The 57,671-nt window shown below is 37.5% G+C and carries 59 protein-coding genes and 1 tRNA gene (1 of these 60 running past the window's edge); 25 read left to right on the top strand and 35 right to left on the bottom strand.

Features of this window, described 5'->3' with window-relative positions:
* Window positions 1-441, bottom strand: the 5' portion of a protein-coding gene (locus ESU54_RS15740) for a trimeric intracellular cation channel family protein (RefSeq protein ID WP_394348878.1). The gene continues 174 nt to the left of window position 1, outside the view; only the first 441 of its 615 coding nucleotides appear in the window; it begins with the start codon at window positions 439-441; the stop codon falls past the left edge of the window.
* Between the two features lie 2 nt (window positions 442-443).
* The gene (locus ESU54_RS15735) at window positions 444-1,169 is read right to left on the bottom strand and encodes an RDD family protein (RefSeq protein WP_111845406.1); all 726 of its coding nucleotides are present in this window, start codon (window positions 1,167-1,169) and stop codon (window positions 444-446) included.
* A 39-nt stretch (window positions 1,170-1,208) separates the two neighbouring features.
* Here ESU54_RS15735 and ESU54_RS15730 point away from each other — a divergent pair, with 39 nt between their 5' ends.
* The 7 genes from ESU54_RS15730 to ESU54_RS15700 all read left to right on the top strand — a co-directional run bounded on the left by ESU54_RS15730 (window position 1,209) and on the right by ESU54_RS15700 (window position 8,504).
* Window positions 1,209-2,183, top strand: a complete 975-nt coding sequence (locus tag ESU54_RS15730) for a stage II sporulation protein M (protein WP_111845405.1) — start codon at window positions 1,209-1,211, stop codon at window positions 2,181-2,183.
* Window positions 2,158-3,084, top strand: a complete 927-nt coding sequence (locus tag ESU54_RS15725) for a hypothetical protein (protein WP_111845404.1) — start codon at window positions 2,158-2,160, stop codon at window positions 3,082-3,084. Before ESU54_RS15730 ends, ESU54_RS15725 begins: the two co-directional genes overlap by 26 nt.
* Window positions 3,077-3,802 carry a hypothetical protein gene (locus tag ESU54_RS15720; RefSeq protein ID WP_146848146.1) on the top strand — a complete coding sequence of 242 codons (726 nt, stop codon included), beginning with the start codon at window positions 3,077-3,079 and terminating at the stop codon, window positions 3,800-3,802. The genes ESU54_RS15725 and ESU54_RS15720 overlap by 8 nt, the downstream gene beginning before the upstream one ends.
* Window positions 3,792-4,979, top strand: a complete 1,188-nt coding sequence (locus ESU54_RS15715) for a DUF4350 domain-containing protein (RefSeq protein ID WP_111845402.1) — start codon at window positions 3,792-3,794, stop codon at window positions 4,977-4,979. Before ESU54_RS15720 ends, ESU54_RS15715 begins: the two co-directional genes overlap by 11 nt.
* Before the next feature lie 4 nt (window positions 4,980-4,983).
* Complete coding sequence (locus tag ESU54_RS15710) at window positions 4,984-5,976, top strand: AAA family ATPase (RefSeq protein WP_111845401.1); 993 nt, start codon at window positions 4,984-4,986, stop codon at window positions 5,974-5,976.
* Between the two features lie 59 nt (window positions 5,977-6,035).
* Window positions 6,036-7,370 (top strand): DUF58 domain-containing protein, encoded by a 1,335-nt coding sequence (locus tag ESU54_RS15705; protein ID WP_111845400.1) that lies wholly within the window; start codon window positions 6,036-6,038, stop codon window positions 7,368-7,370.
* A gap of 195 nt (window positions 7,371-7,565) precedes the next feature.
* Window positions 7,566-8,504, top strand: a complete 939-nt coding sequence (locus ESU54_RS15700; RefSeq protein WP_111845399.1) for a hydrogen peroxide-inducible genes activator — start codon at window positions 7,566-7,568, stop codon at window positions 8,502-8,504.
* 102 nt (window positions 8,505-8,606) lie between these two features.
* Here ESU54_RS15700 and ESU54_RS15695 read toward each other — a convergent pair whose 3' ends face one another.
* Complete coding sequence (locus ESU54_RS15695) at window positions 8,607-8,804, bottom strand: hypothetical protein (protein WP_111845398.1); 198 nt, start codon at window positions 8,802-8,804, stop codon at window positions 8,607-8,609.
* Between the two features lie 182 nt (window positions 8,805-8,986).
* The gene (locus ESU54_RS15690) at window positions 8,987-9,442 is read right to left on the bottom strand and encodes a DUF4442 domain-containing protein (protein ID WP_111845397.1); all 456 of its coding nucleotides are present in this window, start codon (window positions 9,440-9,442) and stop codon (window positions 8,987-8,989) included.
* 134 nt (window positions 9,443-9,576) lie between these two features.
* Between ESU54_RS15690 and ESU54_RS15685 the strand changes: the two genes are divergently transcribed.
* The 6 genes from ESU54_RS15685 (at window position 9,577) to ESU54_RS15660 (ending at window position 13,657) form a co-directional block, all read left to right on the top strand.
* A complete protein-coding gene (locus tag ESU54_RS15685; RefSeq protein WP_111845396.1) occupies window positions 9,577-10,074 on the top strand; it encodes a DUF4870 domain-containing protein in 498 nt (165 codons plus the stop codon).
* Window positions 10,058-10,243: a hypothetical protein gene (locus ESU54_RS15680; RefSeq protein WP_111845395.1), complete on the top strand. Its 186-nt coding sequence runs from the start codon at window positions 10,058-10,060 to the stop codon at window positions 10,241-10,243. Before ESU54_RS15685 ends, ESU54_RS15680 begins: the two co-directional genes overlap by 17 nt.
* Window positions 10,240-10,578: a PadR family transcriptional regulator gene (locus tag ESU54_RS15675; RefSeq protein ID WP_111845394.1), complete on the top strand. Its 339-nt coding sequence runs from the start codon at window positions 10,240-10,242 to the stop codon at window positions 10,576-10,578. Before ESU54_RS15680 ends, ESU54_RS15675 begins: the two co-directional genes overlap by 4 nt.
* Window positions 10,575-12,338, top strand: a complete 1,764-nt coding sequence (locus ESU54_RS15670; RefSeq protein ID WP_111845393.1) for a PspC domain-containing protein — start codon at window positions 10,575-10,577, stop codon at window positions 12,336-12,338. The genes ESU54_RS15675 and ESU54_RS15670 overlap by 4 nt, the downstream gene beginning before the upstream one ends.
* Window positions 12,339-12,356: 18 nt before the next feature.
* Window positions 12,357-13,076 (top strand): head GIN domain-containing protein, encoded by a 720-nt coding sequence (locus ESU54_RS15665; RefSeq protein WP_111845392.1) that lies wholly within the window; start codon window positions 12,357-12,359, stop codon window positions 13,074-13,076.
* 149 nt (window positions 13,077-13,225) lie between these two features.
* Window positions 13,226-13,657, top strand: coding sequence for a hypothetical protein (locus ESU54_RS15660; RefSeq protein ID WP_111845391.1), 432 nt, complete (start codon window positions 13,226-13,228; stop codon window positions 13,655-13,657).
* 71 nt (window positions 13,658-13,728) lie between these two features.
* Here the strand turns inward: ESU54_RS15660 and trxB are convergent, their stop codons facing one another.
* Window positions 13,729-14,691 (bottom strand): thioredoxin-disulfide reductase, encoded by a 963-nt coding sequence (trxB, locus tag ESU54_RS15655; RefSeq protein ID WP_111845390.1) that lies wholly within the window; start codon window positions 14,689-14,691, stop codon window positions 13,729-13,731.
* Window positions 14,692-14,784: 93 nt separating this feature from the next.
* The gene (gene mqo / locus ESU54_RS15650) at window positions 14,785-16,308 is read right to left on the bottom strand and encodes a malate dehydrogenase (quinone) (RefSeq protein WP_111845389.1); all 1,524 of its coding nucleotides are present in this window, start codon (window positions 16,306-16,308) and stop codon (window positions 14,785-14,787) included.
* A 275-nt stretch (window positions 16,309-16,583) separates the two neighbouring features.
* Here mqo and ESU54_RS15645 point away from each other — a divergent pair.
* Window positions 16,584-16,657 (top strand) — tRNA-Pro (locus tag ESU54_RS15645).
* Window positions 16,658-16,833: 176 nt separating this feature from the next.
* Here the strand turns inward: ESU54_RS15645 and ESU54_RS15640 are convergent.
* Window positions 16,834-17,778, bottom strand: a complete 945-nt coding sequence (locus ESU54_RS15640; protein WP_111845388.1) for a YeiH family protein — start codon at window positions 17,776-17,778, stop codon at window positions 16,834-16,836.
* Complete coding sequence (locus ESU54_RS15635) at window positions 17,775-18,914, bottom strand: mechanosensitive ion channel family protein (protein ID WP_111845387.1); 1,140 nt, start codon at window positions 18,912-18,914, stop codon at window positions 17,775-17,777. Before ESU54_RS15635 ends, ESU54_RS15640 begins: the two co-directional genes overlap by 4 nt.
* Before the next feature lie 507 nt (window positions 18,915-19,421).
* On the opposite strand from ESU54_RS15635, the gene ESU54_RS15630 reads away from it, so the two are divergent.
* The 6 genes from ESU54_RS15630 to ESU54_RS15605 all read left to right on the top strand — a co-directional run bounded on the left by ESU54_RS15630 (window position 19,422) and on the right by ESU54_RS15605 (window position 27,354).
* On the top strand, window positions 19,422-21,446 hold the full coding sequence (locus ESU54_RS15630) for a cation:proton antiporter (protein WP_111845386.1): 2,025 nt from the start codon (window positions 19,422-19,424) through the stop codon (window positions 21,444-21,446).
* Between the two features lie 246 nt (window positions 21,447-21,692).
* Window positions 21,693-23,057 (top strand): oxygen-independent coproporphyrinogen III oxidase, encoded by a 1,365-nt coding sequence (gene hemN / locus ESU54_RS15625; RefSeq protein WP_111845385.1) that lies wholly within the window; start codon window positions 21,693-21,695, stop codon window positions 23,055-23,057.
* A 77-nt stretch (window positions 23,058-23,134) separates the two neighbouring features.
* Window positions 23,135-24,445: an alginate export family protein gene (locus ESU54_RS15620; protein WP_249041334.1), complete on the top strand. Its 1,311-nt coding sequence runs from the start codon at window positions 23,135-23,137 to the stop codon at window positions 24,443-24,445.
* Window positions 24,446-24,474: 29 nt separating this feature from the next.
* Window positions 24,475-25,941 carry a copper-containing nitrite reductase gene (gene nirK / locus ESU54_RS15615; protein ID WP_111845384.1) on the top strand — a complete coding sequence of 489 codons (1,467 nt, stop codon included), beginning with the start codon at window positions 24,475-24,477 and terminating at the stop codon, window positions 25,939-25,941.
* Between the two features lie 86 nt (window positions 25,942-26,027).
* Window positions 26,028-26,720: a formylglycine-generating enzyme family protein gene (locus ESU54_RS15610; protein WP_170253298.1), complete on the top strand. Its 693-nt coding sequence runs from the start codon at window positions 26,028-26,030 to the stop codon at window positions 26,718-26,720.
* A 13-nt stretch (window positions 26,721-26,733) separates the two neighbouring features.
* The gene (locus ESU54_RS15605) at window positions 26,734-27,354 is read left to right on the top strand and encodes an SCO family protein (RefSeq protein ID WP_111845382.1); all 621 of its coding nucleotides are present in this window, start codon (window positions 26,734-26,736) and stop codon (window positions 27,352-27,354) included.
* 30 nt (window positions 27,355-27,384) lie between these two features.
* On the opposite strand, the gene ESU54_RS17885 is transcribed toward ESU54_RS15605, so the two are convergent.
* The 21 genes from ESU54_RS17885 to ESU54_RS15505 all read right to left on the bottom strand — a co-directional run bounded on the left by ESU54_RS17885 (window position 27,385) and on the right by ESU54_RS15505 (window position 46,856).
* Window positions 27,385-27,522 carry a hypothetical protein gene (locus ESU54_RS17885; protein ID WP_170253297.1) on the bottom strand — a complete coding sequence of 46 codons (138 nt, stop codon included), beginning with the start codon at window positions 27,520-27,522 and terminating at the stop codon, window positions 27,385-27,387.
* Window positions 27,523-27,534: 12 nt separating this feature from the next.
* On the bottom strand, window positions 27,535-28,272 hold the full coding sequence (locus tag ESU54_RS15600; RefSeq protein ID WP_111845381.1) for a sulfite exporter TauE/SafE family protein: 738 nt from the start codon (window positions 28,270-28,272) through the stop codon (window positions 27,535-27,537).
* Window positions 28,273-28,333: 61 nt separating this feature from the next.
* Window positions 28,334-28,780, bottom strand: coding sequence for a FixH family protein (locus tag ESU54_RS15595; protein ID WP_111845380.1), 447 nt, complete (start codon window positions 28,778-28,780; stop codon window positions 28,334-28,336).
* 21 nt (window positions 28,781-28,801) lie between these two features.
* Complete coding sequence (ccoG, locus tag ESU54_RS15590) at window positions 28,802-30,223, bottom strand: cytochrome c oxidase accessory protein CcoG (protein WP_111845379.1); 1,422 nt, start codon at window positions 30,221-30,223, stop codon at window positions 28,802-28,804.
* 119 nt (window positions 30,224-30,342) lie between these two features.
* Window positions 30,343-31,320 carry a cbb3-type cytochrome c oxidase N-terminal domain-containing protein gene (locus tag ESU54_RS15585; RefSeq protein WP_111845378.1) on the bottom strand — a complete coding sequence of 326 codons (978 nt, stop codon included), beginning with the start codon at window positions 31,318-31,320 and terminating at the stop codon, window positions 30,343-30,345.
* 85 nt (window positions 31,321-31,405) lie between these two features.
* A complete protein-coding gene (locus ESU54_RS15580; protein ID WP_111845377.1) occupies window positions 31,406-31,603 on the bottom strand; it encodes a CcoQ/FixQ family Cbb3-type cytochrome c oxidase assembly chaperone in 198 nt (65 codons plus the stop codon).
* Window positions 31,604-31,605: 2 nt separating this feature from the next.
* Window positions 31,606-33,807, bottom strand: a complete 2,202-nt coding sequence (gene ccoN / locus ESU54_RS15575) for a cytochrome-c oxidase, cbb3-type subunit I (protein ID WP_111845376.1) — start codon at window positions 33,805-33,807, stop codon at window positions 31,606-31,608.
* A 13-nt stretch (window positions 33,808-33,820) separates the two neighbouring features.
* Window positions 33,821-34,027: a cbb3-type cytochrome oxidase assembly protein CcoS gene (gene ccoS / locus ESU54_RS15570; protein ID WP_111845375.1), complete on the bottom strand. Its 207-nt coding sequence runs from the start codon at window positions 34,025-34,027 to the stop codon at window positions 33,821-33,823.
* A 57-nt stretch (window positions 34,028-34,084) separates the two neighbouring features.
* Window positions 34,085-36,496, bottom strand: a complete 2,412-nt coding sequence (locus tag ESU54_RS15565; RefSeq protein ID WP_111845374.1) for a heavy metal translocating P-type ATPase — start codon at window positions 36,494-36,496, stop codon at window positions 34,085-34,087.
* Between the two features lie 95 nt (window positions 36,497-36,591).
* Window positions 36,592-36,801 (bottom strand): YgaP family membrane protein, encoded by a 210-nt coding sequence (locus ESU54_RS15560; protein ID WP_111845373.1) that lies wholly within the window; start codon window positions 36,799-36,801, stop codon window positions 36,592-36,594.
* Between the two features lie 69 nt (window positions 36,802-36,870).
* Window positions 36,871-38,088 (bottom strand): hypothetical protein, encoded by a 1,218-nt coding sequence (locus tag ESU54_RS15555; RefSeq protein WP_235004615.1) that lies wholly within the window; start codon window positions 38,086-38,088, stop codon window positions 36,871-36,873.
* A gap of 127 nt (window positions 38,089-38,215) precedes the next feature.
* Window positions 38,216-38,941, bottom strand: a complete 726-nt coding sequence (gene ric, locus ESU54_RS15550; RefSeq protein ID WP_111845372.1) for an iron-sulfur cluster repair di-iron protein — start codon at window positions 38,939-38,941, stop codon at window positions 38,216-38,218.
* 158 nt (window positions 38,942-39,099) lie between these two features.
* Window positions 39,100-39,564, bottom strand: coding sequence for a hemerythrin domain-containing protein (locus ESU54_RS15545; RefSeq protein WP_111845371.1), 465 nt, complete (start codon window positions 39,562-39,564; stop codon window positions 39,100-39,102).
* A gap of 3 nt (window positions 39,565-39,567) precedes the next feature.
* Complete coding sequence (locus tag ESU54_RS15540) at window positions 39,568-40,002, bottom strand: RrF2 family transcriptional regulator (protein ID WP_111845370.1); 435 nt, start codon at window positions 40,000-40,002, stop codon at window positions 39,568-39,570.
* Window positions 40,003-40,109: 107 nt separating this feature from the next.
* Entirely contained in the window at window positions 40,110-40,538 is a 429-nt protein-coding gene (locus ESU54_RS15535; RefSeq protein ID WP_111845369.1) for an RrF2 family transcriptional regulator, read from the bottom strand.
* Window positions 40,539-40,654: 116 nt separating this feature from the next.
* Window positions 40,655-41,920: an acetyl-CoA hydrolase/transferase family protein gene (locus ESU54_RS15530; protein WP_111845368.1), complete on the bottom strand. Its 1,266-nt coding sequence runs from the start codon at window positions 41,918-41,920 to the stop codon at window positions 40,655-40,657.
* 86 nt (window positions 41,921-42,006) lie between these two features.
* Entirely contained in the window at window positions 42,007-42,612 is a 606-nt protein-coding gene (locus tag ESU54_RS15525; RefSeq protein ID WP_111845367.1) for a thioredoxin family protein, read from the bottom strand.
* A complete protein-coding gene (gene nadB, locus ESU54_RS15520; RefSeq protein WP_111845366.1) occupies window positions 42,609-44,180 on the bottom strand; it encodes an L-aspartate oxidase in 1,572 nt (523 codons plus the stop codon). The genes ESU54_RS15525 and nadB overlap by 4 nt, the downstream gene beginning before the upstream one ends.
* Window positions 44,180-45,106: a quinolinate synthase NadA gene (gene nadA, locus ESU54_RS15515; RefSeq protein WP_111845365.1), complete on the bottom strand. Its 927-nt coding sequence runs from the start codon at window positions 45,104-45,106 to the stop codon at window positions 44,180-44,182. The genes nadB and nadA overlap by 1 nt, the downstream gene beginning before the upstream one ends.
* A complete protein-coding gene (locus ESU54_RS15510; protein ID WP_111845364.1) occupies window positions 45,107-46,435 on the bottom strand; it encodes a cbb3-type cytochrome c oxidase subunit I in 1,329 nt (442 codons plus the stop codon). It abuts the gene before it with no gap.
* Entirely contained in the window at window positions 46,425-46,856 is a 432-nt protein-coding gene (locus tag ESU54_RS15505; RefSeq protein ID WP_111845363.1) for a c-type cytochrome, read from the bottom strand. Before ESU54_RS15505 ends, ESU54_RS15510 begins: the two co-directional genes overlap by 11 nt.
* A gap of 185 nt (window positions 46,857-47,041) precedes the next feature.
* On the opposite strand from ESU54_RS15505, the gene ESU54_RS15500 reads away from it, so the two are divergent.
* The 3 genes from ESU54_RS15500 to ESU54_RS15490 all read left to right on the top strand — a co-directional run bounded on the left by ESU54_RS15500 (window position 47,042) and on the right by ESU54_RS15490 (window position 50,578).
* Window positions 47,042-49,099, top strand: a complete 2,058-nt coding sequence (locus ESU54_RS15500) for an acetate--CoA ligase family protein (protein WP_111845362.1) — start codon at window positions 47,042-47,044, stop codon at window positions 49,097-49,099.
* Between the two features lie 220 nt (window positions 49,100-49,319).
* Entirely contained in the window at window positions 49,320-49,895 is a 576-nt protein-coding gene (locus tag ESU54_RS15495) for a hypothetical protein (protein ID WP_146848145.1), read from the top strand.
* A gap of 161 nt (window positions 49,896-50,056) precedes the next feature.
* A complete protein-coding gene (locus tag ESU54_RS15490; RefSeq protein WP_146744025.1) occupies window positions 50,057-50,578 on the top strand; it encodes a hypothetical protein in 522 nt (173 codons plus the stop codon).
* 76 nt (window positions 50,579-50,654) lie between these two features.
* Here the strand turns inward: ESU54_RS15490 and ESU54_RS15485 are convergent, their stop codons facing one another.
* The 6 genes from ESU54_RS15485 to ESU54_RS15460 all read right to left on the bottom strand — a co-directional run bounded on the left by ESU54_RS15485 (window position 50,655) and on the right by ESU54_RS15460 (window position 56,185).
* Complete coding sequence (locus ESU54_RS15485) at window positions 50,655-50,888, bottom strand: cytochrome C oxidase subunit IV family protein (protein ID WP_111845359.1); 234 nt, start codon at window positions 50,886-50,888, stop codon at window positions 50,655-50,657.
* A 3-nt stretch (window positions 50,889-50,891) separates the two neighbouring features.
* The gene (locus tag ESU54_RS15480; protein ID WP_111845358.1) at window positions 50,892-51,476 is read right to left on the bottom strand and encodes a cytochrome c oxidase subunit 3; all 585 of its coding nucleotides are present in this window, start codon (window positions 51,474-51,476) and stop codon (window positions 50,892-50,894) included.
* Window position 51,477: 1 nt separating this feature from the next.
* Window positions 51,478-53,247 (bottom strand): nitric oxide reductase activation protein NorD, encoded by a 1,770-nt coding sequence (locus tag ESU54_RS15475; RefSeq protein WP_111845357.1) that lies wholly within the window; start codon window positions 53,245-53,247, stop codon window positions 51,478-51,480.
* A 9-nt stretch (window positions 53,248-53,256) separates the two neighbouring features.
* Window positions 53,257-54,099, bottom strand: a complete 843-nt coding sequence (locus tag ESU54_RS15470; RefSeq protein WP_317046629.1) for a CbbQ/NirQ/NorQ/GpvN family protein — start codon at window positions 54,097-54,099, stop codon at window positions 53,257-53,259.
* A gap of 196 nt (window positions 54,100-54,295) precedes the next feature.
* Window positions 54,296-55,645, bottom strand: coding sequence for a cbb3-type cytochrome c oxidase subunit I (locus ESU54_RS15465; RefSeq protein WP_111845356.1), 1,350 nt, complete (start codon window positions 55,643-55,645; stop codon window positions 54,296-54,298).
* A 93-nt stretch (window positions 55,646-55,738) separates the two neighbouring features.
* Entirely contained in the window at window positions 55,739-56,185 is a 447-nt protein-coding gene (locus ESU54_RS15460; protein WP_111845355.1) for a c-type cytochrome, read from the bottom strand.
* Between the two features lie 340 nt (window positions 56,186-56,525).
* Here ESU54_RS15460 and ESU54_RS15455 point away from each other — a divergent pair, with 340 nt between their 5' ends.
* The gene (locus tag ESU54_RS15455; RefSeq protein ID WP_111845354.1) at window positions 56,526-57,035 is read left to right on the top strand and encodes a hypothetical protein; all 510 of its coding nucleotides are present in this window, start codon (window positions 56,526-56,528) and stop codon (window positions 57,033-57,035) included.
* 38 nt (window positions 57,036-57,073) lie between these two features.
* A complete protein-coding gene (locus ESU54_RS15450) occupies window positions 57,074-57,568 on the top strand; it encodes a hypothetical protein (protein ID WP_111845353.1) in 495 nt (164 codons plus the stop codon).
* Window positions 57,569-57,671: the final 103 nt, after the last annotated feature.

The raw sequence follows: 57,671 nt of genomic DNA, 5'->3' as shown, positions 1-57,671 counted from the left end.
ATAAATTTCCTTTCTAAAAATAATCGGGATTTCATTACAAAGAATATCACGGATAACACCTCCAAAACAGGCCGTCATTGTTCCTAAAGCAACACAAATTATAGGGTGAAAACCTGCTGCGATCCCCTTCTCTACCCCAACGATGGTGTAAAGTGCAATCCCAATGGTATCAAATAAAAACAGGGAACGGCGAATATGGTTTAATCTTTTTCTGAAAATAACCGCCAACACCGTTGCTAAAAAAATTACATAAACATAAGTCAAATCACGCATCCAGGCAACGGGAGCGTCGATAAGAATATCGCGCAATGTTCCACCGCCAACTGCAGTTACAAAAGCGATTATCAAAATCCCAAATGGGTCCAAACGCTTGTTCAGCGCAGTAAGCACTCCAGAGATAGCGAACGCGATGGTTCCTAAAATATCTATTATAAGTATCAGTTTCACATGTTCTGTGTAAAATGGTTATAATCGCGTAAAACAGTATCTATATATTGTTTATCATATAAATCAGATGCGGTTTCTAATACGGTTTCCACTTTTTTCCTAAGTGCATTCAATGTTTTGAAATCGTTTGATTTTATTGCGATAAGATAAGTTTCTTTAATGAGTCGCGCATCTTTATCAGTCAGTTTGGTTACGTTTAAAAATTTCGGTTGGTAATCTTCAGCTATTTCTTCTAAAATGGTATGACTTATTTTTACTTTATTCTTAGTACTTATTACAACCGTTCCCGCAGCGTGGTCGCCAACCCGTTGCCGTTTATCTGAAAAAATAATAGAGAGCAATCCGATAGAGCCCAAAAATATCCAAATATCTACCAAACGAAGTAGCCACAGAATCATATAATCGCTCCAACGAGCAGGACTCCCGTCCACTTTTACAACTCGGATTTTCATTGCCATCTTTCCCACTGTTCTTCCATTGAAAAGTATATGCATATAAAGTGAATAGAACATTATTGGCAAAAGTAGTAGTTGTTGCAGCCCAAAAACGGTCCAATTGTCACTAAAGGCCATATTCATAGCTTCCGTGGCCAATTCAACCAAATAGAAATACACAAAAAACAGGAAGAGGTCTATTAAAAACGCAAGAATTCGCTCCCCTACACTTACTATTTTGTAGTCTAGGTTTACGTTTTGTGTAGTATTGATTTCTAAGTTTGCCATGTAAAAGCAAGTGGTTATATTTATCGAAAATTTCAGAAGATGCGCGAAGCAGCATTCGTCAAGCAAAATAAGGAAAAATGGATTGCATTTGAAAAGGCAATCACACTTAATTCAAAAATAAGTCCGGATCAGCTTGCCGACCATTACATCCAACTAACCAACGACCTTGCCTATGCGCAAACATATTACCCTGATAGCAAGGCGCTTCTGTATTTAAATTCGCTTGCTTCACAAGCACACCAAAAAATTTATAAAAACAAAAAAGAAACCAAAAACCGTATCGTTAGTTTTTGGAAATATGAGTTCCCGCTGTTTTTCAGACAGCATCAGCGAATGTTGCTTTTTTCTTTTTTAATATTTGCAATAGCAACCGCTATTGGTGCAATTTCGGCATTGAATGACGATTCTTTTGTTCGATTGATTTTGGGTGATAATTACGTAAACGAAACGTTGAACAACATTGACAAAGGCGACCCAACCGCTATTTACAAAAGCGGCAGTGAAATCGGTACATTTTTGGGAATAACCATCAACAACATTCGCGTAGCATTTTTAGCATATGCTTTTGGAGTGATTACTTCTTTGGGAACGGCTTATTTACTGTTCAGCAATGGCGTAATGCTCGGAGCATTTTTCACCTTTTTTTACAACCGCGATTTACTTTTTGAAGCTTCAAAAAGTATTTGGCTTCACGGGACTATTGAAATTTCGGTTATCGTTATTGCTGGCTGCGCGGGAATGGTGATGGGCAATAGCATACTTTTCCCCAAAACATATTCACGGAAAGTTTCATTTCTGAAAGGCGCAAAGGACGGCCTCAAAATTGTGGTGAGCACGATTCCTTTTTTCATTATTGCGGGTTTTATTGAAGGGTTTATAACCCGCTACAGCAATATGCCAGTTTGGTTGGCAATGACCATTATTTTTAGTTCCTTGGCACTTATTATTTTTTATTACGTTATTTATCCAATCATCCTCAACAAAAAGCATGCAACACAAACATATACCGCTTAAACAGCAACGCGATGTAGGCGAAATGATAACCACCTACTTCGAGTTTCTTAAACAGAATTTCAAGCCATTTTTAAATATTTTCATCAGTTACAACGGAATTTTTATTCTCGGTTTTTTGGGGGTGAGTTATCTTTTGGTTACTGGTTTTGTTGGCACTTTTGTGAACACTCCCGTTTATGGAATAGGCGCCAATACTTCAAATTATCAAGTTTATTTTATAGCAGGAGCCGTGGGTTTTCTAATTCTATTTCTTATCACCGCGCTCCTAAACTACAGTCTTGCGGCGGTTTATATGATTCAATACGAGCAGAATAAAGGCGAAACTGTGGAAAAAAGAAAGGTTTGGGAAATGGTAAAACAAAACCTTGGGAAAATAATCCTCTTCGTCATTTTGGCGGTGTTTATGTACATCGCACTAATGGTGGTTGGCGTAATTATCTCCTTCATTCCTCTTTTAGGTAGCATTGCGTATTATATAATGATTTTAGCATATATGAGTTGGATGGGGCTTTCGTTTATGGCGATGATAAACGATAACAAAGAAGTAACCGACGCTTTCGGTGAAGGTTGGAAACTAATGAAAAAATTCTTTTGGAAAAGTGTGCTTTCAAACCTTGTTATTGGATTGCTTCTCGGAATTTTGATGATGGTTGTTTTGATGATTCCAGGAATTTTGATAGGCATTTACGCCTTCCATTCTTTAGACACAGGCGTAGATCTCGCTAATTCACCAATGGCTAATATTGTTTGGACGCTTGCCGTTTCGCTACTTTTGATTCTTTATACAATTAACCAATCACTTTCGCAATTTGTAAACGGAATACTATATTATTCCCTTCACGAAGAGACTTACAACGAAGCCACGCGTGAACGTATTGATAACATTGGCGCTGGTGAATAGATTCACCTTCATATTATTTTTTCTTTTGAATACCCTCGCCGCCACCGCGTCGGGAAAGGATAGCCTTACCGTTACTGTGGATAGCAGCAAAGTTGTGCAAAAACATTTTTCTGGAAATTTATCCGAAAAATATTCAGGGAGTGATTTTGATTACGACTCTGTGGAAGGCGAGGCGGAAAATTTTTTGGAGCGTGCAATTAATTGGTTTTTCAAAAAACTTGGAGAAGTTTTTGGTATAGATATTTCGCCAGTAATGTACCAAATTATAAAATTCATTATTTACGGAATGCTCATTGTTTTTGCACTTTATATTTTGGTGAAATTGCTCGTTGGCGATAATGCCTCCTCTTTTTTTAGCAAACAAAGCAAAATGGTCGCTCCCTTAAACATTCAAGAGGAACATATTGAAAATGTGGATTTGGACAGCTACATAAAAAATGCTTTAAAGGAAGAAAATTACAGATTGGCTATTCGGTATATGTATTTGAAATCTCTGAAATTGCTGTCGCTGAATAATATAATCAGTTGGCATTTTGAAAAAACCAACAGCGATTATTACCGCGAAATTGAAAGTGAAAGTTTGAAGGAAAGTTTCAAACAGGCCTCCTATCTATACGACAACATTTGGTATGGTGAGTTTGCGCTGGACAAAGCGGGTTTTGAGAATGCCGAAAAAGATTTTGAACGCTTAAACCAAAACTTGAAAAATGCTGGATAAACGTTCAAAAAGGGTACTTTGGGTTTTCGGAATTGCGCTGCTGGGCATCTTGATTACAGAACTCGTGCGTCCAAAACCCATCGATTGGCGCGCCAGTTATATTTCTTCAGACAAAATTCCTTTGGGCAATTTTGTGTTATTTGAAGAGGCCCCTACGCTATTCAAAAATGCTGAAATCGAAAAAGTTATAAAAGACCCTTATGAATTTTTGGTAGACAGCACTTACGCACAAAATTCCGCATATATTTTCATCAATGACGAAATTTTATTTGATGAAAGACAAGCTGATGAAATTTTAAAATATGTTGAAAATGGAAATACTGTATTTGTTTCATCGCGTAGTTTTGGAAGTATCTTAGCCGATTCACTTCAGATTTATGGAGCTACAGTTTACAATATTCTCGAAGAAGAAATTCATCCAAAATTCTTTTCACCTTCATTAAAACAGGACTCACTTCCATCCTTTAAAAAAGGTGTTTTTAAAGCTTCTTTCATTGAAATTGACACATTAAAAACTACTGCATTGGGCTATTACGAATCCGAAAGCCCAAAACTGGAAGAAATTAATTATATAAAAGTTAATTACGGAAAAGGAAAATTTCTACTTCATTATTTACCCGAAACATTTTCAAATTATTATTTACTGAAAGGCAACGAACAATACGCAGCCAACGTATTTTCCTATATTGATGCGGACAAAATTTACTGGGATGAATATTTAAAATCCGGTCGAAAAGTAGTCACTTCACCAATGCGGTTTATTTTGGATCAAGCTCCGCTCACTTGGGCGTATTATGTTTTGCTAGGAGGATTGTTGATTTTTGTACTTTTCAAAGGAAAACGCGAGCAGCGCATTGTGGAAGTTATGGAACCGTTGGAAAATACTTCGGTGGAATTCACCAAGACCATTGGCGATTTATATTTTCAGCATAAAGATTACAGCAATATTATTGCGAAGAAAATTACCTATTTTATGGAAACCCTTCGTTCAAAATACTTTTTGAACACGAATGATATAACAGAAGATTTCATTAAAAAACTGGCGTTGAAAAGTGGAAACACTTTTGAAAAGACCCAAAAATTGATGCATTTAATAAAACATTTAAAAGAAAAATCTGTTCACAGCGAAGCCGATTTACTGGAACTGAACAAGCAAATAGAAGCATTTAGACTATAAGGTTATGGAAGAAACACAGGAAAATCCGTTAGAATTCAATTCGCGAATCGATTTAAAAAATCTACAGGAAGCGACCGAAAGAATCAAAGCCGAACTTGGCAAAGTAATCGTTGGGCAGCATGATATGTTGGAAATGCTCATCATTTCAATTTTAACAAATGGACATTCCTTGATTGAAGGCGTGCCGGGCGTTGCGAAAACATTGACCGCAAAGTTATTGGCAAAAACGCTGGCAGTAGATTTCAGCAGAATTCAGTTTACACCAGATTTGATGCCAAGTGATATTTTGGGAACGTCAATTTTCAATGTGAAAAATAGCGAGTTCGAATTCAAAAAAGGACCTATTTTTTCAAACATTGTTCTGATTGACGAAATAAACCGAGCACCCGCAAAAACACAGGCGGCACTTTTCGAAATAATGGAAGAACGCCAAGTAACAATGGATGGTACCGAATATAAAATGCAGCCACCATTTTTGGTTTTCGCCACCCAAAACCCTGTGGAACAGGAAGGAACTTACGCCTTGCCGGAAGCACAATTGGACCGTTTTCTTTTCAAAATAAATGTGCCTTATCCAAGTTTAGAGGAAGAAATTCATATTCTTGAAAACGAGCACAATCGGAAAGACGCTTTTGTTTTGGATAGTGTAGTTCAAGTGCTAGATGCAAAGCAAATTGCAGAATATCAACACACTATAAAACAAATAATTATTGAAAGCAATCTGTTGAAATACATCGCGGCAATTGTTGACAATACGCGAACAAACGCCAATCTTTTTCTTGGCGCCTCGCCACGCGCATCACTGGCAATTATGAATGCTTCCAAAGCTTTGGCTGCAATGAACGGTCGCGATTTTGTAACACCAGACGATATTAAAAAAATAGCTCCTTCAGTTTTAAGACATAGAATTATGCTTACGCCAGAACGCGAAATGGAAGGAATAACGGCTGATAAAGTGGTGCAACAAATTATTGAAACCATTGAAATTCCGAGATAATGGGTAATTAGTAAAAAATTAAACCAAAGTCGAAGGGTTTTAAATTGAAATAACTAAAAGTGAAGAAATTCCTTAAAAGCTTATACCTAAAAAAACGATTTTTTATCGTTTTGTTTTCGCTTGCAGTCTTGTTTGTGGTTTCGTACTTCTTTCAGGAATTGTTCGGGGTCGCTAGGCTTTTATTTTATTTGCTTTTAGTGGCTTTTGTTTTTGATGTTTTGCTTCTTTATCGAAATAAAACAGGAATTCAGGCACAACGAATTTTACCTGAAAAACTATCAAATGGCGATGAAAACTCTATAGAAATTAAAATTGTAAATAGATTTCAATTTAAGACTTCCGTGAAAATTATTGATGAATTGCCCATTCAATGGCAGATTCGGGATTTTAAAATTGAAGCGGTCTTAAATGCTTCCGAAGAAAAGAAATTTACTTATCAAGTACGACCAACGGAGCGGGGCGAATATCACTTTGGAAACCTAAATGTTTTCTCTTCCTCAATTTTAGGATTGGTTGCTAGGAAACAACAATTTTCAGCGGAAGCGATGGTTCCAAATTATCCGTCTTTTCTTCAGCTTAAAAAGTATGATTTTATTGCTTTTACAAATAGGCTAAAACTTTTCGGACTTAAAAAAATTCGAAGAATTGGCCATACAATGGAGTTTGAGCAAATTAAGGATTACACTTCAGGCGACGATGTTCGGAATATAAACTGGAAAGCTACTGCAAAACGAAGCAGCTTAATGGTGAACCAATTTCAAGATGAAAAGTCACAGCCTGTTTATTCTGTGATAGACAAAGGAAGGGTGATGAAAATGCCTTTCAATAATCTCAGTTTGCTGGATTACGCAATTAATGCTACGCTCGTTATTTCAAACATTGTATTGAAAAAACATGACAAAGCGGGAATGTTTACTTTTTCCCGAAAAGTTGACGACCGTGTGATTGCGCAGCGAAGAAGCGCACAAATGCACCTTATTTTGGAAACACTTTACAATGTGGAAACCGATTTTGCGGAAAGTGATTTTTCGCGTTTGTATGTAGATGTGAAGCGTCATATTAAACAAAGAAGCTTGTTGTTGCTATATACCAATTTTGAAACTATGGATGCTTTGCACCGTCAGTTGCCGTATTTACAAGCAATCAATAAAACACATCTGCTGGTGGTAATCTTTTTTGAAAATACTGAGCTGAAATCATTTATGAACAAAAAGGCAAACACAACCCACCAAGTTTTTGAAAAAACGATTGCAGAGAAATTCATTTATGAAAAGAAACTGATTGTAAACGAGCTTCACAAATTCGGCATTCAATCTATACTTACCGCGCCGGAAAATCTCACTGTAAACACCATAAACAAGTATTTGGAAATAAAGGCGAGAGGACTGCTTTGATCAACGATTGTTGATTGACGATTGTTGATTTTTGAAGTGCCACGTTAAATTCGTTTCATAAGTTATCCTGTTTCGATTCAGTCGTGATCTGGTGTTTTTTTTAGTCGTGGTTCTTGATTCCTTTTAGTCTTGATTCAAATTTTACCAATAAATTATATTGATAGAAATATTATCTTTGCATAAACAAAATTTACAATGACAATCACCCAACTTAAATATGTTTTGGCTGTAGCCGAACAACAAAATTTCACAAAAGCTGCTGAAAAAACGTTTGTTACGCAGCCCACGTTAAGTATGCAAATTCAAAAATTAGAAGATGAACTCGAAATTTTAATATTTGACAGAAGTAAAAAACCCATTGAACTTACCAGTGTTGGTAAAAAAATTGTGCAACAAGCCCGGAATATCGTCAATGAATCTGAAAGGATGCAGGATGTGGTAGATCAAGAAAAAGGATTTATAGGCGGTACATTTAAACTCGGTATAATCCCTACCATAATGCCAACATTGTTGCCTATGTTTCTGAAAAATTTTTCAAACCGCTACCCAAAAGTACAGTTGAAAATTGAAGAGCTGAATACAGATGAAATCATTACAAAAATTAATGACGGTTACCTGGATGCCGCTATTGCCGCCACACCTCTGGGACAGGAGAAAATAAAAGAAAAGCCATTGTATTACGAACCTTTTGTGGGTTACATTCCAGAAAACCATCGTCTGGCTTCAAGAGAAAAGCTGGAAATTAATGATCTCGATATTGAAGACATATTATTGCTAGAAGATGGGCATTGCTTCCGCGACGGAATAATTAATCTTTGCAAAGTCTCTAAGAACAACAACAAAGATAAGTTTCAATTGGAAAGTGGCAGTTTTGAGACATTGGTAAAACTTTCAGACGAAGGTTTGGGAATGACGCTCCTGCCCTATCTGCATACCTTAGATATTCTCCCCAAACAAGCTAAAAATTTAAAGTATTTTAAGGAGCCATCACCAGCACGTGAGGTAAGTTTAATTTACAGTAAAAGTGAACTGAAAATGCAAATTATTAATGCATTGCAGGATATTATTTCTGGTGTAATACGTGGTGCCATCGCTTTTCAGGATGTGAAAATTATCAGTCCAACGAAAAAGTAGACAGTGGTAAGTTAAAAAACTGCTGACTTAATAACTCAATGACCTAACTACCAAAGGATTCGAAAACAAAAAAATCCCCCTGATTTCTCAGAGGGGCTTCTTTTATGGGTTTAGATAGATTAGACATTGATTTAATTGGGGGTTCTGCTTGATAAGCGAATCAACCCAGAGCTTAAGCTCCTCTACTTCGTAGGGAAGCAATCTGGTTAACGCTTTTTTCAATTCCTTGCAAAACAAATTTACGTCAAAACTTACTTTTGAGAGTACAGCTTTGGTGTAATCAAACATCGCTCTTGCCATAGCTAATTGAGGTTTAGTAAAAAATTAAGTAGCTTTTTATAATAGGCAAAGGGTTTTTAAATTAATCTGATTTAAATATAACAAATAAATGCCAATAAAATTCTCTTTGTGTTAGATTTAAAACTGTTAAAAATTTGTTAACGAGCCGAATGTCCTTTTATAGCTATCGAAAACATTGACATCTATCTTTTAATTTTTACAGTCCATTCAAATTCAAAAGTAGAGACTAAGTCTCCACTAGAATCTCTTCCTTCAGATTTCATCCAACAAGTTTGTCCTTCTCCGGAACTTATGGCTGTTTGGATCGCGGTTTTTATAAGTTGGCCATCATTACACTTAAAGATTATTCTTCCCCTAGCCTTTTTGGAAAATGTAGCTTTATTGTTTGCTACAAGCATAGATATATTTTTATTGCTTTCTTTAATAGCTACCATCACCATTGCTCCAGTGCTAAGTTCCGCAGCCATTCCCTGTACAGCCCAAAATATAGATTTAAATGGATTTTGATTGATCCATCTATGTTTTACAGTAGTTGAGCAGGTGTTTTCTGAAATAGATTTCACACGTACGCCTGTAAGGTATGCGGAAGGCAAATTAAACAATAAGAAAGTATTGATTTTACTAGGGCTAAGTTTCATTTTCTTTAAAATATTCTACGAAGATATTCAATAAATTAATGACTTCCTATTTGTTAAATATATGTTAATTATAGTACTATGCGTAACATACTACTGTCTTTTAGACATATATTTGCATAAGAAAATAACAAGCTATGGAAACTACAATCTCTGAGAATCAAAAAAACACAAGTGCTTTCATTCACTTGTCAACCTTTTTAAAATACTTTTTCCCATTTGCAAATTTTATTGCTCCGTTATTGATTTGGACATTTAATAAAGAGAAAACATTTGTGGACGAGCATGGAAAACAAGCTATCAATTTTCAGTTGAGCGTTTTGGTATATACTGTATTAATAGGTTTAATCTGTCTTCCCTTCTTTATCATTTTCGCCACGGATTTTATTTCATTGATTGAAACCATTGATCACAATTCAGGAGCGTTTTCTGTAAACAACATTCAGAATCTTTCGGGGTATATACTGCTGTTTGGTTTGGCTATTCTATTATTGTTGGGATTGTTCGTTTTTGAGCTTTACGCAGTGATAAATGCTTCCATTCACGCTTCAAGAGGTCTATTATATAAATATCCGCTTAGCATACCATTTATAAAAACCAATCTAAACCCTATTCAAAATGAGCACATTAGTTAGTTACCTATTGGCTGCCATTTTGCAGTTTATAGGCGTAAGCATGCCGAAGGAACAGGAAACTGTTAGCGTATTGACTCATCAACAATGCGAAGAAACCACAAGCACGCTTCCTTATTCATTCATCATCAATTACGAACAGGAATTAAAAACAAGTAAAAAGGAATTATGAAAATCGAAAACACAAAAGCGCAGATGCGGAAAGGGGTTTTGGAGTTCTGCATCCTTTCCGTTCTAAAAGACGGCGAGGCATACACTTCAGACATTCTTGAAACCCTAAAGGACGCAAAAATGCTTGTCGTGGAAGGCACAATCTATCCGCTGCTCACAAGGCTTAAAAACGCGGGATTGCTTTCATACCGTTGGGAAGAATCCACCGGTGGACCGCCACGCAAGTATTATGAACTTACCGAAACCGGTAAACTATTTTTAACCGAATTGAACGGAACCTGGAGCGAACTGCAACAGGCCGTGAACAAAGTAACCAGCGAAAAAAACACAAAATGAACAAGACAGTAAACATAAATTTGGCAGGCACTTCCTTTCATATAGACGAAGATGCCTTTGGGAAACTTTCGCGCTACCTAGACGCCATCCGTAAATCGCTAAAAGGTGCTGACGGAAGTGAAGAAATAATGCAGGACATAGAAGCCCGTATAGGCGAACTTTTTTCTGAAAAGATTGAAAGTCCAACCCAAGTTGTAACACTGAAAACACTTGACGAAGTAATTGCAGTTATGGGCCAGCCCGAAGATTATGAGGTTGATGACGAAATATTCGAGGATGTTCCACCAACTTCAAAAACATACACAAAATCACGTACAAATGCTTCCCACAAACAGCTTTTCCGTGATGTTGACAACAAGTATATTTCTGGGGTTTCCTCTGGAATTGGACACTATATAGGCGTTGATGCCATTTGGATCCGTCTTTTATGGGTGCTTCTGGTTGTAGCCGGAATGGGATCACCAATAGTAATCTATATATTACTATGGATACTGGTTCCACCAGCATTGACAACTTCTGACAAATTGAAAATGACTGGCGAGCCAGTAAATATTTCAAACATTGAACGTAAATTTAAAGAGAGTTTTGACAATGTTGCCGACCGTGTAAAAAATGTAGATTATGACAAATACGGCAACAAAATAAAGAGTGGCGCTTCTGGCTTTTTTGACAGCTTGGGAAGCTTAATTGTCACACTATTCAAAGTATTCGCAAAATTCATCGGGGTACTTATCATTATCGTTGCGCTTTCCACAATTATTGGACTCGTAGTAGGTTTTTTCACCTTTGGCTCCATAGATGTTTGGGGTAATTCTGAAATAACTGAATACATAGCTTTGGTTGATACAACCAATGTCCCATTGTGGTTAATAGCTTTATTGTCTCTGTTTGCTATAGGAATTCCATTTTTTGTATTGTTTATTTTAGGATTAAAACTTTTAATCAGCAATCTAAAATCGATGAGCTCTACAGTAAAAATATTGCTCATTGTGGTTTGGGCATTATCTGTTATTGGTTTGGCTGTTTTGGGAATAAAACAAGCCACTGAACAAGCTTATGATGGAAATTATATTGAGGAGCAAGCCATTGGGGTGCGCACTGGAGATACATTACGAATCGCGATGCGCGCCGATAAACAATTCAGTTATGAAGTGAGTCGTGAAAATGGTTTGAAATTAAAATATACTGAAGATGACAAAAGAGTAATCTATTCAAGTGATATTATTCTGAACATTGAATCCACAAAAGATTCTATCGGCAAAATAGTCATTGAAAAAACTGCTGAAGGAAATAATCATCTTGATGCAAAGAAACGCGCCGAAGCAATAGAATACAAATTTACTTTTGAAAATAACAGCTTGATGCTCGATGGTTTCTTCATAACGGATACCAAAAACAAATACCGTGATCAGCAAATTGAAATAACGGTATATGTGCCTGAAGGAACGGTTGTTTATTCCGAAGAAAACACAACTTCCTATTACAGCTTTAATTCAGATTTTGCTGAATTGAGCGACTGGGACAACGAAGCACATTATTTCAGAATTCTGAAAAACCAAGCAGAATGCCTTGACTGTAAAGAAAAAGAAGAGATAATTGAAGAAGGAGATACTACAGAAATTATCAATTCCGAAATAATTATAGACAGCGTGAAAACCATTAAAAATAAAAACTGGGAGGAAGAAGTGAAAGATGATTTCAAAAATAAAAATACCGCTTCAACTAACAACAGTGAAACGATAACAATTACAATAGATTAATAACCAAAACCAAAAGATATGAAAACAACAAGCTTTATTATCGCTTTAGGCGCGGCCCTTGTTCTAAGCGCTTGCAACCTTAATATTAATACTGGTGAAAACGGAAACGGAAAAGTAGTGACTGAAGAACGCGAGGTAAACGCAGATTTTACCGAAGTGCGTGGCAGTGCCGGACTAGATGTTTATCTAACTCAAGGTGACGAAAATAAAATTGTAGTAGAAGCTGATGAAAACTTGCTTCAATACATTGAAACTGATATTGAAGATGGAAAACTCCACATTACAACTTCCGAAAATATTGGGCATTCCAAAGCAAAAAAAGTATATGTTACTTTTAAAGAGATCAATACTATTGAAGCTAGCAGTGGGGCTGATGTAACTGGGAATTCTGTAATAAAAAGCCAAAATTTGACCCTTAAAAGCAGTAGCGGTGCAGATTTGGATGTGGAAGTTTTTGCACAGGAATTAATAGCAAAAACTAGTAGTGGTGCAGATTTAAAAATTTCAGGAAAAGCTTCTTCTTTAAATGCAGATTCCTCCAGCGGAAGTGAATTGGATGCAAAAGAACTTTTAGTAATCAATTGCAATGCTGAAGCTTCCAGCGGCGCAGAAGTAACCATAAACGTACAAGAGAAACTAGAAACTCACGTTAGCAGTGGTGGTAATATAAATTATTACGGAAATCCTATTTCGGTAAACAGCAATGAAAGCCATTCGGGCAATGTGAACAAAATGTAAAGCTATCGACAATACTTTATTTTATAAATCCCGAATTGCCAAAAAGGCTTAACAGTTTCATAAAACTCTGTTAGGCCTTTGTTCATTTATAATAATTTTAAGAGGATTTCTTCGTTAATACTACATCTTTGAGAAAAACAAAAGAAATTATGAAAAGAATACTGATATTATTAGCAATAATTGTATTTGCATCCTGCAGTTCTAATGATGACTCTGGCAATGTAAATACAAACGAATTTGAACCAATTAAAACCACCCTGCCACAAGGTGAATGGATGGTTAGTAAATTAATTGATGGTCAATCAGACCATACTACAGATTTTGAAAGTTTTATTTTTAATTTTAGTGAAGATGGAACTGTCGCAGCAACAAATGATCTTTTTACCGAAAGTGGAACCTGGGCATATGACAATTCTTCCAATAGCGCTGAAAAATTGGTGCTGCTATTTAGTGAGACAACTCCTTTTGATGAAATTAATGACGACTGGGATATTGTTTCCGTGAGCAATTCCAAAATCGAACTCTCAGATGTAAGTGGCGGAAATGGCGATGTTAAACTCTTGACATTTACGAAATTGTAAATCGATAATTTCTAGAAAAATAAAAAGCCGCTTCAAAAGCGGCTTTTTATTTCATATTTAGAGAGGGTTATTTACGCAGTAACTTCTGTTTCAATAGTAGCTAGGTAACGCTCCGCATCCAAAGCTGCCATACAACCAGTTCCAGCTGCAGTCACCGCTTGGCGGTATTCTTTGTCCTGCACATCGCCACTGGCAAATACGCCAGGTTTATTGGTTTTGGTAGATTTTCCTTTGGTAATCAAATAACCAGTGTCGTCCATCTCCAACTGACCTTTAAAGATGTCAGTATTCGGCTTGTGGCCGATTGCGATGAAAAGACCTGTAATTTCTATCTCTTCTTTTTCGCCAGTTTCATTATTGATCATTCGTAAACCTTCCACAACTGTATCACCTAAAACCTCATCGACTTCAGTATTGTAGCGAACTTCTAAATTTTTGGTATTGTTCACTCGGTGTTGCATCGCTTTTGACGCTTTCATAAAGTCTTTACGCACAAGCATTGTTACTTTTCTGCAAATGTTAGCCAAATAAGTAGCTTCTTCAGCAGCAGTATCCCCAGCCCCAACGATTGCTACATCTTGATTTTTATAGAAAAATCCATCGCAAACCGCACAGGCAGAAACTCCACCCCCACGCAATTTCTGCTCACTTGGCAAGCCTAAATACTTTGCAGTAGCCCCAGTTGAAATAATAACGGTTTCGGCTTCAATTTGAGTTGAATTGTCTACGGTAATTTTATGGATTCCGCCAACTTGATTACTGAATTCAACATTAGTTACCATTCCAATTCTAACTTGGGTTCCAAAACGTTCAGCTTGTTGCTGCAGTTGAATCATCATTGTTGGGCCGTCAATTCCTTCGGGATACCCGGGAAAGTTATCAACCTCAGTCGTCGTTGTTAACTGTCCGCCAGGTTCCATTCCTGTGTACATAACAGGCTTTAAATCGGCACGTGCCGCGTAAATGGCTGCAGTATATCCTGCTGGCCCAGAGCCAATGATAAGGCATTTTATTCTTTCAATAGTTTCGCTCATGATGTATTGCTTCAATATTTTTTTCGAATGGTAAAAATAACAACTTTAGAAGGAATGTGCCGCTAAAAGTTATGAAGAATTGTTATATAGCCATTAGACGCCCTTATCACTTTTCTTCGGAAGGTATATTTGGAGCGTTTCCGAACATTCATAGCGAAGGTTTTTGAATTCTTCTTCATTATTTTGAATCGTTTTGTTCCAAAAGGGTATCATTTCAGAAAGCTTTTGTTGCCATTCTTGGGACTTTGCTTTTTCTGGATAGGCAAAATGCAGTAGATTAATCATAATGTCAACAGCCACTGAAGCGCCAGGTGAAGCTCCCAAAAGCGCGGTAATCCTACCGTCTTTACTGTGCACTACTTCGGTTCCAAATTCAAGTGTACCACCTTCCTCTTCATCGCGTTTTATAATTTGTACACGTTGTCCTGCTATCTTTAAGTCCCATTCAGAACTCTTTGCATCCTTCACAAACTTCCGAAGTTCCTCCATCCTGTCCTCATGATCCATGCTCACTTGTTCTAGAAGATATTTTGTGAGTGGAATATTATGCCAAAAAACACCCCAAATAGACGGAATGTTATCCCATTTGATGCTTTTGAAAAGATCAAAAAATGATCCCTCCTTTAAAAATTTAGTGCTAAATCCAGCAAAAGGCCCAAATAACAGCTCTTGTTTTCCATCAATATAGCGCGTATCCAAATGCGGCATCGACATTGGTGGAGCTCCCACTTCGGCTTTGCCGTAAACTTTGGCGTGATGTTTTTTAATTACGATTGGGTTGTTACAGATAAGCCATTCCCCACTTACTGGAAAACCACCGTAACCCTCTTTTTCTTCAATTTCAACTTTTTGGAGCAAAGGCAATGCGCCGCCACCGGCGCCAATAAAAACGTGTTCGGCATCACAATGTATTTTTTTATTAGTTTGAAGGTTTTTTATTTTTATCAACCAGTCTTTCCCTTTTGTAGGATCTACATCTTCAACTTCGTGTGAAGTATAAACAGGAGTATTGAATTGATCTTCCAAAATTCTGAAAAAAGTACGCGTAAGCTCACCGTAATTCACTTCCGTTCCCAACTCCATACGTGTTGCGGCAATTTTTTCGGAGCTGTTTCTTCCTGTCATCATTATCGGAAACCACTTTTCCATTTCGTTGAAATCTTCTGAAAATTGTATTTCTTCAAATAGTGCATATTTCCGCATTTCGGTAACTCGTTTCTTCAGAAACGCTATGTTATTTTCGCCTTCAACCCAACTATGATGCGGCACGGGGTGTATAAAATTTTTAGGGTTTTCTATAAAGTTATTATTTACTAAAAAAGACCAAAACTGTTTCGATTTTTCAAACTGTGAACAAACTTGAATTGCTTTTGAAACGTCAATAGAGCCATTTTCATTTTCATGCGTATAATTCAATTCACAAAAAGCGGAATGTCCAGTGCCGGCATTGTTCCAAGCTGCAGAGCTTTCCAAAGCCACCCTATCTAGCCTTTCGAGAATGAGAATTTTGAGGTTCTTATCTATTAGTTTCAGCATCAATGCCAAGGTGGCGCTCATAATTCCACCGCCAACACAGATTAAATCATATTCTTTTTCGAAGGGTTTATTTATTGCCATTACTTTTGAAGTTTACTCAAAATTAAACAATCAAATAAAGCTTTGCCCTTAAAGAAGTATTAATACTTTTTTGAATTGAAAACCTCACAAAATAATTGAGTATTTATTACAAAAGCAACTTGCCTAACTTTATAATTTGGTTATTTTTGCCTTTCCATTTTCAGAATTCGGGATGTAGCACTTCGACAGGCTCAGTGTAAACTGCACCACACGAAGATTCTGATAATAAACAGGTAATTGCACTTAATTTAAAAGTGTTAATTTAAAGCATCATTCGGGATGTAGCGCAGCCTGGTAGCGTACACGTCTGGGGGGCGTGGGGTCGCAAGTTCAAATCTTGTCATCCCGACTTTTTTAAAGAAGACATCTTTCTCGGTGTCTTCTTTTTTTTGGGCGGTATTGTTCTTTGGCGTAGCCATAAGTGCAATGGCGTATGGCGAACCCTAAGCAAGTTCAAATCTTGTCATCCCGACTTATAAAAGACATCAATTCTGGTGTCTTTTTTTATAATAATAATGACATTTTTTACAGCGAAATTATAACCAAAATTGAGCTTATAGAAATAAAAACCCAAAGGGAAACCCCAAGAATCATTGGTTTCCAGCCTGCTGACTTTATTTTATCGATAGAAAGTCCAGCGCCAATCAAAAATAAGGTAAGCACCAATAATGATTTTGAAATATTGGTGATGCTTCCAGTAATAACGGCAGGAATGGCAAGATAGCTGTTCATAATAATTGCCAAAATAAAAAGGAAGATGAAATAAGGTATTTTAACGCTTTTCCCTTTTCCTTTAAAAAGAAATACCGATAATATTGATAGCGGAATTATCCAAAGTGCTCTCGCCAACTTGACCGTAGTTGCAACTTTTAAAGCTTCTTCCCCAAAAGTATAGGCGGCACCAACCACTGAACTAGTGTCGTGAATAGCGATTGCACACCAAAGCCCAAACTCGTGTTGGCTCAACCCAAAAAGATGACCCAAAGGCGGAAAAACGATAAGGGCGATGGAATTCAACAGAAATATTACACCCAAAGAGATTGATATGTCTTTTTCCGAAGCATTTATAACTGGCGCTACGGCTGCAATGGCACTTCCACCACAAATAGCCGTTCCAGAACTGATAAGGTGGCTACCCTTGCGATCCATCTTTAAAAGTTTCCCCAAAAAATAACCGAGAATCAAGGTTGCAGAAATTGAAAATATAGTCAAGATAAATCCATCTTTTCCCGCTGCCAAAGTTTCTTTTAAATTCATACCAAAACCCAACCCGACTACTGCTATTTTCAAAAGCCAATTTACCGCTTTACTGTTAAGCGTTAGGAATGGATGTCCTAAAAAATATGTAAAAAGAAATCCGCCAACCAAAGCCACAGGGCTACTAACATAGCCCAAAATGCAAAGTACCATACAAATTATGAACAGTACTTTTACTAGTGTTTCATTTTTGTTGGCAAGCTCCTTCTTCATTTATTAGTTTCTTTTTTTATGGTTTCCTTTTCATCATTTTGTCTCTCCTCGCTTTCTTTTTCCTTTTTCATCACGATAGTGCGGTATGGAAAGGGAATCTCAATTCCTTCATTGTCAAAGCGTTTTTTGATGCTTTCCAGAAGGTCGCAGCGCATATCGAAGGATTCGGTATAATTGCGGGCCCAAGCCCATGCACGAATAGTTATCGAGGATTCATTTAAAGAAATAAGCGCTGTCCGAACCACTGGCTTTGCATCTAAAATATCGGTGGCCGAGCGGTTGTCCATAATGTAAGGATGTTTTTCACATTCCTCTTGCATTATTTTTTTTGCCAAATCAATATTACTGTCATAAGAAATTCCTATTTCTATACGTTCACAGATTTTCATTTCGCCCAGGTCGTAATTGATCAGTTTCTCCTTGTTGATAATAGCGTTGGGAATGATGATCATTTTATTATCATAATTGCGGATTACGGTGTGACGAAGGGTAATATCTACAACGGTGCCAACCATTGAGTCTGTTATTCTTATTATATCGCCAATCCTGAAAGGCTTGAAGGAAATGATAAACACCCCGCCCACTAAGTTTGCCAATGCTTCCTGTGAGGCCACCCCAGCAATAAGCGCAATGACCCCAGCCCCGCCAAGGGCGGTCTGTGCTACCCCTTTTAAAGAGGGAAACGCCAAAAGCGCAAAAAGAATACCTGTAATATATATTCCAATGATAGCCACGTACCGTAAAAATTTAAAGCTTGTGGGATCTTCCAGATTTTGAATTTTTCTAATAATACTCATTCGGAACCAAATATTTGTGGAAGCAGCACCAACTATGGTTGCAATGGCCACAATTCCCAAATAGAGAATCAATTTAAAGTTGTGTTGGAGCGCGGCGTATTTTTCTTCATTTACAAAAAGAAAACTTAGTAGTATCAAGCCTAAAACGAGCCAAAGTGCATTAAGGATTCGCTTTACCCAATTTACGGCTTTTGGATTTTCATTGGGGTATTTTTTTTTCTCTTGTTTCAGCAACCATTTGTGGAGCAAATTGGTAAGAAATTGCAATGCAAATACGGAGCAAACAACTATTAACGCATAAATAATATCTGATTTATATGTCTCGAAAATTTCTATCATAAGCTTTAAAAAATCTTTACTATTTCTATCTCAATTCAAGCTATAATTATCTTGGAATTGGTTTGATGTCTTTCCTCTTTTCACAAATCAAATAAATTACCCACAAGATAGGATAAATGAACTATCCCAGGTAAGCGCAATAATGATAAGAGAAACCAATTGTTTTTAATAATCCCCCCCAATTGGTTACCGCTACTTTTCAGAAGATTTTTAGGTGACAATTGAAAGAGCAAATTTAAGTTTTTTATTAAAGAGACTGAGATAAATGGGCTATTAATACCAATACAAACTGCGCATAGCATTTTAGAAATTGGCATTGAATACCAATCCTAAAACAAAATTTGGTGAAGAAGTCAGAATGCAATGATTTTTTAGTTATGACAATTGTTAACATTAACTTTTATATGCAATAACAGATGTATATTCGTGGTTGATAAATTCTGTTTTGAAAGAAGCTGAAGTTTACAAAAAAAATGTTTTTGTTTATTCCTTTCACACTTGTAAGCAATGGAAGTCATGCTCAGTAAACTCGGAGAACAGTTTCAGTTACCCCTACATAATCCAGTATTAATTTTCTCACTGGTATTGTTCATCATTTTATTGGCTCCCATATTATTGAACAGAATTAGAATTCCTGGAATTATAGGGTTAATTGTATCGGGAATTATTATTGGTCCCGCGGGTCTGAACATTTTGGAAAAAAGTCTTTTTGTGGATGTTTTTTCGACTATAGGACTTTTATACATCATGTTTATTGCAGGACTGGAATTGGATTTGAACGAGTTTAAAGCTACCAAAAACAAAAGTTTAATTTTCGGACTTCTCACATTTTCCATTCCCCTCTCGATTGGCTTTCCTGTCTGCTACTATCTCTTAGATTTTGATTTTAATGCGAGTTTCCTTACCTCAAGTATGTTTGCAACCCACACATTGGTAACCTATCCAATAGTGAGCAAGCTGGGAGTGTCAAAAAATATTGCTGTTGCTGTCACTGTTGGAGGTACAATTTTAACAGATACAGCAGTACTTATTCTGTTGGCAGTGATTCTGGGGTCTCATAATAATGGGCTTACCCAAGAGTTTTGGATACGTTTAGTGATCTCACTTATATTATTTTCAGCTTTTATGTTTCTTGTTATTCCCAGAATTGCAAAGTGGTTTTTCAGAACATTGGAAAGTGAAAAGTATTCACACTATATTTTTGTGCTTTCCGTGGTTTTCTTTTCAGCGTTTTTAGCAGAGATTGCGGGCTTAGAACCCATAATTGGAGCGTTTGTGTCTGGATTAGCACTCAACAAGCTTATTCCCCACTCCTCTGCCCTGATGAACCGAATTGAATATATTGGCAATTCCTTATTTATTCCTTTTTTCTTAATAAGCGTGGGAATGATCGTTGACATTAGTGTTATTTTGAGCGGACCAATGGCACTTATAATTGCTGGAACGCTAACGGTTGTTGCCATTTTTGGAAAATGGACTGCCGCTTTCTTTACGCAATTGTTCTTTGGATTCTCAAAAGGACAACGAAAATTGATTTTTGGTTTAAGCAGTGCGCATGCTGCAGCTACTTTAGCAGTAATTTTAGTGGGATATAAAGCGGGGATTCTCGATAGTAATATATTAAATGGAACAGTAGTTCTCATCTTGGTTACTTGTATTGTCGCTTCCTTTGCAACGGAAAGTGCTGCCAAAATGATTATACAAGAATCTGATGGGGAAGAGCAAGTTCTCTTAAATTCTACTGTAAATAAAGAGCAAATTCTAATCCCTATTGCAAATATGATAAATATTGAAAAGATATTGGAATTTGCAGTTTTGGTTAAAGAAAGGAAGTCCAAAAACCCACTGTCCATCTTAACTGTGGTTCCCAATACGGATGAAGCAGAAAAAACAATCCTCAAGGCAAACCAGGGTTTGGAAAGATTTATAAATGAAACAGCAGCTTCAGATACACAAGCAAATATTTTAGCCACTATTGATCATAACGCCGCCACTGGTATATCGCGAACCGCTAAGGAAATAATGGCTGATCTTATTTTATTGGGATGGCCTCAAAAGACCGGATTTTTAGATAAACTAATCGGTGATAAAATGGAAAGTATCCTGGAAAGTACTGATAGAACTCTTTTAATATGCGATTTTGAAATGCCTTTGGTAAACCACAAAAGGTTATTTATGATTGTCCCGCCCAATGCTGAATTTGAGGAAGGTTTTGCCATTTGGTTGAACAAGATATCCAGGTTATCCCTGGAATTATCCATTCCTATTAGTCTCCATTGTGTCGATGCGACCCATACAGCCATTTTGAAATTTGCCGAAGAAAATAAAGTAACCTTGAATTTGCAATTTCAGCAGTTTAAGGATTGGGAAGATTTTTTCATTCTTTCCAATCAGATTAACGATACGGATTTTATAGTAATGATCTCCGCGCGAAGAGGGTATGTCTCCCATTTTGGATATTTGGACCGCCTTCCAGCTAAGTTGGAAAGACATTTTCCCAATTTAAGTAAAATGGTCATTTATCCACAATAGCACAATACTTATAATCCAGCGTCAAAATTTTCAAAAATTAGCATTCGAGAATATCTCTAAACGATTGGTCTGCTACTCCAAAGGCTACCCCTCACCCCATTTACAAATAAAGGATTCTATATTTAATTACTGGTTGTAACTGTTACTTCGTACTACTCACTAAAAAAATTGCCGGTAGTTCAACTGACATTTATCATTTCATAGTTTCATTAGCAAAAGTAATTTTGAACCAGAATTCAAAAAGCCATGCAAAATAGTCTAGTTTCAAAATACAACGTTCCTGGTCCACGATATACTAGTTATCCCACAGTTCCTTATTGGAACAATGCAGATTTTTCGTTGAGCGAATGGAAGAAAAACATCGTCCAAAGTTTTTCGGAAAGCAATTCCAGTGAAGGAATAAGCCTTTACATTCACCTTCCGTTTTGCGAAAGTCTCTGCACTTTTTGTGGTTGTAACAAACGTATAACCAAAAATCATAGCTTTGAAACACCCTATTTGGAATCTGTTTTAAAAGAGTGGCGGCTTTATACAGAAATATTGCCGGAGCGACCCATTATAAAAGAATTGCACCTCGGCGGAGGCACACCCACTTTTTTTTCAGCTGAAAACTTACGATTGCTGTTAAAAGGAATTTTTCACGATGCCAAGATGGCCGAAAATCCTTCTTTCAGCTTTGAAGGGCATCCAAACAACACTAAGGGTGAGCATCTACAAACACTTTTTGATTGTGGTTTTACGCGAGTAAGCTACGGCGTTCAGGACTACAACCCAACGGTTCAGATTGCAATCCATAGGCTTCAGCCGTTTGTGAACGTGAAACGCGTAACGGAAACCGCACGTGAAATTGGCTACACTTCCGTAGGCCACGATATTATTTTTGGATTACCATTTCAGAAAAAGGAACACGTAATTTATTCCATTGAAAAAACGAAGGAATTGATGCCGGACCGAATCGCATTTTATAGCTACGCACACGTGCCGTGGATAAAAGGAAATGGCCAACGCGGTTTTAAAGATGAAGATTTACCCAGTGCTGCGGAAAAACGCGAAATGTACGAAACCGGAAAACGGATGTTGGAAGAAGCCGGTTATATAGAAATCGGGATGGATCATTTCGCCCTTAAAACCGATAGTCTGTTTAAAGCTGTGGAAGACAAAAAGCTGCATCGCAATTTTATGGGTTATACCGAAAGCAAAACCCAATTGATGCTGGGTCTTGGCGTTTCTGCCATTGGTGACAGTTGGTACAGCTTTGGCCAGAACGTAAAAAATGTTGAAGAATACCAAGATTTGGTAGAACAGGGTATTCTTCCCGTTTATCGCGGTCATATGCTCAATGAGGAAGATCTAATTATTCGCAAACACATTTTAAATATGATGTGCCGTTTGGAAACTTCTTGGGAAGACCAATCGCTTCAATTTAAAGAATTGCCCGATGCGCTTCTTAAACTGAAAGAAATGGAAGATGACGGTTTAGTTAAAATTGGCGCTACAAAACTTCAAATTACAGAAAAAGGACGCCCCTTCGTTCGCAATATTTGCATGGCCTTTGATGTCCTTTTAAAACGCAACCAGCCAAACACCCAACTTTTCTCGATGACAGTTTAGCTAATTGATTTAAAAATCTACTAATTTTTAAATATTGACAACCGTCATATTTTGCTTTAAATACAAATCGGACATTTGTGTCAGAATTAAAGTCAACAGCTGTTATGAGTTTTATTAAAAGTATTCTATTAGTAGCACTATTTTTTGGAATAACAAATGCCTATTCACAATTTACAATAGATGCAGAGTTACGCCCTCGTTTTGAGTTTCGTCATGGCTATAAAACACTTTATCCAGACAATGTAGATCCCGCAACTTTTGTTTCGCAACGTACAAGGCTAAATTTTGGATATAAAACGGAAAAACTTCATTTCTATTTAAGCTCACAAGATATAAGAGTTTGGGGCGATGTGCCACAACTAAATGTAGCAGATGAAAATGGATTTTCATTACACCAGGCTTGGGCAGAAATTTTATTAGTTCCAGAGTTATTCTTAAAAATAGGCCGTCAGGAAATTATTTATGATGACCAGCGTTTCTTCGGAAATGTAGGCTGGGCACAACAAGCTAGGAGCCATGATGCAGCCATCTTTAAATTTGAACCCAATTATATGAAGTTGCACTTTGGTGCAGCATACAATCAAGATAAAGAAGCCTTAACAGGAAACATTCTTAAAACCAATACCTATAAAAGCCTTCAATATGTTTGGCTTCAAAAGGATTGGGAAAAACTATCGGCAAGTTTTTTGTTTTTAAACAATGGCCTGCAATACATTGATGAAACGGACGAAGCCAATAATGATACTCGTTACAGTCAAACCGCTGGAGTACATTTAAAAACAAAAGTGAATAAATTCAATTTTTCATCAAACCTTTATTATCAACTTGGAAAAGATGTTTCCAATAATGATTTAAGTGCCTACCTGCTTTCTTTGGAAGCCAATTATTCTGTAATGGAAAACCTCAACCTTGGTTTAGGTGGTGAATTGCAAAGCGGAAATGATTATGGAGCACCAGATAATAAAAAAAATAAAGCTTTCAACCCGCTTTATGGCACCAACCATAAGTTCAATGGGTTTATGGACTATTTCTATGTTGGCAATCATATTAACAATGTTGGTTTGGTTGATTTTTACGGAAACGTAAAATATTCCTTCAACAAAAAATCGAACATTAATTTGGCCCTTCATCAATTTTTTTCCGCGGCAAAAATAGCTGACGAAACATCGAAAAACTTGGGGTTTGAATTGGATTTAGTAACTTCGCATACATTGAGTGAATATGTGAATGTCCAAGCAGGGTATTCGCAATTTTTTGCACGAGAAGGGATTGAAATCATAAAAAACAATTTTGACGGAAATGCCAACAACTGGGCTTGGGTCATGCTGACCATTGATCCAGTTCTTTTCACTTGGCAAAAACAAGACCTTGAAAAAATTAACCAATAAATAAAGTCAACTTATAAAAAAACCAACCAATGACATTAAATGTAAAAAGAATTTTTGGAATCAAATTGCTGCTGGGCTTGGGCACAGTAGCGTTTCTTTCTGGCTGTATTAATGACCAGTCAGACAAAAAATACAATGACACGGTAGATATTCCCGTGAACCAAGAAATGATTGCAGAGCTTACTTCTCCACCTAACGTTCCAACTCCCGTTGGAAAACGTATGGCAAAAAAACTGATCGTTGATCTTGAAATTCAAGAACGTGAGGGCGAAATGACCAGTGGTGTAAAATATGTTTATTGGACTTTTGGCGGAACCGTTCCCGGAAGTTTTATCCGCACTCGTGTGGGTGACGAGGTTGAGTTCCACCTTAAAAACCACCCAGACAACAAACTTCCACACAACATTGACCTTCACGCAGTGAACGGTCCCGGCGGTGGAGCAGAATCTTCTTTTGTAGCTCCCGGTCACGAAAAAGTATTTTCTTTCAAAGTGCTTAATCCAGGATTGTATGTTTACCATTGTGCTACAGCACCAGTAGGGATGCATATTGCTAACGGAATGTATGGTCTAATTTTGGTTGAGCCAGAAGGTGGTTTATCACCCGTTGACAAAGAATACTACATTATGCAAGGTGATTTTTATACCGAAGGTAAATATGGCGAGCGTGGCTTACAAGCGTTCGATATGCAGAAAGCCATAGACGAAAATGCAGATTATGTGGTCTTTAACGGAAGCGTTGGAGCGATGACTGGCGACAATGCTATTACCGCAAAAGTTGGAGAAAAAATACGCCTCTTTGTAGGAAATGGTGGGCCTAACTTGGTTTCTTCATTTCACGTTATTGGAGAGATATTCGACAAGGTTCATGTAGAAGGTGGAAGTTTGATCAATGAAAATGTGCAAACTACACTGATACCTGCTGGAGGTGCCGCAATAGTAGAATTCAGAGTGGATGTTCCTGGAACTTTTATTTTGGTAGACCACTCAATTTTTAGGGCTTTCAATAAAGGTGCTTTGGCGATGTTAAAAGTAGAGGGTGAAAAGGATAAGCGAATTTATTCTGGCGAAATTCGCGATGGTATCTACCTTCCTGAAGGTGGTGCAATTCAGTCTATGCCTAACGGTACAAAGAAAACTCCAAAAGAAGAAGTTAAAGCATTGAGTTTTGAAGAAAAAATGAAATTCGGAAAAGACAAATATATGGCTACTTGTGTTGCCTGTCACCAAGCAACCGGTCAAGGAATTGAAGGGGCTTTCCCGCCCTTGGCAAAATCAGACTATTTAAATGCAGATGTTGACCGTGCTATTGATATTGTATTACACGGAAAAACTGGTGAAATAACTGTAAACGGCAAAAAATACAACAGTGTAATGACCGCCCAGGCGCTTAGTGATGAAGAAGTATCAAACGTACTAACTTACGTTTATAACAGTTGGGGAAACTCCAAAAAAGAAGTTACACCCGCAATGGTTGAAGCCGTTAGAAATAAATAAAAATATTGTTTAAATTGAAATTTTATAGCACCGCCCTTTTCTTAATCCTTTCATTTTTTTGTGAGTTAACAGCGCAAAATGATAAAATGGTTTTAGTAAAAGGCGGTGTTTATTTACCGCTATATGGTGCCGAAAATAAAACTATCAAGGTTGATCCGTTTTTGATGGATATATATCCAGTAACAAATGCCGATTATTTAAAGTTTGTGGAAGAATATCCACAATGGAAAAAAAACAATATCAAAGGTTTGTTCGCCGACAAAAGCTATTTGACAAAATGGAAAACAGATGATATTTATAGCGGCCTGCCAAATGCCCCAGTAACCAATGTTTCGTGGTTTGCCGCAAAAAAATACTGCGAATGTCAAGGCAAACGTTTACCAAAAATGGACGAATGGGAATTTGCGGCTATGGCAAATGAGAATGTTCCTGATGCAAGAAAAATAGAAACTTATAATCAATACATTCTTAGTTGGTATGAAACTCCAAAAACCTTCAGTAATCCTGTTGGAGAAACTTTCAAGAATTATTGGGGAATATACGACCTTCACGGTTTAGTTTGGGAATGGACTTTAGATTTCAATTCCGTATTGATATCTGGAGAATCTCGAAAAGATGTAGATAAAGATTCCAACCTCTTCTGCGGTAGCGCTGCAATCGGAGCTTCAGACTTAATGAATTATGCTGCTTTTATGCGTTACGCATTCCGAGGAAGTATGAAAGCCCGCTATTCTTCACAAAACTTGGGTTTTCGCTGTGCGAAAGATGTTGAAAACTAATAAATAACAAAAGATGAAAAATTATAGATATGTAGCAATGGCAATAGCTTTGTTAACCATTTTTTCGTGCAAAAACACTTCAGAAAAAAACACAAGCACTGCTGAAATTAAAAAAGAAAAAAAAGTGGAAGGTGATGAAATTCCCGAAATGTCCATTTACAATCTTCCCTCCCATTGGACTTCCCAAAATGATGAAAAAATTGAACTAAAAGACCTGCAAGGAAAAGTGGTGGTTATGGTTATGATCTACACCACTTGTAAAGCTGCTTGCCCACGTTTGGTGGCCGATATGCGCAATATTGAAAAACAAATACCCGATGAAAAAAAGGACGATGTTCAATATGTTTTCGTGAGCATAGACCCAGAAACAGATACTCCCGAAAGACTAAAGGCCTTCGCTAAAGAAAACGAGATGGAAGATGAAAAATGGCTGTTTTTGCGCGGCACCGAAGGAGACACACGCGAATTTGCCGCAGTTCTTGCCGTTAATTACAAACAAATTTCACCAATGGACTTTTCGCATTCAAACATCATCAGTGTTTTTGACCAAAATGGTGAAATGGTTCATCAACAAGAAGGTCTTGGTGTAGACAACAAAGAAACGGTAAAAGCCATTATTGACTTGGCGAAATAGATTTTTTATATGAAAGGAGATGAGAAGTAATTACTCATCGTCTTTCTTTTTCCCGCTAAACACAAAGTTGAGCACAATGGCGGTAAGAACAACACACAATACTGCAAAGAAAATAATGATTGCGGTTCCCATACCCCAATTGGCAAGTGGTAAGATTGAATTTGTCATAGTTTAAATATTTTAATGGATATTGAATGTTTTGCTTTCTATAGTTGTACTGTCACAGTTGTAATTTGAATCCACGGTTTCTGTAATCGGTTTTGGCGATATATAAGGAATTCCCAAACCTAAACCGCGAACGATAAAAAGACAGCCAATTATAACTACAAAAACTGGAATGGCCTTTCGGATTTTTTGGCGCACTTGCGCGTTTAAAAAATTTCCAAGATAAATGGCCGAAGTCATCAAAGGAATTGTTCCCAGCCCAAACACTGCCATATATAAACTTCCCTGCAAGGCATTTCCCGAAGCAATTGCTCCAAAAACAGCCATATAGACCAAACCGCACGGTAAAAATCCATTTAAAAATCCGATGGTCAAAAAAGTATCTGGGGTTTTCTTTTTGAGCTCCTTTCCTAGGGCAGATTTCACTTTGGAAATGACTCTATAAACAGGTTTTGAAAAATTGTACTTATTAAATGTTTTCTGAGGAATGAAGATAACGGCAAGCATCAAAACACCAATTAATATTGAGAGCTGCTGCTGAAAACCGAATAAATTTAAACTTTTTCCTAACAAACCAAAAATCAATCCTATAATACTGTAAGCCAATATCCTTCCAAAATGATACAGAAAAATCTGCCCAACTTTCTTTACATTATTAGTCCGATTCACCGGCAACAAAAAAGCGATAGGCCCGCACATCCCCACACAGTGGAAGCTTCCCAATAATCCGAATATAAGAGCCGTTGCTAGCATTTTAATAATTATTGATTAACGCTTGGTGGTTGTTGATCGTTGAAAATCTAAATTCATTTACTCAATAAACAATTTCGTTTTTATACAGATAGTCCTTTCCTTCATAGGTCCATCGAACTATTGTATTCCATCGACCGGCAACCAAACTTGCTTCAGGTATGAGTAAATTTGGACCTGAAAGCTTCAGTGGAATTTGAAAATCCAATTCTTTGTTTGACGGTCTATAAAGTAATACCGTACCTTCTATTTTTGAATAATCAATATTTTTGGGAAAAGTAAGCATCCATCCTTCTGGAGTTTTTGTTCCCGAGATACTTCCTTCCAATAAATTAGAGTTTTCCTCGGCATCAATTTCTTTTTGATAGACCATTTCTTTTTTATAATATTCTTCGGTCACCAAATCATAATCATACTTTTTGTCTGTGCTTATCTTTATAACGAAATACATGATGAAAGCTATAAAAAGCACCAATACAATTACTAATCCTGTGCCCCAATTTATTTTCATAACTTTCTATTTATAGTTGAATTATTTATAACTTCTTGGTCCCAAAAACGTAACGCTCGTAGTTTCAATTAAATCTTTGCCACTGTAAACTTCAATTACCGCACGATTTTTATCCCCGCTTAAAACTGAATTGTTTATTTCAATAAAGAGCGTTCCTTCTGCCAAATTCTGCGCGGGAACTATAATTTCCCCCTGTTTTACAGCGTGGATTGTTCCTTTTGGAGATTTCAGTTTAAAGTGAATATTTTCAATATTCTTCGTGGTTTTATTCAGTAATTTATAGGTAAAAACATTGCTAATAATGTTGTCTGCCTTGTGTTCGTATAACTGACCTGGAAGACGCAAAATATTAGCTTCTACATCGCTTCTCAAAAACAGCATACCAGTAAGCACACCAATCAAAATCACCAGAACCGCTACATAACCTTTCAATCGTGGCGTGAACTTAAATGGTGCTTTCTTTTCAATATTTTCTTCACTGGCATAGCGAATTAATCCCTTCGGAAGGTTTACCGCTTCCATAATACTGTCGCATTCATCAATGCAGGCTGTGCAATTAACACACTCTAACTGCGTACCGTTTCGAATATCAATACCTGTTGGACAAACATTCACACATTGAAAACAGTCTATACAATCTCCTTTTCCGGATGCTTCGCGGTCCTCATTTTTCTTGAATTTAGCGCGTCCCACTTCCTTTTCGCCACGTTTGTGGTCGTATGCCACAATAATGGATTTGTTATCGAGCAAAACACCTTGCAATCTACCATAAGGGCAAGCTATAATACAGACCTGCTCACGGAACCAAGCAAAAATGAAATAGAAGACCGCAGTAAAAACAAACAGCGAAATAAGGGTGCTGATGTGGTCTAAAGGTCCTTCAAAAACGTATTGTAATAGTCGGTCGCTACCTATAAAATAAGCCAGGAATATATTCGCAATCAAAAATGAAATGATAAAGAATACAATCCATTTTAAAACACGTTTTCTAATCTTTTCCGCATTCCATTTTTGTTTTGCCAAACGGATCTGAGCGCCGCGATCGCCATCAATCCAGTATTCTATTCTTCGGAAAACCATTTCCATAAAAATAGTCTGCGGGCAGATCCATCCACAGAAAATCCTTCCAAAGGCGGCGGTAAAAAAGATAATGAAAACCACGCCGATAATCATCATAATTACGAACAGGTAAAAATCCTGTGGCCAAAACGGAAATCCAAAAATATTGAAACGTCTCTCCAACACGTTGAACAGCAAAAATTGATTGCCGTTAATTTTCACAAAAGGCGCAGCGAACAAAAATGCTAGCAGAAAATAACTTACATATTTTCGGTATTGGTACAATTTGCCCGAAGGTTTTTTAGGATAAACCCATGCCCTTTTACCTTCTTCCGTTACCGTTCCTATACTGTCGCGAAACCTTTCGTTTTCTGGAGTATCCAATTAGATTTTAGATTTATGATTTTAGATATATGATTGCAGAATTTTGGATGTTTAGCGTAAGGTATTTTTTCCTTCAGCATTCAACAATCGTTAATCAGCAATCGTTAATTTTAAAAAATTTATTTCCCCGGTTGTATACTATCAATAACAGGATCGTTTGTCATTTTCACTTCTATTTCAGTAGAATCAACTTGTTTTACCTGTACATTGTCAACCGGAGCATTTTCATCAACCCAAATATCACCCTCCGGATCTTTTGGATCTACTGGGTTGGTACCGTGAAGACTCAAAACATAACTGGCCACTTGTGCCATTTCGCTAGGTTTAAGATCTGTTTTCCAGGAAATCATTCCCTTTCCGGCACGGCCACCTTCGCTGATTGTATGGAATACATTCTTGATTCCACCGCCTAAAATCCAATAATCATCCGTTAGGTTTGGACCAATTCCACCGCCACCCCCTACTTTGTGACAGGCCACGCAATTGGCTGTAAAAACGGCTTCACCGGCAGCAAGATCAGCTGATTCGGTTAAAAGTTCGACAGTATTTACATCAATTAAATCTTTGTTGTTTTTTTTGAATTCTGCAACATCCAATTTTGCTTGCGCTACTTCAGTTTCGTATTCATCAACTTGGTTGGGGCCATTAAAAACTTGAAAGCGTACTAAGTAAATAGCTGCAAAAATTATAGAAGCATAAAACATATATACCCACCATGGTGGAAGTTTATTATCCAATTCGCGGATACCGTCATAATTATGGTCCAAAACGATTTCCTGCTCGCTTGTAATTGGTTTAGCGCCGAGCATATCTTTATACTTTCTTTTGAACCAACCAAAACGGTTTTGTTCCCGCAAAGTTTCAGCAGCTAGGTAGTTTGCTTTGGCTTCTTCGCTAAGGCTACCAAATAGAATGCGCTGCAATGCTGCTGCAATAATTTCCAAAGCAATGGCGAAGAAAAACACCATTCCCAACACGGCCCAAATAATTGGATATTTCACAATTGCCCAATCTTCACCGGAATCTACTGTTAGTTCCAATAGAAAAAAGGCGAGGATCATAAATCCAATGACCCTTATGTATGAAGCTGTTTTCATCTTTATATAATATTTGTTTGGTTAGTGGAAGATGGAATGCCCAAATGAGACATCTTCAAAAATTTTAGATATGTGAATAGGCATTTCATAACGAGTTGTCGTTTTGTTCATTAGTATCATCTTCCAATGGGATATTGCTCACTTCGGAAATGTGCTCTTTTTTTGCTGTGATTACCCAATAAAAAAGCACCACAAAAAAGACGAAGAATATTAAAAGTGAAATCATTGGATATATTTGAACATTATCAATGTTTTCGAGGTTTCCTTTTATAAATCTCAACATAACTATTCTGTTTTGGCTGAAGTATCTTCAGCGTTATTTACTTTAATATCAGTTCCCAGGCGTTGCAGATAAGCAATCACCGCTACTATTTCACGATTTTTCATCTCTATGAAATCCTCGCCGTTATCCTGTGCATATTTTTTACTGGCTTCATAAGAACTAACGAAATCAGGGTCGCTGTAAAGGTTCTTCTCTATTTTGGTTCCTTGTTCGTCCATCCACTTTTGGGCGTTGGTTATTTCCTCTTCCGTATAGGGAACTCCCAACATAACCATAGTTCGCATTTTTGCCTCTGTATCTGATTTATCCAATTCTGAATTTATCAACCAAGTGTAGCGGGGCATAATAGAACCTGAAGACGTACTTTGTGGATCATACATATGGTTCAAATGCCAGTTGTCTGAATACTTTCCACCTATGCGGTGCAGGTCGGGGCCTGTACGTTTACTTCCCCAAAGAAATGGATGGTCGTAAACATATTCACCAGATTTGGAATATTCACCATAACGTGCCACTTCACTCCTGAAAGGTCGGATCATCTGAGAGTGGCAGCCAACGCATCCTTCCCGAATATATATGTCTCGGCCTTCCAGCTCTAGTGGTGTATAAGGTTTTACGCTGGAAATTACCGGCACATAATCATCTACCATTAAAGACGGGATAATCTGTACCATCCCACCAATCAAAATAGCGATGGTTGCATAAATTGTCAATTTAACAGGACGACGTTCCAACCAAGTATGGTAACCTTCACCAGAAGTTTGTAGTTTAGTTACGGGTGCTAAGGGTGCGGCTTCGGCAAGTTCATCAGTAACCTTACTACCTCTTCTAGCTGTCATTACAATATTGTATAATAAAATGAAAGCTCCTGTAATGTATAGCGTTCCACCAATGGCACGCATAGTGTACATTGGCATAATTTGAGTAACTGTTTCTAGAAAATTTCCATAGGTTAATGTTCCATCAGGATTGAACTGATTCCACATGGAAGCCTGCATAAATCCTGCAACATACATTGGCAACGTATACATAATAATACCCAAAGTACCTATCCAAAAATGCGCGTTTGCCAATTTAATAGAATACAATTTTGTTTTGAAAAGACGCGGCACCAACCAATAAATCATACCAAAGGTTAAGAAACCATTCCATGCAAGTGCGCCAACGTGAACGTGCGCTATAATCCAGTCGCTAAAGTGAGCTATCGCGTTTACGTTTTTAAGAGAAAGCATTGGCCCCTCAAAAGTTGCCATACCATACCCGGTAATTGCCACAACCATAAATTTTAAAACTGGATCAACACGTACTTTGTCCCAAGCCCCACGAAGCGTCAAAAGACCGTTAATCATACCACCCCAAGACGGAGCTAAAAGCATTACTGAAAAAGCAACCCCCAAGTTCTGCGCCCATTCTGGAAGTGCGGAATATAAAAGGTGGTGTGGCCCTGCCCAAATATAGATGAAGATCAAAGACCAAAAGTGAACTATGGAAAGACGGTAGGAATATACCGGTCTGTTCGCCGCTTTGGGTACAAAATAATACATTAATCCAAGGAAAGGTGTGGTAAGGAAAAATGCCACAGCATTATGCCCGTACCACCACTGCACCAACGCATCCTGTACTCCTGCATACATAGAATAACTCTTCAAAGCCGAAACAGGTATTTCCATGCTGTTAACAATATGAAGCACGGCAACGGTTACCCAAGTTGCCAAATAGAACCAGAGTGCCACATACAAGTGACGCTGGCGTCTTTTCACCATTGTCATTATTAAGTTTACTCCAAATGCAACCCAAATTACTGCGATGGCAATATCAAAAGGCCACTCAAGCTCAGCATATTCCTTTGAAGTTGTGTAACCTAAAGGAAGTGTGATTGCAGCGCCAACAATAATAGCCTGCCAACCCCAAAAATTTAGGTTACTAAGAAAGTCATTCCACATACGCGCTTTAAGCAGGCGCTGGGAAGAATAATAAACTCCAGCAAAAATTGCGTTCCCAACAAAGGCGAAAATAACGGCGTTGGTGTGCAAAGGTCGCAAACGGCCAAAACTAAGCCACGAAATACCTTCCGTCATGTTAGGGAACAAAAACATAAAAGCCAGCAATAAGCCGACACTCATACCAATGAGTCCCCAAAATATGGTCGCATTGATGAATTTTTTGACAATCTGGTTGTCGTAGTAAAACTGTTCTGTTTGCATAGTATTAATGGAATTATTTTTTTGGATTGGTTATTTTTTCTTTTGAAGTTTCACTTTTGGGCGAAGTACCTTCCTTTACAAGTTCATCTTCAAAAAGCATTCTTACGGAAGGTGTGTAAGTATCATCATATTGCCCTCTTTTAACCGAATAAATAAACAGAGCAAAAAAAATGAGCGCTACAAAAACACTGATTGCCAATAGCATATAAATAATGTTCATACCTGAAATTTATAATTCAAAAATATTATTGTGCGTCCCTTTAAAATATGACATCCGTCAACTTCGCTTATTTATATCCATTCTTAATTTCTTCCCAATATATTGGGTTGCTATTGTTGTAAAAACCACAATGCTTATGGAACTCAACGGCATTAAAATAGCAGCAACTACCGGACGTAAATGTCCCGTTACAGCAAAAGAAAGTCCTATTAAATTGTAAAGCAATGAAAGCAGAAATGCCCATTTTATAATTTTCACACTACTCTTTGAAAAGTCTAAATAATCTCCAATTTTTTTGAATTGGGAAGCATCAAGAATTCCATCACAGGCTGGTGAAAAAACGTTTGTATTTTCAGAAACAACAAAGCCAACATTACTCTGCTTCAAAGCTCCGGCATCGTTTAGACCGTCGCCTATCATCAATACTTGTTTTCCGTTTTGCTGAAGTGTTTTTATAAAGTTGAGTTTGTCGTCTGGTTTTTGGTTAAAGTAGAGTTTTGTGCCTTTGGGCAGTAGCGTTTCCAATCGTTCGCGCTCGCCTTCGTTATCGCCGGAAAGAACAATTACATCTTTATCTGTTCCCAATTGTTCAAAAATTTCAGAAACGCCTTTTCGGTATTCGCTATTGAAAATGTAGCATCCTTTATAAACGTGATTGGCGCTGATATGAACGGTTGTTCTGTTCTTTAATTCTGAGGTAATTTCATCATAAAAACCTACAAATTCATAGGAACCAACTTTGATGGAATTGTCATTGAAGGTTGCTGAAATCCCCTTCCCCACTTCTTCTTCAAAATCATCCAGGGTTTGAATATTGTTCTTATCCAAAATATTGTAGAGTGAGCGGCTAAGCGGATGGCTGGAAGCTCGCAGGGTGTTGGTAAGCAATTGTTTTTCCTCACTTGAAAGCGCAACGCCTTCGTATGTAATCAGGTTTTTTTGATTGGTGGTGAGGGTGCCCGTTTTGTCGAAAACAACAGTGTCTACTTTTGCCATTTGTTCAATTACCGAAGTTTCCTTTAAATACAGTTTTTCCCTTCCGAAGATTCGCAACACGTTCCCCAAAGTGAATGGCGCCGCCAATGCAATAGCGCATGGACAGGCAACAATCAATACTGAAGTGAAAACATTAAAAGCCTTTGAAGGATCAACTACCAACCAAAAAAGGGAAGAAATAAAAGCCACGGAAAGAATAGCAACTGTAAATCGTTTGCTGATACTGTCTGTGAGCGATTCAAAAATTCCCGTTTTGTCCTTGCTAAAAACGTCGTTGCTCCAAAGTTGGGTCAAATAACTTTGTGCCACGGGTTTTAAAACTTCTACTTCCAAAATTCCAGCCTGTTGTTTTCCGCCGGCGAAAAGTTTATCGCCACTTTGTTTTGAAATTGGCTCGGCTTCGCCGGTAACAAAACTGTAATCTATGAGGGCATTTCCTTTTATTAAAATGGCATCAACCGGAAGAATTTCGTTATTGCGAATCAACAATCTATCGCCTTTTTTTACGGTGTAAACCTCAGCTTGTTCCTCGACGGTTTTTCCTTCGGAATTTTTGAAAAGTTTGGTAACGGCGATGGGGAAATAGGATTTGTAATCGCGCTCAAAAGATAAATAACTGTATGTTTTCTGTTGAAAAAATTTCCCGATCAATAAAAAGAAAACAAGACCGGTCAAACTGTCGAAAAAACCGGAGCCCCAATTCATCGCAATATCCAAAGTGCTTCGTATAAAAAGAACCGCGATACCCAGAGCAATGGGAATATCAATATTTAAAATTTTAGAGCGAAGTCCTTTGTAGGCCGAAGTGAAATAACCGCTACCACTATAAAAAACAACGGGTAATGAAAACGCAAACATCAACCAACGGAAAAAGGGTTTGAATTGATCCAACCAAAATTCTGAATGTTCAAAATATTCGGGAAAAGACAGAAACATCACATTTCCAAAGGCAAAGCCAGCAATTCCCAGTTTATAGATTAGACTGCGGTTGATGTGTTTTTCCTTTCTTTCAGAATCTTCTAATGAGATATAGGGTTCGTAACCTATTCGGCTTAAAAGAATTACCAAATTCTTTAGCGAATTCTCTTTCGCCGTAAAAGTTATACGTACTGTTTTTTCCGGAAAGTTTACTTGTGATGATTTTACAGAAGGATTGAGTTTGTTTAAATTTTCAAGTATCCAAATACAACTGCTACAATGGATTGAAGGTATTAAAAAGGAAACAATCTGTGTAATGTCGTCGTTAAATTCAAGTAGTTTCTCAACAATGGTTTCATTGTCGAGAAAGTCATACTTTCCGGCTATTTCTTTTGGGGAAATGCCTGGTGTTTTTTCAAGATCGTAATAATAACTTAAATCGTTGTCGTGCAGAATATCAAAAACCGTTTTGCAACCATAGCAGCAGAAGGATTTCTCCTCATGCTTAATTTCAACGTCCAAACACGGATCGCCGCAATGGAAACAGTTTACCATCAATCTTAAATTTGCTCGTTATACCTTTTGCAAAGTTTAGTAATATACACATTTTAAAAAATGATAAATATCACAAAACCACTCATCCTGATATTTTAACTTTTCTTGATATTACAAGTGTTTATGCCAAAAAGTATATAAAGTGGGCAAAAGCTAACGAAACTGGTTAAAACAAAAATAGCAGAGAACACTAGCAATACAATAGCCAATGTTCCATCAATAATTTCAAAATAATACAAGGCCACCACAATTGCAGCTATAAGAAGTCTAAGTATACGGTCAAAGCCGCCCATGTTTTTTTTCATATCTCGAAATTTAATTGGTTTATAAAAATCAGTAAATGTGGCAATTAAAACAATTAAATATAAACAACTTTACATGTTTTTGGAATATTTAAGAAAGATATTTTTAAAAAAAAGAATTGACACTGCTATAGGAAAGCTTAGACTCAAAATTGCCAATAGCATATAATAGTTTGAAATAAACGGAAGTTTTAACCAAAGAGCGAATGCTTTATAAAAGATTAAAAATTCGGTTGTTGTAAAAGCAAAAATGAAGGTCCAAATAAAACTTTTGGGAAGCTTTATTAATTTAAAATATTTTAAAAAAGCAAGTAATGTTGTTATTACAATTCCCAAGAAAACCAAATGAAGATAACCTATTACAAAATCTTTAAGCTGAAAGGCCAAATTTGCAACATAAGGGATTGCCGAAAAGAGTTGCATCAACAATTTTGCGACAAGTAAACCTCCGGCTATTTTTAGAAGAAAAAAGGCGCGCGGAGCAAACGATTTTTTCATGAGCGGGAAATGGTCTTTCAGCAGCATATAAAATTCGTAAAAGGCAAGTCCTTGCGCTACTGCCCCAACTAATCCGAGTACATAAAAAACAATGGGCGGACCAAACCAAAGTACCGAAAGGAATAATGTAAAAAGCACGCCAAAATTCAAAAGAAGGAAAAATGATTTCAGTTTTTCAGGCTTGAACTGAATTCCCTTTTCTTCAAAAATATAAAACAATATCCCTAAAAGTGCCAAGATAAACCAACCGTTATACTGAAAATGAAGGTAGAAATAAATTGACGTTTTATACCAAATAGACTCTGGACCCAGGGTTGCCATCACACCACCAATGGTCCACGGACCGATACTGGAAATAACCAGATACCAAAGCGATGTCTTTATGAGTTTCCACGAAAATCGATTTTTGAAATGCTGCGGAACGTACTTCATCGCAAACCAAGTAAACCAATAGGAAGCGAACAAAAAAAGTGTTGAAAAAATAATGGAAAACAAGGCATATCCTTGAATGGGGAAGGTTATCAACATTCCCATAATGCTAACATTCGTAAATAGGAAAATACGTTTATAAAGTTTTGGTTTTTCTGCAGAAGAAAGAAAAATCTTATAAATCAAGGTTGTTATTCCCAAATATATCCAACCTAACAAGGCGGTGTGTGAATGTGCATGAAGGAGGTATTTGTAATTGAAAGGAAGAGATGTAACAACATAGAATCGCAACAAAACACCCATTAATGCTACAGCCAAAAAATACGCCAAGGCAATACCTATATGTTTCTTTAAATTTATCAAGTCGTAAAATTAAAAAAACAGTTCGGATTTTGGCAGCAAACATTCAAAGTTGCCAATTTACCGAACTGTTGAAAAAACCAATCAAATAAAAATCCAGATTTGGGGCTGGGGATACTGTTCTATAGGGTTAGTTTTTCTTTAGTTTCTTTTCCAAATTCAAAGCTTTTGGGAAAAGAATGTTGTTTTCCAAGTGCACGTGCTGATGCAGATCCTGCTCAAATTCATCTAGTTTGGCGTAAAATGCACGATAGGTGTTGCAAGCCCCTTCAGGTGGTGTAAAGTTGTTGCTAAGCACTGAAATTTTTCGCAATAGCTCGCCAGCTTCTTCGTGCTCGGCTTCCATCATTTTTATAGGGTTTTCAACAGTTCCAAAATGGATTGCGGGTACTTGGCTGTCATCGCGTTCGGCAGTTACAAGTTTTTTAATGAAAGGGAAAAGAATCAATTCTTCCTTTTTCATATGAGCAGCCAGTTCCTGAACAACTTTAGTTACCAAAGCTTCTATTTCAGCAAGTTCGGTATAGTGGTGGCCGTGTACGTGATTTACACGTTTGGAATATTGCAATAAAAGTGGGCTACTTTCTTCCACATAGTGATGGTGCACATTTATGATGTGATCTACCAAGAAGTCGAGCTTCCAACTGTTATAATCGTGGGCACGGTCTTGTAAATTATCTAGGTTTAGAAGTTCCGCTTCTAAAAGAGATGGATCTATTTTAGCCTTTTCACATGCTCTTTTAATGCTGATGCCCCCGCCACAGCAAAAGTCTATGCCGTGCTTTTTAAAAATATGTGCTGCTTTTATGTTTTCGGTAACCACATCGGCTACGGTGCGTTCTTGAAGTGTTGTCATGTTTTTTAAAAGTTTTAATGAATAATAATGGTACAAATTTCAATAGAAAAAAAGGAGCAAAGTATGACCTAAATCATATAATGACATTTTTATCAGAAATTAATTTTAGCGGATAACTCATTAGTAATTAATAAATATAATGGTTTAATAAATAGATGTTATTCCCAAAAGGGATCGTGATAATCGGAATATTTTTCTATGTCGCTGTGAATTTCTTCAATTTTTTCCAGCTGGGTTTCCGTAGCCACTTTTTGAATTTCGTTAAAAAGCACGCGTTCCTCAAATCGAATGTGCGCTTCAAGTTCCTCTTCCAAACAATTCAGTGACTTTTCGGGATTTTTTATGTCATTAAACAGTCGTTTTATTCGTCTGTGTTCTTTTAAGGCACGTTCAATTAATTCATTGTCTTTTTCAAGTATCGGAAAAATATATTTTTCTTCCTCTCTAAAATGGGGCTTTATTTCGTGTTCATAAAACCATTTTGCATATTCCTGAAGCCGTTCCGTGGCAATATTTTTACTAAAACCTTTACGCAGTTTCCAACTGAACAATAATCCAAAATGATGTTGCCTGCTCAATGGTTGCAATGCTTTATGACGTTTAATAGGTTTTTTCTTTTCCATAGTTTATCGTTTCAAAAAAGAAATTCCACCATCAAGCCCGTGGGCCAATTCGTAAAGACTGGTATTGTGAAGCATTCTTTTTAGGTCGTCCCGTATTTCCGCAAACTTGTTATGCATGGGGCAAGGTTGGCGTGCATCGCAGGAACCAAACCCGAGGGCACAGCCCATATATATAGAATCTCCGTCTATAGCCAAAACAATATCACTCAACTTAATGGTCTCTGCCCTACCCTTAGGTATTACAAAACCACCCGTGGGGCCTTTCAAAGAATCAAGAATATCGCTCTTGGCTAATTGATGTAGGATTTTTGCAGTAAAAGCTTCTGGCGAATTGATACTAAATGCAATGTCCTTCAAGCTAACGCGATTGTCCAAAGCAGACTGCGATGCAATATACACCGAAGCTTTTATCCCGTACTGGCACGCTTTTGAAAACATATTTCTTTTTTAATTCTACACACAAAGGTATGAAAAAATCTTATTTCTGATAAAATTATCAGAAATAAATTATTAATGCTAATTTTTTAGAGTCGGTTTTAAGAAAATTATATTTTCAAAAAGGTTTCTCCTTTACGAAGTTTTTCAGAAAGTTGCGTTACTGTAGTGTTTTCACACATTTTTTTCAAGCCCTCCCTAACATCATTAAACTGATCGTGAACCGGACAAGGATGCGCAGCGGAACATTGAGGCAAACCTAAACTACAGCCTTTAAAAATAGAATCTCCATCAATACAAGCAACTATTTCAGCAAGCGTGAGTTTGGAATCTTTTTCTAAATAGAAACCGCCATTGGGACCTTTCCTTGAAAGAATAATCCCTGAGCGTGCTAGTTGTTGACAGATTTTAGCTGTAAATGGTTCTGGAGAATCAACAGCCTTGGCAATTTCGACAATATTCGGTCGCTTATCTAGTTGGGATTGTTCCGCTATAAAGAGAACCGATCTTATTCCGTATTCGCACGCTTTTGAGAACATATTGTTTTGTTTTGTTCAAATTTAAAAATTTCCAGCAATTAAAAAGTATAAAAACACCTTAAAGTCTGAGGAGGTGGATTTTCAACTTTACAAGAACATTTTATTTAAAAAAAAGGTTAGTGAAACCGCAATTTTACTGCCCTCTCCAATGCTTCCCGATGCTCTGGATGCGCTATGGAAATAAGTGCTTTCGCACGCTGCTCCAGTCCTTTTCCAAAAAGATTCACTACTCCGTATTCAGTAACCACATAATGAACGTGAGCCCGCGTAGTAGTTACACTAGCGCCTTCTTTTAAAAATGGAGTGATTTTAGAAACACCTTTATTAGTAATTGAAGGCATTGCAATAATGGGCCTCCCTCCTTCCGAAAGCGATGCGCCGCGAATAAAATCCATTTGCCCCCCAACTCCAGAATATTGGTACATCCCGATGCTGTCCGCACAAACTTGGCCTGTAAGATCAATTTCTATTGCACTATTGATGGCTGTTACTTTTGGGTTTCGCCTAATGATAGCGGTATCGTTGGTATAAGACGCCTCCTTAAAATGGACAATTGGGTTATCATCGATAAAATCGTATAATTTTTGGGTACCCATTGCGAAACAGGTAACTATTTTTCCAGGCTTAATCACTTTTTCCTCGCCTGTGATAATTCCTTTTTCAATTAAGGGAAGAATTCCGTCGCTAAACATTTCTGTATGGATCCCCAGACGTTTGTGATTGCGAAGGTTGTGAAGCACCGCGTTGGGAATATTACCAATGCCCATTTGAAGGGTAGCACCATCTTCAACCAAACTGGCAACATGCCTGCCGATGATGGCCTCTACCTCTGTAGGAATACCTAGCGCAGAAGCGTGAATTGGGGTATCAATTTCTACAGCGAAGTCTATATTTTTTATATGTATAATGCCATCCCCGTGTGTTCTCGGAACTTGTGGATTTATTTGGGCGATAACTTTTTTAGCAGTCTGGATGGCTGACAAGGTAACATCTACAGAAACACCAAGGGAACAATACCCGTGCCTATCTGGAGACGAAACCTGAATAAAAGCTACATCCAAAGGCAAAATATTTCTTTTGAAAAGCCAATGGATCTCACTCAAAAAAATAGGAATATAGTCCCCAAATGAAGTGTTTACACCTTTTCGAACGTTCTCTCCCACAAAACAACTGGAAAGATGGAAGGCATCGGTAAAGGGTTCCATAGTGTACTTGGCTTCGCCGTGCGTATGAATTTGTATTATTTCAACATTTTTCAGTTCGCGATATCTTTCGCACAAAGTGTCTATCAATAAATTGGGCGTCATTGCCGCTCCTTGAAAAAACACACGATTATTTGAACTTACTATAGATACAGCCTCTTCGGCAGAAACGATTTGCATAATTTAATTTTTTACTCCGTCACCAAGGCTTTGGAGAATGATGATACAAAGGTGGGATAATTATAATTTCATAAAAATGATAATTGTCAGAAAGTATCTTTTGTAGTAAGAATCGTTTCCAAAATATCATTTACAATAGAAACCCCTTTATCAGTATTGTACCAAACCTGTAGCATTTCCTTAAAAGTATCATCAATTTTTCCATGTTGTGCTTTGTAATCATTCACCAACTTTGTAGCATTTGTGGAACGTGGACCAAAAGTTTGAAACACGTTAAAATCTTCATCAAGCATAATAACCACCGGAATGGACTGCGAGCCATTGGTAAGAAATTTATCCATAAATTCAGGATTTTCATCGCGAAGTACAATTTTTAATTCGATGTTTTCGGTAAGTTGCGAAATCTTGTTCAAAAAAGGAAGCGTTTGCGCGGCATCGCCGCACCAAGGCTCGCTGATCACCAGCCAAGTTTGTTTTTCAGAAATACTTTTGAAAGCATCAATACTCTCTTCCGGAATTTCAGCGGTTTTGTCCAGACGTTTTGTTCTGCTAAAATTCAATTTTGTATAGTTTATTTTTTCCGGGGTTTGCTCTCCAGTAGTTCTGCCCTCTTCCACCAATTGTTTGAAAAGCAAGTTGTAACCGGAATAATCCATTGCTTTTATTACTGCGTTTTCTATTAAAGTCTTCATATTATTTCTTTTATTTTTTCGTAATCTTCGTTGTAAAATCCACCGCAGTTTTCTTTTCTTTTTAAGGATTGCTGAATAATCAAATGTGCCACATTTACCATATTCCTAAGTTGGGAAAGTGCCGTGTTGAGCTTGTGCTTTTGATAAAGGAATTCGGTTTCAAAATATAATTTCTCCAATTGGAGGGAAGCCGTTTTCAAATCATCATTGTTGCGCACAACACCTGCAAACCTTCGCATCAACTGCTGCAATTCCTCAGTTTTTCGTTGAAGGGTTTCTGAAGCGTTTAACAAAATTGTACCCTCATCGTTCCATTCAGGGATGGCTTTGGTCGCCTGTAAAGGCATATGATTACAGAGATAATTAAAAATACAGTCGGCATAAACTAAGGCTTCAAGCAATGAGTTGGATGCCAATCGATTGGCCCCATGCAAACCTGTGTATGAACACTCTCCACAGGCAAAAAGATTTTTCAACGAAGTTTTTCCGTCCATGTCGACAACAACTCCGCCACATAAGTAATGTGATGCCGGCACTACCGGAATCCAATCTTTTGAAACGTCAATGTTTCTTTGAAAACAGGTTTCAAAAATATTTGGAAAATGCTTTTTGAATTCTTCAAAATCAAGATGGGTACAGTCCAAATAAACGCAATCATCACCCGATTTTTTCATTTCGGAATCTATAGCGCGCGAAACGATATCACGGGAAGCCAATTCGCCTCGTCCGTCATAATTCAACATAAACCGTTCGCCATTTTTATTTCGAAGAAAAGCTCCAAACCCACGAACAGCCTCAGAAATCAAAAAGGAAGCCCCGTTATTTCCATCGTAAAATGCCGTTGGGTGAAACTGGATAAACTCCATGTTTTGTATGCGAGCCTTTGCACGATATGCCATTGCAATACCATCACCTGTGGCAACTGTGGGATTAGTAGTGTGACCATAAACTTGCCCCATTCCGCCAGAAGCAAGCGTAGTGCAATCTGCTTTTATAGTAAAAATGCTTCCCGAAATCTGGTCCAAAACATAAGCTCCGTAACACGAAATCTCTTCATTTTTACTAGTATTTAAATGATGTTCGGTAATTAAATCTATTGCGAAATGATGTGGAAGCAGGGTAATGTTTTGCAAACGATTGGTACGTTCCAAAAGCGTGCGTTCAATTTCGTTTCCAGTGGTATCCTTATGATGAATCACCCTAAATTCGGAATGCCCCCCTTCCCTACCCAAAGTGAATTCGCCATTTGCATCGGTATCAAAATTGGCGCCCCATTCCATCAGCTCCTTCAATCTTTTGGGGCCTTCCTTTATTACCATTTCAACAACGGATTTGTCGCAAAGTCCGTCGCCAGCAATAAGCGTGTCTTCAATATGTTTTTGAAATGAATCTTCCTTTAAATCAAAGACCGCCGCCACGCCACCTTGGGCATATTTGGTGTTCGATTCTGATTGGTGGGCTTTGGTTACAATCGTTATTTTTTTCTTTGGAAATTTTTCGGCAAGTTTCACTGCAAGCGTTAAACCCGCAGCTCCTGAACCGATAATTAAAAAATTGGTCTCCTTCATTATTTCGATAATTCAAGCATCCGTTCAATGGGCAGAATGGCTTTTTTTCGTATTTCTTCGGAAACTTCTATCTGCGGGGATTCGTTCAGCAGACAGTCGTACAATTTTTGCAAAGTGTTCATCTTCATAAAAGCACATTCGCTGCAAGCGCACGTATTGTCCTCTTCCGCTGGAGCAGGAATCAACACAGCTTGCGGTACTTGTTGTTGCATTTTATGAAGAATTCCAGCTTCGGTGGCAACTATAAATTTTTCAGAAGGATGTTTTTTCACATAATCTATCATTCCAGCCGTGGAACCAACATAGGTCGCTGTTTCTAAAATGTGGCTTTCACTTTCAGGATGCGCAATTATTTTTGAACCGGGATTTTCTTTGTACAATTTCAAAAGTTTATCTATTGAAAATGCTTCGTGCACAATGCAAGCCCCATCCCAGAGCAGCATTTTTCTTCTGGTTTTTTTCTGTATATATTTTCCCAGATTTTTATCGGGTGCAAAAATAATTGGGACGTCTTTCGGGACGGAATTTACAATTTTCTCTGCATTGGAGGACGTGCAAATAATATCGCTTAAAGCTTTTACTTCCGCAGAGCAATTAACATAGGTAATCACCGTATAACCTGGATGGGCCTCAACTAATTTCCGAAACACATCTGCTGGGCAAGAATCTGCCAGGGAACAACCAGCCATCAAATCCGGCAACAAGACTTTTTTGTTAGGGTTCAATATCTTGGCGGTTTCAGCCATAAAATGAACGCCGGCAAAAACAATGATTTCTGCATCTGTTTCAGCCGCTTTTTGTGAAAGACCCAAACTGTCGCCAACATAATCCGCCACTTCCTGAATTTCGGGTACTTGGTAATAATGCGCGAGGATGACGGCATTTTTCTGCTTTTTTAACTCCGTTATTTTTTGATGTAAATCCATTTATGAGGGTTTAATTTTTTGAAGAAAAGCTTTGAAAATTGGGAAGGCAACTATTAAAAGGGAAATGAAAATTCCTATTCCAAAAATGAAAAATGAAATGTAATAAGGGATGAGCGAATCCTGCATTTCAGAAAACAATCCGTCTTTAGAAACATACATCCAATAGCTTCTTTTAGCTCCGGCAATTATGAGGGAAACAAAAAATATAAATAGTGAAATATTGAAAGAAACAAAGCCTCTTTTTACCCATTTTCTATCTGTTTTAAAATCTGGATACAGCTGGTGAACGATAAAAAACAAGGCCGAAAAAAGTATGGTAGTGTTAATACCTATAGTAGTTCCCATAGAATGTGCCACCGTAATATGCGTACCGTGCGTAAAGAAATTGATGGCGGGAATGGAAAACAATAATGCGAGTATGACGTTTATAAAAACCCAAAAATCCGTTGCCAGTAAAAACCGATAGGCCATTGGATTAATATCCTTTTCAACTTTTAAAACCGAGCGTTTCCAGTTGTAAATAATCGAGGCCAAAACAATCCATTCCGTCATACTTATTGCGTAAGCAACATATCGAATCCAAGGTTGTGTTGGCAACAAATATGTATGATGCGCCCAACCGAACATTAAATTGGTGAGTCCCAAAAAGTAGAAGAAAAAAGCGGTTTTGTTTGTAGCCACATTGCTGTCCTTCTTTATTTTGGACATCAAATAAATTGAAATTCCATAAACCAGCATATTCCACGAACCCGTGAAAGAACCCGTTGATTTCCATTGGACGGAAAAATCTTTGATAAAATTCAACCTAAAAAAATTGAAAAGCCAAAAATGCGCCTCCATCAAATGGTAGCACATAAAAACAATGCCTGTGCCCCACATCCAGTAATGTACCGGCCAGCCTTTTACGTTTTTATAAAGCGTTTTGAAGTAATTTATTCCGAAGAAAACCCAACCTATTAAAATTGGAATTATCAAAATTGGTGCAAAGGCAAAATACTCTCTTCCTTCGGTATAATCAAATGCAAACGAAAAGTAAATGGCAATACCTGTTAAAAGAAAAATGATGAAATGAATCTTCGCCATCAAAGGCGAAAAGAGTTTGAATTTTTCTACATAAGTGAGAAAAAAATAAATACTGCCCGTGGCGCAAAGCACAATCCATGAAATGACCGAAGTAACGTGAAAAGGGCGCAGTTTTGAAAAGGGGATTTGTTCTTTTAAAAATTCAGGCATTAAATATTGAAATGAAGCCGTCAATCCAAAAAACATTCCCATAAACAGGGCTACCATGGCGAAAAGCAGAAAATAAATTGGGGCCTTACTTTTCATTTCGATACTTTAGTTTCACCCAACCCGTGGCTTCAATTTCGGCGTCGTAGTTGGGATAGATTCCTGTTTCATCCACCTGTTTCAGATATTGTACCAAAGCATCTTTTTCTTCTTCCAAAAAATTAAACTGCGGCATACTTTTTACGCTGCTATTCAAAAACGCTTTAATGTACAGCGGACCTTTATTTTCGTTTGAATAAACATTCGTGAGGTCAGGTCCTAAATACCCGCCCAAACCGTACAGTTGATGGCACGACCAGCAACGGTTATTCTGAAACAACTGCTGGCCTTTTACCGCCAAAGGGGATAATTTTTCAGCAGCCACATAGCCGTTGGTGTTATAAACAACATAGTTGTAAATACCAAAAAGCGTTAGCAAAATTGCAATTACAAAAATGTAAGGTCTTGAATTAGTGTACATTTCGAAATACCATAATTGATGCTAAAAATACCTTTTCACAATTGCTGAAAATATGACTTTTATCAGTTTTTAAGACGGAAGTATCTTTTAATTTCGCTTACCTTCGATATTGAGTCGATTTCCCTCCTCTAGCGAGCAGGCGATTTTGATTTCGGTTTCTATTTCGTTTTAATTTTTTCTCAAGTATGGTAAACAAACAACTGCTCAATCCAAAATCCATTGTAGTGATCGGCGCTTCCAACGATGCTAAAAAACCTGGTGGCAATATGCTGAAAAACATCATCTCCGGGGATTTCCGTGGAAGTTTGTCCGTTGTTAACCCAAAAGAAGAAAAGGTACAGGGTATAAAAAGTTATTCGGAAGTAAAGGATATTCCCAAAACAGAACTGGCCATACTTGCTATTCCAGCCAAATTTTGTCCTGAGACTATAAAAATTCTGGCCGAAGAAAAAAACACCAAAGCATTCATTATCATTTCCGCAGGCTTTGGAGAAGGTGACGAACAAGGAAAACTGTGGGAACAGGAAATCTCACAAACAGTTGAAAGCGTTGGAGGTTGTTTGATTGGCCCAAACTGCATCGGTGTTATTACCGAACATTACAAAGGCGTTTTTACAGCACCAGTTCCGCCATTTAATCCAAAGGGTTGCGACCTTATTTCAGGTTCCGGCGCCACCGCAGTTTTTATTATGGAAGCTGGAATGGCGTTGGGCGTTTCGTTTGCAAATGTATTTTCGGTTGGAAACGCAGCACAGACTGGCGTTGAAGATATTCTGGAATATATGGACATTCACTTCAATCCAGAAATTGATTCATTTATAAAATTGCTTTATCTGGAAACCATTTCTAACCCTAAAAAATTGTTGAAACACGCTTCTTCCTTAATAAAAAAAGGTGCAAAGATAGCGGCCATCAAAGCGGGAAGCACCGCGGAGGGCAGCCGTGCAGCCACTTCGCATACGGGTGCCATTGCCAGCAGCGATATGACGGTGCGCGCGCTGTTCAATAAGGCGGGAATTGTTTATTGCAGCAGCCGCGAGCAACTGTTGAGCGTGGCTTCCATTTTCAACTATAAAAAATTGGTTGGGAAAAACATCGCCATTATTACCCATGCAGGTGGTTCTGCGGTAATGCTGGCCGATGAACTTTCAAAGGGAGGGTTGAAAGTTCCAGAAATATCGGGGCCCGATGCCGAAAAGCTGAAATCGTTCCTCTATCCAGGTTCGTCCGTCAGCAATCCCATAGATTTTTTGGCAACGGGAACGGCGGAACAGCTGGGCATTATCATTGATTACTGTGAACACAAATTTGAAAATATAGACGCAATGGCCGTGGTTTTTGGTAGTCCCGGACTTTTCGACGTTGAAAATGTGTACAATGTTTTGAGCGTAAAATTGGAAATCTGCAGCAAGCCAATTTTCCCCGTGCTGCCATCCGTGGTGAACGCACAGCGCGAAATTCAATCGTTTTTGAAAAAAGGACATATTAATTTTCCGGATGAAGTGGTTTTGGGGAAAGCACTTTCGCAGGTTTTCAATACGCCAGAACCTATTTCGGAACAAATTTCATTGCCAAACATAGATGTTGAAAAAATACGTTCCGTTATTGATAATGTTCCAGAAGGCTATCTCAATGCTAAGCAAACTGAAAAGTTATTGGACGCCGCAGGAATTCCACGGGTGATGGAAATTGTTGAAAATTCAAAAGAAAAATTGCTCGCTGCGATGGATTCAATGGAATTTCCCGTGGTGATGAAAGTGGTTGGCCCGCTTCACAAAAGTGATGCTAAAGGTGTGGTGCTGAATATATCTTCCAAAGAAGAAGTTTCGGAAACCTTTGATTTGTTGATGAAAATAGATTCCGCTACGGCGGTTATGGTGCAACCACAATTGGCGGGGCTAGAACTGTTTGTGGGCGTTATGAAAGAGCCTGGCTTCAACCACACCATTCTTTGTGGTTTGGGCGGAATTTTTATAGAAGTGCTAAACGATGTGGCTGCAGGATTGAGCCCCATCTCAAAAGTAGAAGCACAGAAAATGGTGCAATCGCTTCGGGGTTATAAATTGATTCAGGGTGCGAGAGACCAAGAGGGTGTGGACGAAAACCAATTTGTGGATATTATTCAAAGGCTTTCCGCTTTGGTAGAAGCCGCCCCGGAAATTATGGAAATGGACATCAACCCCTTGATTGGCACGCAAAGGGCAATCATGGCTGTGGATACACGGGTGCGGATTGGGCTATAAATAAAAACCAGACTATTCTTTTTTAAGGTATGCTACAGTGCTGTAGTGGTTTGGAACATATATAAAAGGGGTTGGAAGGGGTAAATTCGTATATTTGGGAAATACACCAAGTAAAAAAACTTAAAACTTGGATATAGCCAACTGAATTAGTGGTATAAACATATAAAAGTTGGGGATATAAACAAGTTAGCAACAAGCTGAAAAAAATCACGCACAAAAATTGAAATATATAATATCAATATTAATTACGCTTTTCCTTCTCTCGTGTAAAACCAATAAAACCGAGTCAGAATCGGAATACCAAAATTGCATTAACACCAAAACGTTTGAAAGGGGAATATTTTACCGTCCAAACACATCGGAATCGGAATTTGCAAAATCAGTTAATGTGTTTGATTCGATTAAAAAATTTGAAAACTATTTGGAAAACGGAAAATTGCTTTCTGGAATTAACAAAAAAGATTATTTGTCTCTAATATCAAATATTGACAAAACTGATTTTCTCAAGAAAGAGTTTTTCGAATTTAATTATGATAATCATTTTATAGAGAACAATTTGATGACCTCATTGTTTTTTGAAGAATTATTTTATGATTGTGTTATGAGTTCATTCAAGAACCAAGAACATTACGAATACATTTTAACAACAAAAGATAAAGTCCAATATAATTCATATCCGAATTCAGAAATATTAACTGAATTAGTTAATGAAGTGGATTTTAAAAGTGATACGCAAAGATTAATAATTACTTATTTAATATATAGCAACTTGTATTGGAAATATGAAATGAAATAAAAGCCAGTTGCTAACACCGTGTATAAACCATTGCTGGGTCTGTGCTCATCTGGAAAATTCTTGGGAATTTTCCAGCGTAGTTTTGTATCTTTAATGGTTCGTGCTTTAACACGCAACGGTCCATACACAACAACGTTATGGGCAACCTAAAAAAAAGAAATATGAAATATGCAATTATGTTAGGCTCGAATATGTTCATTGGAACAAATGGAGTTTTTACAGTAGAAATTAATGGGAAGTTAAAAGAGTTTTTTAAAGTCCGAGAAATTTTTCGAGAAAGGTCAGAAGGCTCTTATTTAGCCGTGGATTGCGATATTAAAGATTTTGAAAACAAAAGAGAAGTAAAGCTTTTCAAAAGCAAACCTGTGGTGGCTGACGAAAATATTCAGATTGAATCCGATAAAAAAAATTTAATTGCAAAAAGATCAGATGGAAGCTTAATTATTAAAATTGAGCAAATTGAAAGCGACAATCCCACTCTGCCAAAATCTGGACCGATTCCAGAACTACTTAAAACAAATCAAGTAGATGCTATTTTGAGAATAACTGGAAACTTTTATGCTGGTGATTTTAAAGTAAACATTGACAATGAAAATATGAACATTGGTGGAGTAACACTTGGCGGAAATTTGAGTGTCGGAACTGGTGGAATGCGAATTACCCAAATGGGATTTTCGATGTAAAATGTTAGCACTTAACACAGTATCCAATAAAAAGCACTAATCCCGTTCTTAAAAAAATTATTTTCTATGTTTTGCTTTAAACCGCCCAAACAACAGTAAGCAACAATCCTAAAAAAGCAACTAACAAAACCCTCCAAAAAACATTCGCCTTTTTAAGTTCCATAAAGAAAAATGCCACGCCTATAAATTTCAGGAATGACAATCCCAAAATGATAATTGCAACATAGGCAAAATCCAAATTCGCAAAAACCGCGGAAATGATTGTGAGCACAATCAAAACCAACCAAGTGATGTTAAAAGTCCATTCCATTTTTTAAAAAAGTAAATAAATTATTGGGAAAAGCAACAGCCAAATTAAATCGCACATATGCCAAAAGGTGGCGCCAGATTGATAATCTTCAATTTTTAGGGTTTCAGGTTTTTTACGGAGAGTTCTTGCGGATAGAGCTAAAATCACGATTCCGACAATTACGTGAACCACATGAAATAGGGTAAGCATCCAATAATACCCAAAGAAATCATTGTAGCCAATGGTAAGTCCGACTTCTACTTTATCGTAATACTCTACACTTTTCAAAGCAAGAAATAGAAAACCTCCAAGGATAGTTAGATTTAAAAATAATTTGCTTTTACTAAAATTTCCTTTTTTCAAAAAATACACAGATTGCGCCATGCACCAACCACTGCTAAGCAAGAAAATTGTGTTTATTGCACCGTAAGCAGTATTTAAAAGCAAACGAGATTCGTGAAACATCTCTGGCTCGGCTCTTGCGTTTAATGCCATAAAAACTAAGGCAATCCCGAAAGTAACGAGTTCGAGGTAAATAACAATCCACATCAATATTCCGCCGGGCGGGTAAAAAATATTTTTGTAATCAATTTTTACAGTATCGGCCATTTCAGCTTTGATGTTTTATTTTTTCGTACAGTTTTACTAGCGATTGCAGCAATTCTACAGGCGTGGTCAAAATCTGGAAATGGTTCTGCCCAAACATCTGTGGCAAATAATATTTTGCCTGCGCCTCAATCGCCAACGCATACGAATTTATGTTCCGCTGGTTCAATTCCCGAAGTGCTTGCTTTACATCATTGATGCCGTATTTGCCTTCGTATTTGTCATAATCATTGGGCTTTCCGTCCGAAATAAGGATAACCCATTTGTTTTTGGTGTCGCGTTTGTCCAGCAAGGCTCCCGAATGTCTCAGCGCAGTACCAATTCGTGTATAACCACTGGGCTGCAATGCGCCAATTTTGTGTTTTGCCTTTTGCCAAGGTTCTCCAAAATCCTTTAAAGTCAAGTAAGTACTGTGGTTTCGGGTTTTGGAATAGAAACCTGCGATAGAAAAATCCACGTTGAATTCATCCAAAATTTCCCCAAAAAGGATTGAAACCTGTTTTTCAACATCTATCACCCTGTTTCCAGCAGCATATCCATCGCTGGAAAGACTGCTATCCAAAAGCATTAAAATGGAAAGGTCTTTTTCTTTTTTCCGTTTTGAGAGATATATGTTTTCCGAAGGCGTGTGCCCCGTGTGAACGTCAACATATAAATCCGTCAATGCGTCGAGGTCAAATTCCTCGCCCTGCAATTGTCTGCGTTGTTGTTGAAATTTATTGTTTACTGAAGTTAGCATTTTGCGCAGTCCCATCAAAGTAGAAGCGTGCTCGCGGAGGGTGTTTTTGTAATATCCAGGATCAATTTCAGTCTGCGTTTGTGGGAAAACTTTACAGAAATCGGGTTTATAAACCCGTTTGGAACAATCCCATTCGTCATATAGAATGTGATGGCCAGCTGCTTCCAATTCGGCACTTTCTGAAATTGTGGTGTTTTCAATAAATTCTGCTTGATAGATGGAATGTGTAAGATCGTCCACTCGTACGGTTTGCTTCATATTCAGGTCTTCAAGCGCATTGGCGTGGTCGTCAAGTTCGTCATCGCCATCAAAATCGCGCCAGCCGCCCTCCCACTCTTCTGCGGTTTCCGCCTTTTCAAAGTTGTGGGTAAGCATATAATCTTCCTGCGCTTTTTTATCAACTTCAATAGATTTTATTTCTTCCACCGCATTGGCTTTCAAAATTGTATTTATTTCTTCTTCAATGGCAGATTTTACTTTTTCTGAAATATTCTGAAGCACTTTTTTCTTCGGAATTTCGGGGGAATTCTCCATCCATTTCCCATAAATAAAAGAATAATCGGGTGGATTTTTTTCCGAAGTATTTTCCTCAATAAGTAACAGTAATTCAGAATAAACCTGCTCCGTTCCCGGGAATTGGTTAAAAATTTCCTTTAACACTTTTTCAGAATTCTCTTCGGAAATTTTTTGGGCTTCTTCCAAAGTATGCTCTTCACCCAATTCATAATTTAGCTGAAAGCTTTTCTGGATGGAAAGATAGAGCGTTCTAAAAATGTAAAAGGCAAGATTTTTTTCTGAAGTGTCAAAACCTGAAAAGCGCTCGGGCAAAAAGAAGCTGTTGTTTTTGTAGCCGCCCTCGCGTTCCGCCTCAAATATTTCAATTGCATGGCCTGTAACGGCGCGAGCTACCAATGTTAGCCGAGGTTTAATTTCGCTAAGTTTTACGGTGTGCGCAATTGCTTCCTTCGCACTTTTTTTTCGGTGTTTTAGAAATTTTGCAACCTTGGCAAAGATAAACTCATCGGGTTCAAACATGGCTTTGGCTTAAATCATCAAATCGCACAAATCTGTTAGCGCTTGGGTAATTTCAAGGTCATCGGTCAAAGGCTCTACAATCGCCACTTTTACGGAAAGCCGCTTAGGAAGTCCGCTATTTATAAGCATTGCAGCATCCACCAATAAACGTGTGGAAACGGTTTCAGTAAGACCCAATTCGGTAAGATTCCTGATTTTATGGGCAATATTTACCAGTTTTTTTGAAGTATCGCGATCCAAACCTGTTTCGGTTTCCACTATTTCAGTTTCATCCTTTGCAGTTGGATATTGAAATGAAAGCGCCACAAAACGTTGGCGGGTAGAAGGTTTTAACTCCTTAAATCCTTTTTGGTAACCAGGATTAAAGGAAGCCACGAGCATAAAATCTGGGTGTGCTTTCACGGTAATTCCAAGTTTATCAATATAAAGTTCCTTTCTATGATCTGTAAGTGAATGTATAGAAACTATCACATCTGGGCGGGCTTCGGCTATTTCGTCTAAATAAAGAATAGCACCTTCCTTCACCGCTTTCGTCAAAGGGCCATCCACCCAAATGGTTTCTGCACCTTTGATAATATAGCGTCCAATAAGATCTGTGGAAGAGGTTTCTTCATGGCATGAAACGGTTATGAGCGATTGCTCCAACTGATGTGCCATATAATCAACAAATCGTGTCTTTCCGGTTCCTGTGGGACCTTTCAGCAATATTGGCAATCGGTTTTTGAAAGCGTGCTGAAAAACTTCAATCTCGCGATGGATAGGTTTGTAGAAAGGTATATTTCCTTTCCCCGAAACTTCTTCCGAAGAAATCTTCATTATTGGTTTTGTATTTATAGTTTCTGTTGTCGCCATAATTTTTCATTTTAATTGTGTGTTCGAGCCCTTCTAAACTAAAGCTGAAGGACTCGACCAAACAAACTATCTATTAAAAGGCCTGAAGAACGGTTCTTTTTGGAAAGAAAACTTTAATTGTTTTTATATGAAGTAGAACTTTCCAGGGTTTTCAGGTATAAGAACGTAACCGAATTCAGGCCTTTTTTTAAAGTATTTATAAAAATTTATTCTCTTCGGTTTCCATGGCTTCATCTGTGGGGAGGCCGTGTTTGTAAAAATCGTATATATAGGTTAAAATTCCGATGGTAAACAAACTAGCGCAAATAATAAGCACTATAAAATGGATGCTTATTTCCTTCTGTACGGCCATAAATTCCATTCCGAACTTTCGTTCCAAATAAACCTGTGCCACACCTGCTACTCCAAAAGCCATCGTCATTCCTATCATTCCAATATTTGCAGTCCAGAAAGCCACGCGACCACGAGTTCCGTCATACAATTTGCGTCCGGTCATATTAGGAAGACTGTAGCTTATAATCGCCAAAACAATCATTGCATAAGCACCCCAGAAAGCTAAGTGGGCGTGCATTGCGGTAACCAAGGTTCCGTGCGTATAGAGATTGGTTTGGGGCAACGTATGCGCAAAGCCTAAAAGTCCAGCGCCAACAAAGGAGACAATGGCGGCTCCAAGCGTCCAAAACAGCGCAATTTTATTTGGGTGTTTCTTTTCGCCTTTGCGATACATATTTACTGCAAAAAGTGCCATTGCAAGAAATGCCAATGGTTCCAAAGCTGAGAAAATTCCACCGACAACAAGCCAGATTTTGTTTACACCTATATAGTAATAGTGGTGACCAGTACCAAGCACGCCGGAAAGGAAAGTAAGTCCAACGATTACATAAAGCCATTTTTCAATAACCTCGCGGTCAACACCGGTAAGTTTGATGAGCAAAAAGGCAAGAATACCGCCCATAATAAGCTCCCAAACACCTTCAACCCAAAGGTGAACTACCCACCAGCGAAAAAAACTATCGGTTACTTGGCTGTCAAAAGGCAACATTCCTGGAAGATAAAGTAGGGCTGCAAACAAAAGCCCCATGGAAAGCACTAATGCCGTTGTGGTTTTTCGTTTTCCTTTAAAAAGCGTTAGAAGTATCAATGCGAGGAATAAAAGAACATTTAAAACTACTAAATAATCGAGCGGGCGTGGAATTTCCAAAAATTTTCGACCTTCCCAAATATTAAAATGAAAACCAATAATAGCGGCAACGCCTACTAAAGCAAGTGTAATAAGCTGAACATACGCCAACTTAACGCTTACAAGTTCGCGTTGGGCTTCTTCGGGAATAATGTAATAAGCGGCACCCATAAATCCGGAGAGCAACCAAACCACAAGTAGGTTAGTGTGAACGGCGCGTGCTGTGTTAAACGGAATATATTCGTGCAGACCGTCCATTCCAATACGGGCGAAACCCATAATGAAACCATAGGTCAACTGCAATACGAGTAGCAGCATTGATAAAGCAAAAAACCAATAGGCTACTTTTTGAGATTTATATTTCATCTGTATATAATTTTTGTTAGTTATAGGAAGATGGAATGCCCTATTAAATTTTCTTCGGTTAGTTTAAACTTCAGAAGGGCATTTCATAATTTCTTAGTTGTTGGTTAGTTGTTTGTCTTTTGCCAAAGGCGATACAATTCGCTCAAAGCCGTTAAGGTCTATCTCGCCTATCCAATTAAAGAAGGCAATAACATCCAAGGCCTCTTCTTCTGAGAAACCATAGGCAACCATTTTACGGTCGTTTGGCGCCCAAGGCACTGGAGACATCAACACCGCTTTTACGTAGCCTTCACCACGGCGTTCAATAACTTTTGTAAGTTCTGGCGCATAATAGGCACCTTCGCCTAGAATGGTATGGCAGCCCATACAGTTGTTTTTTTCCCAAATGTGTTTGCCACGTACCACCTGTGCGGTAATGTTTTCATAATTGGTTTGATCTTGGCCATCACTGAAGGAATAAATAGTGAGGCCAATAAAAATCAAAAAGGTTACGAACGTTCCTACTAAGAAAAACGCCCGTGCTTGTTGTTTGGATAGCATATTGGTTGGTTTTAAGTTAACTATTTAAGACTTAAAAATCTTAATAACAAAATAAAAACAATCAGGGAATATGGAATATGACCGTTATCATATTAAGTAAGATTTTTAGGATTTTTTTAAGAAATTGAAAAAAGTGGATGTGGGGGAATTATATTGTAGAGTTTGGAGTGGTTTGCTACTTTAAAAGAAAAACAAAGTACTACACGCCAAGGTGGAAGCGCTGATGACGGTGCTATGGAAATAAAAGGATTTGTGTTATATTTGAAATTAAACTATTAAAGATATATTGGGAATAAATGCAACAGTTGCTTTTATCCGCATGTTGGCAACAATTTGAGAAATGACAAAATACATTCAAATTTTTATAATCCTTTTGACATTATCTGCTTGGGGACAAAAAGAAACTGAAAAGAAAACGCCAGAAAACGTTAATGAAAAGTCTGCGGAATCGGAACAGAAAACTGAATCTGAAAAAGTGGAAAAATGGACTGATTCGAATGGAAACGTTTTCACCGAAAAAGGAAATGAAATTTCTATAATTCCTGCCAAATACAATAAAACTGGGAAAACATACAAAGTCTTTATTTACAATGAAACTTCTAACGAAATCGGAATTATTGAAAACCTAAAAATAAAACCGAATGAGTTTCGAGTTTTTAACTTAAAAGACATTGATACACTTAAATTGGACAACGGAGTGAAATTTATGTTTGGAGAAACTTATGGTCTTGAAATTGAGGATAAACAATCTCAAGTTAGTGGTCTTGGTGGAAAATTTTTAGATGAATATAAAGTTCCTGATGAGACTGAATGGGCTTTTGTTATAGTTCCAATAGGACAAGGAGATTAAGAACAAAACTTTTACCAATAATTTAAACTCAACAAAAATTGAAAAAAAATCAAACGGACTTTATTAACAAATTAGGAATTGGGGCTTTTGCTTATATTTCAATTAGTGAATTTTGTGGATTAATTGAATACTTATTTGAGTACGTTTTAATAATTGCCGGAACAAAACCCATAACTACAATTTGGCTACCTGAAATAATGAGTCTCTTTCTTTTTACAATAATTGTGGTTTGGGGAATAAAAAAATACAACAGACCGATTGAAATAGACACACGAAAAACTCTGAAATCTATAATAACTATATTCTTTGGAATTTTGATATTACAATTTCTATTCTCTTATTTCGGAACTGACTTTTTGATGGAAAAGTATTCAACGGAATTTGAAAATTATGCAAAAGCAAATAAAGGAAGTTTAATGTTACGAGGATATCTTGCTTTCCTTCCAATTTTACAATTCGTTATATTGGGAATAATACTATTGATGAATAAAAAAACAGTTGCCAACACCGGTAACCGTTGCACAACCCCATAATTTATAAAAACCCAACCCATATAAGCCGCTTTAAGCGATTTTGTTTTTTAGTTCAGCGTTGGGAATGGGCAGAATTTGGAACCGTTAAAAAGAGGGGATGCTT

Origin of the sequence: Aequorivita antarctica, assembly GCF_007997155.1 — a bacterium.
In the GTDB taxonomy this organism is placed as follows: domain Bacteria; phylum Bacteroidota; class Bacteroidia; order Flavobacteriales; family Flavobacteriaceae; genus Aequorivita; species Aequorivita antarctica.
The sequence above is the reverse complement of the archived record's forward strand: the minus strand, read 5'-3'. Positions and strand labels throughout refer to the sequence as shown.

What these genes read in the sequence shown, in the direction of transcription:
- ESU54_RS15735 (WP_111845406.1), bottom strand. Translation starts at nt 1,169, where the DNA reads ATGGCAAACTTAGAAATCAATACTACACAAAACGTAAACCTAGACTAC.
- ESU54_RS15730 (WP_111845405.1), top strand. Translation starts at nt 1,209, where the DNA reads ATGCGCGAAGCAGCATTCGTCAAGCAAAATAAGGAAAAATGGATTGCA.
- ESU54_RS15725 (WP_111845404.1), top strand. Translation starts at nt 2,158, where the DNA reads ATGCAACACAAACATATACCGCTTAAACAGCAACGCGATGTAGGCGAA.
- ESU54_RS15715 (WP_111845402.1), top strand. Translation starts at nt 3,792, where the DNA reads ATGCTGGATAAACGTTCAAAAAGGGTACTTTGGGTTTTCGGAATTGCG.
- ESU54_RS15710 (WP_111845401.1), top strand. Translation starts at nt 4,984, where the DNA reads ATGGAAGAAACACAGGAAAATCCGTTAGAATTCAATTCGCGAATCGAT.
- ESU54_RS15700 (WP_111845399.1), top strand. Translation starts at nt 7,566, where the DNA reads ATGACAATCACCCAACTTAAATATGTTTTGGCTGTAGCCGAACAACAA.
- ESU54_RS15695 (WP_111845398.1), bottom strand. Translation starts at nt 8,804, where the DNA reads ATGGCAAGAGCGATGTTTGATTACACCAAAGCTGTACTCTCAAAAGTA.
- ESU54_RS15690 (WP_111845397.1), bottom strand. Translation starts at nt 9,442, where the DNA reads ATGAAACTTAGCCCTAGTAAAATCAATACTTTCTTATTGTTTAATTTG.
- ESU54_RS15685 (WP_111845396.1), top strand. Translation starts at nt 9,577, where the DNA reads ATGGAAACTACAATCTCTGAGAATCAAAAAAACACAAGTGCTTTCATT.
- ESU54_RS15680 (WP_111845395.1), top strand. Translation starts at nt 10,058, where the DNA reads ATGAGCACATTAGTTAGTTACCTATTGGCTGCCATTTTGCAGTTTATA.
- ESU54_RS15675 (WP_111845394.1), top strand. Translation starts at nt 10,240, where the DNA reads ATGAAAATCGAAAACACAAAAGCGCAGATGCGGAAAGGGGTTTTGGAG.
- ESU54_RS15670 (WP_111845393.1), top strand. Translation starts at nt 10,575, where the DNA reads ATGAACAAGACAGTAAACATAAATTTGGCAGGCACTTCCTTTCATATA.
- ESU54_RS15665 (WP_111845392.1), top strand. Translation starts at nt 12,357, where the DNA reads ATGAAAACAACAAGCTTTATTATCGCTTTAGGCGCGGCCCTTGTTCTA.
- ESU54_RS15660 (WP_111845391.1), top strand. Translation starts at nt 13,226, where the DNA reads ATGAAAAGAATACTGATATTATTAGCAATAATTGTATTTGCATCCTGC.
- trxB (WP_111845390.1), bottom strand. Translation starts at nt 14,691, where the DNA reads ATGAGCGAAACTATTGAAAGAATAAAATGCCTTATCATTGGCTCTGGG.
- mqo (WP_111845389.1), bottom strand. Translation starts at nt 16,308, where the DNA reads ATGGCAATAAATAAACCCTTCGAAAAAGAATATGATTTAATCTGTGTT.
- ESU54_RS15640 (WP_111845388.1), bottom strand. Translation starts at nt 17,778, where the DNA reads ATGAAGAAGGAGCTTGCCAACAAAAATGAAACACTAGTAAAAGTACTG.
- ESU54_RS15635 (WP_111845387.1), bottom strand. Translation starts at nt 18,914, where the DNA reads ATGATAGAAATTTTCGAGACATATAAATCAGATATTATTTATGCGTTA.
- ESU54_RS15630 (WP_111845386.1), top strand. Translation starts at nt 19,422, where the DNA reads ATGGAAGTCATGCTCAGTAAACTCGGAGAACAGTTTCAGTTACCCCTA.
- hemN (WP_111845385.1), top strand. Translation starts at nt 21,693, where the DNA reads ATGCAAAATAGTCTAGTTTCAAAATACAACGTTCCTGGTCCACGATAT.
- nirK (WP_111845384.1), top strand. Translation starts at nt 24,475, where the DNA reads ATGACATTAAATGTAAAAAGAATTTTTGGAATCAAATTGCTGCTGGGC.
- ESU54_RS15610 (WP_170253298.1), top strand. Translation starts at nt 26,028, where the DNA reads ATGGTTTTAGTAAAAGGCGGTGTTTATTTACCGCTATATGGTGCCGAA.
- ESU54_RS15605 (WP_111845382.1), top strand. Translation starts at nt 26,734, where the DNA reads ATGAAAAATTATAGATATGTAGCAATGGCAATAGCTTTGTTAACCATT.
- ESU54_RS17885 (WP_170253297.1), bottom strand. Translation starts at nt 27,522, where the DNA reads ATGACAAATTCAATCTTACCACTTGCCAATTGGGGTATGGGAACCGCA.
- ESU54_RS15600 (WP_111845381.1), bottom strand. Translation starts at nt 28,272, where the DNA reads ATGCTAGCAACGGCTCTTATATTCGGATTATTGGGAAGCTTCCACTGT.
- ESU54_RS15595 (WP_111845380.1), bottom strand. Translation starts at nt 28,780, where the DNA reads ATGAAAATAAATTGGGGCACAGGATTAGTAATTGTATTGGTGCTTTTT.
- ESU54_RS15585 (WP_111845378.1), bottom strand. Translation starts at nt 31,320, where the DNA reads ATGAAAACAGCTTCATACATAAGGGTCATTGGATTTATGATCCTCGCC.
- ESU54_RS15580 (WP_111845377.1), bottom strand. Translation starts at nt 31,603, where the DNA reads ATGTTGAGATTTATAAAAGGAAACCTCGAAAACATTGATAATGTTCAA.
- ccoN (WP_111845376.1), bottom strand. Translation starts at nt 33,807, where the DNA reads ATGCAAACAGAACAGTTTTACTACGACAACCAGATTGTCAAAAAATTC.
- ccoS (WP_111845375.1), bottom strand. Translation starts at nt 34,027, where the DNA reads ATGAACATTATTTATATGCTATTGGCAATCAGTGTTTTTGTAGCGCTC.
- ESU54_RS15565 (WP_111845374.1), bottom strand. Translation starts at nt 36,496, where the DNA reads ATGGTAAACTGTTTCCATTGCGGCGATCCGTGTTTGGACGTTGAAATT.
- ESU54_RS15560 (WP_111845373.1), bottom strand. Translation starts at nt 36,801, where the DNA reads ATGAAAAAAAACATGGGCGGCTTTGACCGTATACTTAGACTTCTTATA.
- ric (WP_111845372.1), bottom strand. Translation starts at nt 38,941, where the DNA reads ATGACAACACTTCAAGAACGCACCGTAGCCGATGTGGTTACCGAAAAC.
- ESU54_RS15545 (WP_111845371.1), bottom strand. Translation starts at nt 39,564, where the DNA reads ATGGAAAAGAAAAAACCTATTAAACGTCATAAAGCATTGCAACCATTG.
- ESU54_RS15540 (WP_111845370.1), bottom strand. Translation starts at nt 40,002, where the DNA reads ATGTTTTCAAAAGCGTGCCAGTACGGGATAAAAGCTTCGGTGTATATT.
- ESU54_RS15535 (WP_111845369.1), bottom strand. Translation starts at nt 40,538, where the DNA reads ATGTTCTCAAAAGCGTGCGAATACGGAATAAGATCGGTTCTCTTTATA.
- ESU54_RS15530 (WP_111845368.1), bottom strand. Translation starts at nt 41,920, where the DNA reads ATGCAAATCGTTTCTGCCGAAGAGGCTGTATCTATAGTAAGTTCAAAT.
- ESU54_RS15525 (WP_111845367.1), bottom strand. Translation starts at nt 42,612, where the DNA reads ATGAAGACTTTAATAGAAAACGCAGTAATAAAAGCAATGGATTATTCC.
- nadB (WP_111845366.1), bottom strand. Translation starts at nt 44,180, where the DNA reads ATGAAGGAGACCAATTTTTTAATTATCGGTTCAGGAGCTGCGGGTTTA.
- nadA (WP_111845365.1), bottom strand. Translation starts at nt 45,106, where the DNA reads ATGGATTTACATCAAAAAATAACGGAGTTAAAAAAGCAGAAAAATGCC.
- ESU54_RS15510 (WP_111845364.1), bottom strand. Translation starts at nt 46,435, where the DNA reads ATGAAAAGTAAGGCCCCAATTTATTTTCTGCTTTTCGCCATGGTAGCC.
- ESU54_RS15505 (WP_111845363.1), bottom strand. Translation starts at nt 46,856, where the DNA reads ATGTACACTAATTCAAGACCTTACATTTTTGTAATTGCAATTTTGCTA.
- ESU54_RS15500 (WP_111845362.1), top strand. Translation starts at nt 47,042, where the DNA reads ATGGTAAACAAACAACTGCTCAATCCAAAATCCATTGTAGTGATCGGC.
- ESU54_RS15490 (WP_146744025.1), top strand. Translation starts at nt 50,057, where the DNA reads ATGAAATATGCAATTATGTTAGGCTCGAATATGTTCATTGGAACAAAT.
- ESU54_RS15485 (WP_111845359.1), bottom strand. Translation starts at nt 50,888, where the DNA reads ATGGAATGGACTTTTAACATCACTTGGTTGGTTTTGATTGTGCTCACA.
- ESU54_RS15480 (WP_111845358.1), bottom strand. Translation starts at nt 51,476, where the DNA reads ATGGCCGATACTGTAAAAATTGATTACAAAAATATTTTTTACCCGCCC.
- ESU54_RS15475 (WP_111845357.1), bottom strand. Translation starts at nt 53,247, where the DNA reads ATGTTTGAACCCGATGAGTTTATCTTTGCCAAGGTTGCAAAATTTCTA.
- ESU54_RS15470 (WP_317046629.1), bottom strand. Translation starts at nt 54,099, where the DNA reads ATGGCGACAACAGAAACTATAAATACAAAACCAATAATGAAGATTTCT.
- ESU54_RS15465 (WP_111845356.1), bottom strand. Translation starts at nt 55,645, where the DNA reads ATGAAATATAAATCTCAAAAAGTAGCCTATTGGTTTTTTGCTTTATCA.
- ESU54_RS15460 (WP_111845355.1), bottom strand. Translation starts at nt 56,185, where the DNA reads ATGCTATCCAAACAACAAGCACGGGCGTTTTTCTTAGTAGGAACGTTC.
- ESU54_RS15455 (WP_111845354.1), top strand. Translation starts at nt 56,526, where the DNA reads ATGACAAAATACATTCAAATTTTTATAATCCTTTTGACATTATCTGCT.